A 57,671-nucleotide genomic window follows, 5' to 3' on the forward strand; every position below is an offset into this window, starting at 1 on the left:
TTGCCCATGTAGCCGGTGCCTATCAGTCCAAAATGGAAGGAGGTCATGGCGTTGGCTCCAAGAGACGTTAGGGGGACGGATCGTTTCAGGCAACCTGACTTTTCTTCTGTTGGTCGCTGCGCTGGAACTCGGCCAGTTCGGCATCAAGGTTCTCCAGCTCGGCGCCACCGGCCATCATGTTGAGTACCTCCTCACGCGTGACGTCTTCCTTGCGGAAGGTACCCAAGCTGCCGCCGCGCGACAGCAGAGTGAAGGCATTGGCTACCGGAAAAGCGTGATGGACGTTGTGGGTGATGAAGATCACCGACAAGCCATCAGCCCGCGCTTTGGCGATATAGCGCAGCACCACCGAGGCCTGCTTGACCCCCAGCGCCGAGGTCGGCTCGTCCAGAATCAGCACCTTGGCGCCAAAGTAGACCGCCCGGGCGATGGCCACACACTGACGCTCACCGCCGGAAAGTGTGCCCACCGGCTGGCTTGGGTCGCGCACGTCGATGCCGATCTTGGCCATTTCCTCCATCGCGATACGGTCTGCGTATTTCCAGTCAACACGCTTAAGTGGTCCCCAGCCGACCGTTGGCTCGCGGCCCATGAAGAAGTTACGGGTAATGGACATCAGTGGAATCATCGCCAGGTCTTGAAAGACGGTGGCGATCCCAGCATCTAGCGCGAAGGCGGGCGACTTGAAGCGGATCTCCTGGCCGTCGACGAACATCTGGCCGTGGGTCGGCTTGTGCACGCCCGAGAGTGTCTTGATCAACGTGGATTTGCCGGCGCCGTTGTCGCCCAGCAGGCACATGACTTCGCCGGAATACACTTGCATCGAGATGTCGCTCAGGGCGATGACGCTGCCGAAGTGCTTGCTGACGTTGCGCATCTCGATCATGGGAGTACGTTCGCTCATGTCACTTGGCCTCCATCGCCTTCTTGCGCATAAAGTTGTTGAACAGCACGGCGACCAGCAGCATTACTCCCATAAAAACTTGGAACCAGTCGGTGTTGACGCCGGTGTAGAAGATACCCATTTGAACCATGCCGAAGATGAGCGCGCCCAGCGCCGCTCCGATGGCTGAGCCATAGCCCCCGGTGAGCAGGGCACCACCGATGACCACGGCAATGATTGCCTCGAGTTCCTTGAGTAACCCGCGAATGGTATCTGCCGAGCCGGTGTCCATGACCTGAATGCAGGCAAAGATGGTGGCGGAGAAAGCGGTAAACATGAATAGTGAAATCTTGACGCGATGGACAGGTACGCCCGAATTGCGCGCAGCGTTAGCGTCGCCGCCGCTGGCGAAGATCCAGTTACCGTAAGGCGTACATAGCAACACCCAGGTTGCCACGGCGGTTAAGCCCAACCACCAGACGATAGAGACTGGAATGCCCGAGACGACGGGGTTGCCCGCAAAATTGGTCGCCATCCAGCCATTTGCCGCCATCCAACTGAACAGGCCCGTGGCCACCTCGCCGGAGAATAGCGCCGCGAACCAGTCACCAGGGATATGCTCTTGTACGCCCCCCACCTGAGTACGTCCGGTCAATAACCGGCTGACACCAATCGCTAGGCCACGCAGAATAAAAAGAAAACCCAGGGTAACGATAAACGACGGCAACCCCGTTTTATTGACCAGATTACCGTTAATCCAGCCCACCAGGCCCGCACAGGCGAACGCTAATAAAATAGCGGCCCATAGCGGCCAGCCATACTCCACCGCAGGAATAGCAATCAGAATGCCCGCCAAGCCAATCATCGAGCCAATCGAGAGATCAAACTCACCGCCGATCATCAGCAGCGCAGCCGCCGTGGCGATAATGCCGAGCTGAGCGGCGACTTCAAGAAAATTAATAATACCCGCGGGGGTAAACATCCCGGTTCCGCTGGAAGCAGCGATAAAGAAGGCAAGCACCAACACGGCACCCGCTAGTGCGCCCAGCTCAGGGCGATTGAGCGCTTTTTTCCAAAATGAGACCTTCTGAATCCGCTCATCTTGATCAGCCGCTGCTGGTGCAGCAGGTTGGTTATTTTCATTGGAACTCATGGCGATCGACTCCCAAGGCTCGGCGATGTCGAGCCTTTTCCGATTAGGTAGTTATCAACGGATGCCTTGGCTACTCAGCTCAATAACTTGCGCAGCGTTTTCTTGAGTGACAAACCCCGGGCCGGTGGCAACATCCCCTGCGGGTAATAGGCCATTCTTGACGAACTGATCTAGGAACATGACGGGCAAGTAACCCTGCATGTACTGCTGTTGGTCGATCGCAAAATCTAGGTCACCCGCATCAAGCGCTTCTAGAATGCCTGGCGAGAGATCAAAGGTACCCAGAGTGAATGTGTCGGTAGCACCTTGCTCACGCATGGCCTGGATCATTGGATCTGCCGCCAACGGACCCAGCGTTAACACACCGCGAACGTCGTTGTTCTGGTTGAGATAAGCCACGATGGCATTGCGAATGTTGGTGGGGTCGTAAGTGGTCGCCAGCTGGTCTGCATTGCCATCAAAGCCGTCGACAAAACCATCACAGCGCTGGTCAAGGCCCTGGTTACCCTGTTCATGGTTGACGCAAACGCCTTTCTCAACGCCCATTTCCTGCATACGCTCGGCGGCCTGCTTACCCGCCTCGTACTCACTCTGCCCAATGTGCAAACGGGCGCCATAATCCCGCGCCACATCACCACCAGAGTTGATGGTGATGACTGGAATGCCGTTATCAACCGCATCTTGCACAACGCTGCCCAGGGCATTTTCGTCGGTGAAAGAGAGGATCAAACCGTCTGGTTGAGACGCCACCGCCGCCTGGACGAGTTGCTGCATTTTGGCCATGTCAAAGGTGGAAGGCGCGCGGTACTCAAGCTCAGCGCCGACGAGGTCAGCCGCCGCCTCAGCGCCATTCTTTACCACGGACCAGAAGGGATCGGAGGGAACGCCATGGGTCACCATGACGAAGCGGTTTGCTTCTTGTGTCTCTTGTGCCTGTGCCGTGCCGGCCATGAGTGCTGCGGCGGTGGTCGAGGCCAGCAGCCAATGGGATAGACGTGCCATGGGTAAAATCCTCGTGATTGTCGTTATGTGGTTGTGGTATATGCAACGCGTTGCCAAGATGAAATATAGATTCTATTGCTTTGATTTACAAATCATTCATTCTATACTTTGGTATAAATGAAATGGATATTCCATTTCACCTAGACTATAGGCATGCAACAGGCTCGATTCAACGTGCCCAGCCAGGGCGAGGAAGATCGAAACATGAATCAAACGCCTCAAGATTTCAGCGAACTGGAAACCCGCATCACACAGGAGTACGCCACCTTGAGCCGGCGTCTCCAGCAGACTGCGCGCTTCCTGCTCGATAATCCCCAGGAGGTGGCCTTCGCCACCGTGGCAAGGCTTGCCGAGCAAGCGGACGTGACGCCCTCGACCCTGATCCGCTTCGCCAACAGCTTCGATTTTTCCGGTTTCTCCGAGATGCAACAGCTGTTCCGTACGCGGCTGGTCGACGAATTGCCCAACTATACCGAACGAATTCGCGCGGTACGCACGGCGACCGGTGAAACCCCCGACAGCACCCAATTGCTATGGGAATTCGCCGAGGCTAACCGTGAGGTACTGGAGCAACTGCCGGGACGCATCGATCCGCGTAGCCTGGAGCGTGCGTTGGACATCTTCGAACGCGCCGACGCGATCCATGTGATGGGAGCCCGCCGCAGCTTCATTGTGGCCAGCTACATGACCTATGCGCTGCACCACATCGACAAGCGTGTCTTTCTGGTGAACGGGCTGGGGGGAATGTACGGCGAGCAGGTTCGCGCCATCGGCCCCGGGGATGCGCTTCTGGTGGTGAGCTTCTCGCCCTATGCCCAGGAGTCCCGAGACGTGGCAGCCGCGGCCCGCGAGCGCGGTATCCCGCTGGTAGTGATCACCGACTCGACCCTGAGCCCGCTGGCACGATTGGCCGATGTGGTGCTGGTCGTGCATGAGGCTGAAGTAAAGAGCTTCCGCGGCCTGACCGCCTCGCTGTGCCTCACCCAGACACTGGCCATTGCTTTGGGTGTTCGACAGGACAAGGCCAGGGATCGCCCTACCACAGACGGCGATGCTCAGCAAGCATGACCAAGCAATACACGGAAGTTCACAGACAATAAGAGGACACCTTTATGAGACTCGCCCTGATCGGCGCCGGACGCATCGGCAAGGTGCACGCCCAAACCATCGATGCCCACCCCGAGGTGACCCTGGTAGGTGTGGCCGACTTCCATGCCCCAGCGGCCGAGGCACTGGCGGCCCAGTATGGGGCCCGTATACTGAGCACCGACGCCGTCTTCGAGGAGGCCAACATCGATGCCGTGCTAATCGCTTCGAGTACGCCCACCCACGCTGATTATCTCGAGCAGGCAGCACGCGCTGGCAAGGCCATTCTCTGTGAAAAGCCCATCGCCCTGGATCTTGCCCGGACTCGCGATGCGCTACAGGTATTGGAATCCCATCCGGTAATCTGTGCGCTGGGCTTTAATCGCCGCCACGATCCACAGTTCGCTGCGCTGAAGAAGGCCGTCGTGGAAGGGCGTATTGGTAGCTTGGAGACCCTGAGCATTATCAGCCGCGATCCCGCGCCGCCGCCCGCCGAGTATGTGTTGGCCTCAGGCGGCCTGTTCCGCGACATGATGATTCATGATTTCGATATGGTGCGCTGGCTAGTCGACGAGCCCATTACCTATGTACAGGCGACTGGCAGTTGCCTGATCGACCCCGCTATCGGCGAAGCCGGCGATATTGATACGGCGATGGTCACTCTGACTACCGCTAGTGGCCGGCTCTGCCACATCAGTAATTCACGTCGCGCCTGCTACGGCTATGACCAGCGTGTTGAGGCTTTTGGCAGCGCCGGCATGCTCCAGGTACAAAATGAGAGCGATACCCGCCTGCGGTTTACCGGAGAGCCCGGCCAGGTCGAGGAAAAACCCCACTGGTTCTTCCTGGAACGTTACGCGACGGCCTACCGCATCGAGATAGACGATTTCGTGCGCGCCTGGCGCGAGCGGAGCGCGCCGCTGGCCGGTGCCCAGGATGGGCTCGAGGCGCTGCGCCTCGCCGAGGCCGCCGAGCGTTCATTGCATGAAGGTCGCCGGATCGCACTGGACGACATTCACTGATGACATCGAACAGGACAGGAGAGCAATAATGGCATCACTTCTGGTACGTCCCCACGAACCCGATACTCAGGGCAAGGTGCTTGAGGTTACCCCTGAATCTGCCGGCTGGGAGCATGTCGGCTTCCGCGTCCATCAACTGGCCAAGGACCAGCGCGTCGAAGCCAATACCGGCGGCCGCGAGCACTGCCTGGTACTGCTTTCCGGCCGCGCCACCGTGACCAGTGGCGAGCACCGCTGGGAGGACATCGGCGAACGGATGGACATCTTCGAGAAGATCCCGCCCTATGCCGTCTACCTGCCCGACGGCGTGAGCTACAGTATCGAGGCGACCACCGACCTGGAGATCGCCGTGTGCAGCGCCCCGGGATATGGCAACCATGAGGCTCGTCTGATCGCCCCCAGCGACGTCAAGCGCGCCACGCGCGGCGCCGGCAGCAATACGCGCCATATTCAGGATATTCTACCTGAGACAGAACCGGCCGATAGCCTGCTGGTGATCGAGGTTTATACACCGTCTGGTAACTGGTCAAGCTACCCGCCGCACAAGCACGACGTAGACAACTTGCCCAACGAGTCGATTCTCGAGGAAACCTATTACCATCGTCTGAATCCATCCCAGGGATTCGCCTTCCAGCGGGTCTATACTGATGACCGTTCGCTAGACGAAACCATGGCGGTGGAAAACGGTGACTGCGTGATGGTGCCATGCGGTTATCATCCGGTGGGAGCGGCGCATGGCTACGAACTCTACTACCTCAATGTCATGGCCGGGCCGAAGCGGGAGTGGAAATTCCAGAACGATCCTGCCCACGATTGGATCGTCAAGCAGTAAACGTGTCCTGCTCGTCGTCGCGCTCCGTGACGACATTTTCTTTCCCGCCGCGTCGGGTTTTTTCGTTGGCTGTCCGAAAGCTCAGAAAAACGCGAGCTACCTTAAGTACGCATGTGGTGTGCCAGAAGAGGAGCCCTGAGGGGGCCTATAACCTAGTCCATTTTCAGGTGGCACATACGGCCTGTAGCCTCGGCACTATGCACCCGAACCAGCTCAGTTTCATCAAGCCGTTCACTGGATCATCAAGGAGTTGACGGTACTGCCTTTGGGTTTCATCGGGGGGCGTCCTCAGCGTCATTCAGGCGATCACCTTGAACTTCCTCCTGCCAGAGCGGCCAGAATGATCGTATCCCCGATCGATCAGGTCCAGACTGAGGAAGTACCCGACTAAAAGAAATGCCAGTCAGTGCTAACTGACTGGCATTAGGCCAAGAGGCCGGGCGTTCGATTTGAGGCTATGCCGCGTGGGCGATCAACCCAGCAGCTTCTCGGCACGAGCGACGACGTTGTCGACAGTGAAGCCGAAGTGCTTGAACAGATCGCCGGCCTTGCCTGATTCGCCGTAGGTCGTCATGCCGACGACGTCGCCGTCGAGACCGACGTACTTGTACCAGGTCGACGGAATCGCCGCTTCCACCGCCAGCCGTGCGCGTACCGAGCGCGGCAGCACGGACTCGCGATAGCTCTCGTCCTGCTCGTCGAAGGCGCTGGTGCACGGCATGGAGACCACGCGAACCTTCTTGCCCTTGCCTTCAAGCGTCTTGGCGGCATCCATCGCCAGGCCGACTTCGGAGCCGGTGGCGATCAGGATCAGCTCCGGCTTGCCGCCCTCGGCATCCTTCAGTACGTAGCCGCCGCGGCGGATGTTCGTCAGCTGCGCCTCGTCACGCGACTGCGCCGGCAGATCCTGACGCGAGAAGATCAGCGCGGTCGGCCCGGTCTCGCGCTTCAGGCCCTCGACCCAGGCCGCGGTGGTTTCGGTGGCATCGCACGGGCGCCAGGTCGCCAGACCCGGCAGGTTGCGCAGGTCGGCCAGCTGTTCGACCGGCTGGTGCGTGGGGCCATCTTCGCCCAGACCGATGGAGTCGTGGGTGAAGACGTGGATGATGCGGGTGTGCGACAGCGAGGACATGCGCACGGCGTTGTGCATGTACTCCATGAAGACCAGGAAGGTGGCGTCATAGGGAATGAAGCCGCCGTGGGTCGCGATACCGTTGGCGATCGCGCCCATGCCGAATTCGCGCACGCCGTAGTGCAGGTAGCCGCCGTTGAAGTCTTCCTTGGTGATCGCCTTGGCGCCTTTCCACAGCGTCAGGTTGGAGGGCGCCAGATCGGCACTGCCGCCGAACAGTTCGGGCAGGTTCGGCCCCAGCTCGTTGAGCACGCCCAGCGAGGCTTTGCGGGAAGCGGTGGTCTCGGATTTTTCCTGAGCGGCCTTGATCAGGGCATCACCGTCGAAGCCGGCCGGCAGTTCACCGTTGTAGCGGCGCTTGAGCTCCTTGGCGAGTTCCGGATGCGCCTTTTCATAGGCGGCCAGCTTCTCGTCGTATTCCGCTTCGAGCTTGCGGCCCTTGTCGCGGGCGTCCCACGCCTGGTAGTACTCGTCGGGGATCTGGAACGCGGGGTGTTCCCAGCCCAGTTCCTTGCGCGCGGCCGCGACTTCGTCTTCACCCAGAGCGGCACCGTGGCTCTCTTCCTTGCCGGCCTTGTTGGGCGAGCCGAAGCCGATCACGGTCTTGCAGATGATCAGCGTGGGCTTGTCGGTAACGCGCTTGGCTTCCTCGATCGCCTTGTTGATCTGCTCGGCGTCGTGGCCATCGACATCACGGATCACGTGCCAGTGGTAGGCCTCGAAGCGCTTGCCGGTATCGTCGGTGAACCAGCCTTCAACTTCACCGTCGATCGAGATGCCGTTGTCATCGTAGAACACGACCAGGTTGCCCAGGCCGAGCGTACCGGCCAGCGAGCACGCCTCGTGGCTGATGCCTTCCATCAGGCAGCCGTCGCCGGCGAAGACCCACACGCGGTGATCGACGATTTCGTGACCGTCACGGTTGAACTGCGCGGCCAGCGTGCGTTCGGCGATGGCCATGCCGACGCCGTTGGCCAGACCCTGGCCGAGCGGGCCGGTGGTGGTCTCGATGCCGCGGGTGTAACCGTGCTCTGGGTGGCCGGGCGTCTTCGAGCCCAGCTGGCGGAAGTTTTCGAGTTCCTTCATCGGCAGGTCGTAGCCGGTCAGATGAAGCAGCGAATAGTGCAGCATCGAGCCGTGACCGTTGGAGAGAATGAAACGGTCGCGATCTTCCCAGTCCGGGTTGGCCGGGTTGTGCTTGAGATGGTCGTTCCACAGGACTTCCGCGATATCGGCCATGCCCATCGGCATGCCGGGATGGCCGGAATTGGCCTTCTGCACGGCGTCCATGGAAAGCGCACGGATAGCGTTGGCTAGCTGACGACGAGATGGCATTGGCTTTCGGATCCCCTGGATTGTCAATGAATGATGGTCGTAAATGGATGACGAAGCGAGACGCGATCTGGCGCTCAATTCGACGCAAGCAGCGAGGCTTCGTTCACGATCGCCTCGAATGCGGCTGGATCATGTGCGAACCGCCCCAGAAACAGCCCGTCGACCTGTCCTGCCAGCCGAGTCAACAGGTCGGGGCCGGCACTGCCGCCATAGATCATGCTGGCTGAAGGATGCGCGGCCAGATGCTCGCGCAATCCTTGGCAGACTGTCGCAATGTGCGCAAGCGATGCCGGTTCCGCGGCACCGATGGCCCAGTGAGGCTCGTAGGCGATCACCAGTGGCTGTGACCGCTGGGCGGGCGTCGCCAATGATAGTGCCGAATCGATCTGCTCGCGGCAGTCGGCAATGGCATCCAGCGGATCGCCACGCTCAGACTCGCCGATGCAGAGCACCGGTATCAAGTCATGCGCCAGGGCCACCTGGGTCTTGGCGGCGACGATATCGGCATCTTCCCCGAACAGGCGTCGCCGTTCGGCGTGGCCGATCTCGACGTAGCGGCATCCCATTTCGGCCAGCATCGCCCCGCTCACCTCGCCAGTATAAGCACCGTGCGGCGACTGATACAGGTTTTGGCCGCCGACACCGACGGGCGTACCGGCAAAACATTCGAGGACCGGGGGCAGGGCGGGGAAGCTGGGCAGCACGAACAGCGCCACCCGGCCGTCCTGAACGGCCGGGTGGCGAGAAAGGTTGTCGGCGACCTGGCGGCACCAGGTCAGCGTCTGGGCATAACCGAAATACATCTTGAAGCTGATGCCCAGCGTGATCGGAGGTTGTGCCATGTGGTTCTCGAGTCGCTCCCTGATTCTTCTCTGATCGGTTCGTCGCCGCCCGGTGCGCTGGCGTCTCGTTCATCGCCGATCGACGACGGGCTGAATGGCGCCGACGATCAGGGACAGCGAGATCGCCCCTGGATCGGGCGTGCCGAGACTCTTCTCGGCCAGCGGCCGAGCGCGGCCCATCTTCGGCTTCATGTCGGCCGTGGCCTGGGCTGCGGAGGCCGAGGCATCGACCGCCTTGCGCCACGCCTGCGGGAAATCGTCGCCGGCAGCGACGGCCCGTTCGAGCGTCTCGCTGAACGGTACCAGCGCATCGACCAGCGTCTTGTCGCCGAGCCTGGCCTTGCCGAACGTCATGACATCTTCCCTGGCCTTGGTGATCCCCTGTGCATAGCGCGCGGGGGTCGGCTCGTCTTCATCGCCGAGCGCCACGCTCAGGGCGCTGAGCATGACACCCCAGATGGCGCCGGAGGTACCGCCCGCGCGATCCGCCCAGGCTTCTGCCGCCAAGCGTAGCAGAGTGCCGGCGCCAGCGTTGCGGCTGACGGCGTCTTCTGCGGCCAGTTCGGCCGCGACGGCGCCGCGCTGCATGCCGATGCCGTGATCACCGTCTCCGGCGATGGCATCGAGTCGGCCCAGCTCCTCGGCCTTCTGGTCGATGAGCTTGCGCGTGGCGCTCAAGGCCTGGTAAAGGCAGCGGGCGGCGGCGATCGATTCCTCGCTCGCCGGCGGGATGGCATCGGCATCGGGGATGTCCAGCTCGGAAGCATCGATCGGTGGCGCGGCTTCGAGACTGCCCTTGCGATAGGCCGGGGCATCCGCCGGCGCTTTCCACAGCCGTTCCAGCTCCTCATCGAGCCAGAACAGGGTCAGCGAGGCGCCGGCCATGTCGAGACTGGTCACCAGCTCGCCCACTTCCGGCTCGACGATCTCCAGCCCGGCTGCACTCAGCAACTGGTGGACCCGACGATAGACCACGAACAGCTCTTCGTACTTGATCGACCCCAGACCATTGAGCAGTACCGAGGCTCTAGCGCCTTTTACACTGCCGATACCATCGGGAATCTCTTCCATCAGGTGAGAAACGAGCAGTTCCGCCAGCGCATCGGCGGTGGGCACGTCCTGTTCGCTGATGCCCGGCTCGCCGTGGATGCCCAGCCCGACCGCCATCTTGCCCGCTGGCACGTGGAACAGTGCATCCTTCGCCCCCGGCAGCGTACAGCCATCGAAGGCCACTCCCATCGAGCGCGTGCGGAAGTTGGCTGCGCGCGAGACGCGAACGACCTCCTCAAGGGAATAACCGGCCTCGGCCGCTGCCGCCGCGACCTTGAACACGGTCAGATCACCGGCGATTCCGCGGCGCTTGTGAATCTCGTCCTGAGTAGCGCTGGAAACATCGTCGATGACGGCGACGATCTCGCAGGGGATGCCTTCACGAATCAGGCGTTCCCGCGCCTGGCCGAAGTGCAGAACGTCACCGGCGTAGTTGCCGAAACTGAGCAGAACCCCGGCGCCGTTGTTGGCTGCCTTGCAGACGTTGTAGACCTGCTGCGCCGACGGCGAGGCGAACAGGTTGCCCATCACCGCGCCGTGGGCCAGGCCCTGGCCGACCAGCCCGGCGAAGGCGGGGTAGTGTCCCGATCCGCCACCGATCACGACTGCCACGGTGCCCGGCTTGCTGCGTGTACTGCGAATGACGCCGCCAGGAACCTGGCAGACGCGCTGCGCGTGCGCCGCGACGAAGCCTTCGGTCGCTTCGTCGACGAAATTCACTGGGTCGTTGTAAAGGCGTGTCATGACCGACGCTCCCACAGGTTGGGTAAATGCCGCGCTGGAAAGTCCCGCTGTGCTTCGACTTTTCAGCTATTGAGTATTTGATCCTTTGATGCACATTTGGTTTGTGTGCGGTATGTCGACCATCATAGCGACGCCAGAAGGCGACGATATGCGACTTTGGTGGGGATGAGGGCGCTCTTTTCGCTAGTGTCGATGCATCCGGGAAGCCGCGATACCGCTCGCTATTACAGCCTTTGGCACCTTTTCGACCGCTTTTCATGCCGCCGAAATGAGCATATGAATAAAATTTGTTCATATGAGCGGAGTGGGTCTATGATGTCGTCGTCGACTGAACAGGAGGCGAGCAATGGCTCAGAAATGGCGGGTAGCGCTGGGGTGTGATGAAGCGGCCTACGAGATGAAGCAGGCGATGATCGAGCATGTCAGGTCGCTGGGGCACGAAGTCGAGGACTTCGGGACCCACGACGCGCAGCCGGTTCTCTATCCGGATATCGCCTTCGAAGTGGCGCAAGCCATTGCCGACGGGCGTTTCGACCGCGGCATCCTGATGTGTGGAACGGGCATCGGCGTGGCGATCTCGGCCAACAAGGTGCCGGGCATCCGAGCGGCCCAGGCGCACGACACCTACTCGGCGGAGCGGGCGCGCAAGAGTAACGATGCGCAGATCGTCACCATGGGCGCGCGTGTGATCGGCATCGAGCTGGCCAAGACGATTGCCGAGACGTTCCTGAGCAGCGAGTTCGACCCAGGCGGGCGGTCACAGCCGAAGGTGGATCGGATCGAGGCTTACGAGCGCGACCATCGCTGATCGGCCGGACCTCGAAAGTCTGTCCTTAAGAAAGGATCGCACGACATGCCGTAGCTGGGCATGTCGTGCATTTTTTTGCGTGGTTGCCCGGTGTCGCCTCGCTCGTGGTGGCGTGTCGGCATGGGTGGTCATCGAGAAATGGGGTTAGGTGGGAGGAGTGGCGCTCGCTGTTCGTTACGGGGAATGTTCATTTGATGACATTGCAGGTCTTTTGATCATCGCGTGCGTTTGCGGTTATGGATAAATTCATGTTGCGTTGATTGTCATTTTCAATAGAAAAAACAGTAAGTTTTTGCCTTATCCTCCCAAAGTCTAGATTGCTTGGTCGGCGCTAAAGACCGTAAATGATCGCTGAAATGCATTGAGCATATGATCTTCATGGATTCATGTGCTGCATAAGCAAAGGGATCATCACTCGAGGAGGCGTCTCCATGAAAATCGTCAGAGCCGGCGTCGTGCTGGCATTCAGCGTACTGTCATCCGCCATGATGGTATCCGCGGCCCAGGCCGAGGGGCCGGGCACAGGAAAAGCCGATAGCTATCGATTTGTCCTGGTGCCCAAGGTGGTGCATCCCTGGTTCGACAAGGTCAACCAGGGCGCCCAGCAGGCCGCGGCGGCCATCGAGGCACAGACCGGCTCCGAGGTCGACATTCAGTACTCGGCGCCACAGAGCGCCAACGTCGCCCAGCAGAACGAAATCATCGAACGCGCCATCTCGACCCGCCCTGACGGCATCATCGTCGACCTGCTCGATCCCAGCGGTAACCGCACGGTGCTGCAGGAAGCGCAGGAGCAGGGAATCCCGGTCACGCTGTTCGATTCGATCAATCCTGAAGGAATGAATCTGACGACGATCGGCAGCGACTTCTGCGAGCAGGCGGAAATGGCGGCCAATCGCCTGGTCGAGTTGCTGGATGGTGAAGGTCAGGTGGCGATCATGATGGGCGTGCCCACGGCCCCCAACCACGCCGAGCGCGCCCGTTGCGCACAGGCGGTCTTCGATTCGCACGACGGTATCGAGGTCGTTGCGACCGGTGTCGACAACGATGACATCAACACGGCGCAGCAGCAGGCCTCCGCCATCATGCAGGCCAATCCCGACCTGGACGGCTGGGTCGCCTCCGACGCGGCGGGGCCGGTGGGGATTGGTCAAGCGATCAAGGAGGCCGACAAGGTCGGCAAGGTCCAGTTGGTGGGCCTCGATGATCTCAGCCAGATGCTGGTACTGATCAAGGAAGGGGTGGCGGATTCGTCGTCCGCTTCACGGCCCACCATGCAGGGCTACTGGTCGGTGATCAACATGTGGCAGTTGGCCACGGGGGCGATCACGCCTAATCACATCGATACCGGCAACGTCATGATCACGCCCGATAACGTCGATTCATTCATGGAGTGATATCGCGAGCCGCTTCTGGCTGCGGCAGAGGTGCCGCGTACGGAAGCGGCCGGCTGAATGTACCGGTGTCCGGTAGATGTATCGGTATCAGATGGATGTATCGGTACCAGGTAGATGTATCAGCAGGAGGGCGGCAATGGCGTATCTTCACGTCGACCATGTCAGCAAGATGTACCCCGGGGTCAAGGCGCTGGACGACATCGTGCTCGAAATCGAGATGGGTAAGGTCCACACGCTGGCGGGTGAAAATGGCGCTGGCAAGTCGACTCTGGTCAAGATGCTGACCGGTACCGAGAGACCGTCTCAGGGGCGGGTCATGATCGATGGCCAGGATGCCGCGCATCACGCCTCTCTCTACAAGACCATTGCGTACGTGCCCCAGGAGATCAATCTGTTCGGCAACCTGACCGTTGCCGAGAATCTGTTCATGCCCTTTTCGCGCTCCCACCACGGCGGCTTGCTGTTTCGGCGGCGAGCGCTCGAGCAGGCCGCCAGACCGTGGATCGAGCGTTTCAAGATTGCCGCACAGCCGGGAGACAAGGTTCGACATATCTCGATCTCCGATCAGCAGCTGTTGCAGATCGCGCGCGCCTGCACCAACGAGTCGATGAAGATTCTGATTCTCGACGAGCCGACCTCGTCGTTGACGGAAACCGAAGTGGAGCGTGTCTTTCGCGTCGTACGCGACGTGGTGGCGTCGGGATGCGGGGTGGTGTTCATCTCGCACAAGTTCGACGAGATGTTCTCCATCAGCGACACCATCAGCGTGCTGCGCAACGGGCGCAAGATCGACACGCAGCCAGCATCCAAACTGGACCATCGCCAGCTAGTCGAGCTGATGTCCGGTCAGGAGGTCAAGACCGATGCCCGCCTGCAGCCGGAAGGAGGCAGCGGAGAGGTCATCCTTCAGGCCGAAGGATTGAGTGGCAAAGGATTCGAGGATGTCTCCTTCTCGCTGCGCCGAGGCGAAATCCTGGGGTTCGCCGGGTTGGTCGGCGCCGGCCGTTCCGAGGTGATGCAGACGCTGTTCGGTTACCTCCCGGCGCGTGCCGGAATGGTGCAGGTTCAGGGGCAGGAGTGGCGGCTGGGAGACACGCATTATTCCATCCGAAACGGGCTCTTTTATCTTTCCGAGGAGCGCAAGTATCACGGGATCTTTCCGGGGCAGAGCGTGCGTCGCAATATCGGCATGGCGCTGTTTGGCGGTACTGCGCGTGGCGGCATGATCGATGCGCGACGCGAGCGCGAGCGGGTGGCATCGATCGTGAACGATTACGACATCAAGACGCCCACCATGAACAAGAACATCGCGTTCCTTTCGGGAGGAAACCAGCAGAAAGCCATCATCGGACGTGCCATGGCCTGCGATCCTCGGGTATTGATCTTCGACGAGCCCACCAAGGGGATCGACATCCGCACCAAGATGGAGATCTATCGGCTGATGAAAGAACTGGCCGAGCGCGGCGTCGGGATCATCCTGGTGTCGTCGGAAATGGATGAACTCCAACGCTGCGCCAATCGCATCATCACCATGTACGAAGGACGAGTCAGTGGTGAATTTCATATCGACCAGGCCAGCGGCAACGCCCTCGTCGGCGCCATCCATGGTCATGAAGGAGACGGGCATGCTGCGTAAGGCAATGGGATTCATGGTCAGCAATCCGCTCAGCGGCGTCGTCAGCGTGCTGGCGATCATCGTGGTCGTCGCCTCGTTGCTGTCGGAGAACTTTCTCAATAGCTACAACCTGGTGATCATCGCCCGGGCGCTGGCGTTCATCGGCATCATTACCATCGCCCAGTCGATGTTGATGATCCTCGGCGAGCTGGATCTGTCGCTCGGTGCCATCGGCGGCTTCTGCGGGGTCATCGGTGGCATTCTGATGGTGAAAATGGGGCTCGATCCTTGGTTGGCATTTGCGCTGTGTCTGGTCATCGGTGCCATATTTGGGCTGATTAACGGTTTGCTGGTGACGCTGCTTCGTCTGCCATCTCTGGTGCTGACGATCGGGATGGCCGGAGTCTACGGCGGTCTCAATCTGGTCATCACCAAGGGCGTCGCGATTACCGGCATACCGGCCGATATCGGATTTCTTGGAAGCGGAAAATGGCTCGGCCTGCCGATCCCTTTCTGGGTCATGCTGGTATTTCTCGCCGTGGCTTGCTTCATTACGCTGAAGACGCCATTCGGGCGTTACATGTATGCGGTGGGCAGCAACCTCTCGGCGGCCAAGATGCTCGGTATCCGCACCGACCGCGTGCGCGTGGGCGTGTTCGCCTTCGCTGGCTTTCTCGCTGCCCTTGCGGGGATGCTGATGGTCGCCCGATTGGGGTCGGCGCAACCCTCCATCGGCGACTCCTGGGTGCTGGGGCCGATCGCTGCCTCGGTCATTGGCGGGGTGCCTACCACCGGCGGGATCGGTACGCCTCTGGGTGCCATCTTCGGTGCCGCGATCATCGGCATCATCGAGAACATCATCGTATTGCTCGGCATCTCGCCTTACTGGCAGTCGATGGTCAGTGGCGCGATCGTGGTAGTAGCCATCGCGCTCGATTCCATCTCGCGGCGCTATTTCAAGCGGGATTGAAAGGGGCTACAGGTGGAAAGAATCGATTCATCGGAGCGATGACAGGCGAGGCAATTGAAAATGCAAAGAAGAAATGAGTGGTTGAGCACGAAGCGCTACCAAAAAGTGTTGCTGGGAGCGGTCGCTGGCGCCGTGGCGCTTGCAACGGTGCAGGTAGAAGCACAGACGCTAGACCAGAATTTTGACGGCAAGGATCATTACCGCTTCGTGATCGTCCCTAAAGCCGTAGCGCCTTGGTTTGATAGCGTGAACGCTGGCGCAGAACAGGCGGCGCGGATGATCGAGGCGCAGAGCGGCGCCGAGGTGGAAATCGTCTATAGCGCGCCCCAGGAGTCGCAGGTGGCTATCCAGAATCAGATACTCGAACAGGCCATCGCCACTCGGCCGGATGGCATCGCTGTCGACCCCCTGGATGCCAACGCCAATCGTGCCATTCTGCAGGAAGCACTTGATCAGGGAATCAAAGTAGTGATCTTCGACTCGCCGGCACCGGAGGGGCTTGAGGTCAGCAGCGTTGGCAACGATTTTTGCGAGCAGGCTCAGATCGCGTCGCGACGACTGGTTGAACTGTTAGGAGAAGAGGGGCAGGTCGCGATCATGATGGGAACGCCAACCGCGCCCAATCATGCTATCCGTGTGCGTTGCCACCAAGCCGTATTCTCCGAATATCCCGATATTGAGGTCGTCGCTACGGGTATCAACAATGACAGTATCGTACAGGCCCAGAACCAGGCGGCGACAATCATGCAGGCACATCCCGATCTTGATGGCTGGGTTGTCTCCGAAGCGTCCGGTCCTATTGGTATCGGTCAAGCATTGAAAGAGGGGTAAAGTGGGGGAAGTACAACTTGTCGGTCTCGAAAGACTACCGGAAATGTTGCAGCTCGTTGATGAAGGTGTGGCCGATTCTACTGTGGCCAATCGTCCGGAGGCGCAGGGCTACTGGACCGTTCAGGCATTATGGCAACAGGTATTGGATGTCGCTGCGCCGGATTATATGGATACCGGAGTCGATCTGATTACCCGCGATAATTTGGGTGATTTTCAGTGAAATCGTAAAACTCTTTCGCTGTATCGACGGCGCGGCCAAAAGCCGCGCCGTTATTTTTTGATCGAGAAGACGCTCGTGAACGATGCTTGATTGTTCATATGTTCACAATTTGCTCATTTTAACCCCATTTTAATACTTTCAACGTGGCCGTTTCGTAACGAAAGATACGTAAAAACTTTGGTCTTAGCTCTTTGAATATAGGTTTTAAAAATCAATATAAATCAATAATTTATATTTTATTTGCCTAAAGTCTTAGGCCTGATTTATCGCACTTGCATTGATGTCCCTTTGTGTATTGCGCTAAAAACATATGACCGAAGTTTGAACATGTGTTTATCCACGGGAGATCTTCCATGAGCGAGTCCACCGCCACGTCCACGCAAACGGCTTCCACTGGCGATATCCCCAAGACGATGAAGGCGGTGGTCGCCTATGCGCCCGGAGACTATCGCTACGAGGAAGTGCCGGTTCCCGAGATCGATGCCAAGGAGATCCTGATCAAGGTCGAGGGGTGCGGTATCTGCGCCGGTGACATCAAGTCCTACGATGGCGCCCCCAGCTTCTGGGGCGACGAAACGCAGCCGGCCTATATCAAGGCGCCGATGATCCCTGGTCATGAGTTCATCGGCCGGGTGGTGAAGGTCGGTGCCGAGGTCGAGGGATATGCGGTCGGCGACCGCGTGATCTCCGAACAGATCGTGCCGTGCTGGAACTGTCGTTTCTGCGGCCGAGGCCAGTACTGGATGTGCGAGAAGCATGACCTTTACGGCTTCCAGAACAACGTCAACGGCGGCATGGCCGAGTACATGAAGTTCACCAAGGAGGCGATCAACTACCACGTCCCCGAGGAGCTGCCGCTGGAGAAGGCGATCCTGATCGAGCCTTACGCGTGTTCGCTACATGCGGTGCAGCGCGCGAAGATCGAGCTGGGCGACGTGGTGGTGCTTTCTGGCGCCGGCACGCTGGGGCTCGGCATGGTCGGCGCGGCCAAGAAGGCGGGGGCCGAAAAACTGATCGTGCTCGATCTGTTCGACGACCGTCTGGAGCTGGCCAAGAAGTTCGGTGCCGATCTGACGCTCAATCCCAAACGCGACGATGTGGTTTCGATCATCAAGGAGATGACCGAAGGCTACGGCTGCGACGTCTACATCGAGGCGACCGGGCATCCCAAGTCGGTGGAGCAGGGGCTATCGATGATCCGCAAGCTGGGCCGCTTCGTCGAGTTCAGCGTGTTCAAGGATCCGGTCAGCGTCGACTGGAGCATCATCTCCGACCGCAAGGAGCTCGATGTGCTCGGCTCGCATCTCGGCCCTTACTGCTATCCGCTGGTCATCGAGGGCATCCGTAAAGGCGACTTCCCCACCGAAGGCGTCGTCACCCACAAGCTGCCGCTGGAGAAATACGAGGAAGGTTTCGAGCTCATGAAGAACGGTTCGAAGTCACTCAAGATCGTGCTGATTCCCTGAGTTGTGATTCGTGCCGGGCGACGATCGGTTTCGTCGCCCGGCGCAGACGAGCGGCAGCAGAAGTTTCGTGGCAGAGATTCGCAGAAGAGGGCTCGCAGTGATGAGTGCAACAGTTGCCAGTCGGCCCGCGGCGCCGAAGAAGCTGAAAGGACGTCTGATCATCGGCGCCTGTGTGGTCGTGGTGCTGGCGGCGATGGCCTGGGATACCAAGGTCGTCGAGATTGGCACCGAGGCCGAGCTGGCCGGCGGGTTTTCCGCCGAAACCTATGGCGGAGAGCACTTTCCGGCCATTCGGGACAGCGTCGAGGCGCGTGCCGTCGAGGCCGGCGAGCTGGCGTCCGCCGTTCTCGAGGACTCGTCCGCGGCAGGGCAGAAATATGGCGTTGGCGACAGTTTCGGGCCAGTGGTGCCGGTGACCTTCACCGGGACGTTCGGTGAAGCCCGCTCGGGCATCTATACGGTCGAGGCCGACGGTGTGCCCGACGAGATCACGATCCGTGTGCAGACTGGCCCGGCGATCAACGGCACCGATCTGCGCGATGCCACCGGGGAGATCTCGTTCGGCGAGTTCACCAATCAGATCGAATACCAGAACGCGGGCGCCTCGATCAACGAGGCGATGAAGGCGGCGGTGCTGGCGGACATCGATACCGCTGACCTGGGCGGCAAGACCGTCAGGGTGACCGGCGTGTTCAAGCTGATCAATCCCAAGAACTGGCTGGTGACCCCCGTCAGCATGGAGGTGCAGTGATGGCTTCCTCTTCGAGTCGGCCCGCTCCCGCCAGCGAACCGGTCGACGATATCGTCCTGTCGGCGCGGGATGTCGCCAAGTCGTTCGGTAACGTGCATGCACTGAAGACGGTCAACTTCGATGTCTATCGGGGCCAGGTGACCACGCTGTTCGGCGAGAACGGCGCCGGCAAGTCGACGCTGATGAAGATCCTCTCCGGCGTCATTCAGCCGACCTCCGGCGAGATCCTGCTCGAGGGCGAGCCGGTACGCTTCGCCTCGACCACCGATGCCCAGCGGCTGGGCATCTCGATCATCCACCAGGAACTCAGCCTGGCGCCCAATCTCAGCGTTCGCGACAACATCTTCATGGGCCGCGAGCTGAAAGGGCCGATGGGCATCGACTATGCCGAAGAGGCGCGTCAGACCCGCGCCCTGATGGAGGAGCTCGACGAACCGATCGACCCGCTGACGCCGGTGGAGGATCTCCGCCTGGGGCAGCAGCAGATCGTCGAGATCGCCCGCGCGCTGTCGGTCAATTCGCGCATCCTGATCATGGACGAACCGACCTCGGCGCTGTCGGCGACCGAAGTCGAGGTCCTGTTTCGGGTCATTCGCGATCTCAAGAGTCGCGGTGTGTCGATCGTCTATATCTCCCACCATCTGGAAGAGGCGCTGCTCATCACCGATCACGCGGTGGTGCTGCGGGACGGCGTGATGACCGCCTACGCCAGGCGCGCGGACATCGATCTGGAGTGGATCGTGCGCAACATGGTCGGCGAGAACTTCGATCTCGGCTCGCCGCCGACCGGACACACCATGGGCGAGGTGGCGCTGTCGCTCGAGAATGTCAGCGTCGCCGACACGGCCGTGCCGGAGCGGTCGGTGGTCGATCGCCTGTCGCTGGACGTTCGCGCCGGCGAGATCGTCTGCATCTACGGGCTGATGGGCGCTGGGCGGACCGAGCTGCTCGAGTGCGTGGCGGGACGCGTGCCGCTGAGCGGCGGGCGAGTGGTGCTGGAAGGCGAGGACGTCTCGCACCTGAGTATCGCCGAGCGCATTGCCAAGGGGCTGGTGCTGGTGCCGGAAGATCGCCAGCGCGACGGCCTGGTACAGACGATGACGGTAGGCGAGAACCTGTCGCTGGCCAGCATCAAGGCGTTCACCCGCTGGCTGCTGACCTCGGGCAACCGTGAACGCAGCGTGGTCGACGAGTCGATTGCCAACGTCCACATCAAGACCGACGGGGCCAGGGCCGAGATCGGTTCGCTCTCCGGCGGCAACCAGCAGAAGGTGGTGATCGGCAAGATGCTGGCGACCCATCCCCGCGTGGTGGTGCTGGACGAGCCGAGCCGCGGCATCGATATCGGCGCCAAGGCCGAGGTATTCAAGCTGCTGGCGGAAGGCGCGTCGAAGCAAGGCCTCGCGGTGATCTTTTCCACCTCCGAGGTCGGCGAATGCCTGAGTATCGCTCACCGCATCGTGGTGATGAGTCGCGGGCGGATTGCGGCCGAGTTCGGTGCCGACGCTTCCAAGGAACAGATCATGGCTGCCTCCGGCGAAGCCGTGGTCGCCTGACAAGAGCACGCTAGCGCCTTTCCTCGAATGGAGTTTTGACATGTCCAAACACAGCCAAGCGGCAGAGCGCCAACGCGGTGGCTTCGACCTGGGTCGATTGCTGCTGGAAGGGCGCGCCTTCTTCGCCCTGATCGCGATCATCATCATCTTTTCGGCGCTATCGCCGGTCTATTTCTCGACCAACAACTTCCTGACGATGTCGTCCCACGTGGCGATCTTCGGGCTGCTGTCCATCGGCATGCTGCTGGTGATCCTGACCGGCGGCATCGACCTGTCCGTGGGCTCGACCCTGGGCCTGGCGGGAGTCGTGGCCGGCTTCCTGATGCAGGGCGTGACCTTCGACATGTTCGGCGTGACGCTCTATCCGCCGGTGTGGGTCGTGGTCATTCTCACCTGCGCGCTGGGCGCGTTCGTCGGTGCCATCAACGGCGTGCTGATCGCCTACTTCAAGGTGCCGGCCTTCGTCGCCACCCTGGGGCTACTCTATGTCGCTCGCGGCGTGGCGCTGCTGATGACCGACGGTCTGACCTACAACAATCTCGGCGGCAGCCCGGAGCTGGGCAACACCGGCTTCGACTGGCTCGGCTTCAACCGGCTGTTTGGCGTGCCGGTGGGCGTACTGATTCTGGCGGCGGTTGCGGTCGTCACCATTCTGGCGCTGGCGCGGACTCCGTTCGGTCGCTGGGTCTATTCGACCGGGGGCAACGCGCGGGCGGCCGAGCTCTCCGGCGTGCCGGTCAAGCGAGTGCAGGTCTCGGTCTACGTGCTCTCTGGCATCTGCGCGGCGATCGCCGGGCTGGTGCTCTCTTCCCAGTTGACCTCCGCCGGCCCCACCGCCGGTACCACCTATGAGCTGACCGCCATCGCTGGCGTGGTGATCGGCGGTGCCGCATTGACCGGCGGCCGCGGCAACGTGCGCGGCACCCTGCTCGGCGCTTTCGTGATCGGGTTTTTGTCCGACGGCCTCGTCATCATTGGCGTCTCTTCCTACTGGCAGACCGTTTTCACCGGCGCGGTGATCGTGCTGGCGGTCCTGCTCAACAGCATTCAGTACAGCGGGCGCAAGAAACGCGCGACCCAGTCGTCCGAGCCCGAATCGCCGCCCGCTTCGCCCACGTCTCCATCCTCGAGCGACGACGCATCCCGCGCGACGCCCGGGGCGGAAAGTAGTGCCGGCAAGCCGGCAACGCAGCATTAACCCGTACGTGTCGATCGACACGGGTTAGAAACACAACCGCAAAAGAAGGGTGATCCATCATGTTCAAGACAGGAAAACGCCTGCTGATCGCAGCCCTCGCCGTCAGTGCGCCGTTGCTCGCCGGAAGCGCCATGGCGCAGGACAAGGGGCTGATCTCGATCATCGTCAACGATACCTCCAACCCCTACTGGTTCACCGAGGGCAAGATTGCCCGCGAGACCGCCGAGGAACTGGGGTACGAAGCCAACGTCAGCGCTCACAAGGGGGATACCAACGCCGAAAGCCGCCAGATCGACACCGCGATCACCAATCAGGCCAAGGCAATCATTCTCGATCCCGCCAACGCCGATGGCTCTGTCGGGGCGGTGCGCAAGGCCGTCGAAGCCGGCATCCCGGTCTTTCTGGTCAACGCCGAAATCAACGAGCAGGGGCTGGCTAAGGCGCAGCTGGTTTCCAACAACGCGCAAGGCGCCGCGCTGGGCGCGCAGCAGTGGGTTCAGGCCGTCGGTGACTCGGCCAATTACGTCGAGTTGAAGGGGGCGCCTTCCGACAACAACGCCGCGACTCGCTCCAACGGCTATGAAACCGTGCTGAGTCAGTACCCGGATCTCAACAAGGTCGGTGAAGACGTCGCCAACTGGGATCGCACCCAAGGCTTCAACAAGATGCAGAGCCTGCTGCAGGCCAACCCGGATATCCAGGGGGTGATCAGCGGCAACGACGAGATGGCGCTAGGCGCGATCGCTGCCCTCAAGGAAGCCGGCAGGCTGGACGACGTGGTGGTCGGCGGCTTCGATGGCTCGCCCGATGCGGTCGAGGCGGTCAAGTCCGGCGAGCTCGCCTATACCGTGCTGCAGCCGGTGGCGATCTTCTCCAAGGCGGCCGTACAGATGGCGGACAAGTTCATTACCACCGGCGAAACCGGTGTGCAGGGCGAGAAGCACCTGTTCGATTGCCTGCTGATCACGCCGGACAACGTCGACAAGTACGTCTCGCCGTTCGTGCTCCAGCAGTAACACGCGCAACCGTTCGTCGATTCACCGCTGCGGGCTCTGGCTCGCGGCGGTTTTTGGATGGGGGCGCGGATCAGGGCTTGATCAGGCGGTAGCGAATGCCGGCGTCGTCCAGTACCTGCCGATGCCCGGCCGCCAGACCAGCATCGATCAGGACCAGGTCGAACTCGCTCAGATCGGCGAGCCGATGGAGCGCGCTGCTGCCGAACTTGGCGCTGTGGATCAGCAGAATGCGCCGCTCGGCCGCCGCCATCTGGGCGCGCTTGATCTGGGTCACGGCCGGATCCTGAACGTAAGCAGTAGTACCCAGTATTGCCGAAGCCGAAAGAATGGCGACATTGGCGCGCAGATTGACGAGCGTCTGCTCGCACAGCAGGCCGAAGGTGGCGTTGAAACGGGGCTGATAGTCCCCGCCCAGGGTGATCAGCTTGATACCGCCGACGGTCTTGAGCCGGTCGATGCTTTCCAGGCCGTTGGTGATCACGGTCAGCGGCTCCCGCGCCGGCAGCAGCGCGGCCAGCTCGCTGGCGGTGGTGGAGTCGTCCAGCATCACCGCTTCGCCGGGGGCGATCTCCTCCAGCGCCGCGCGGGCCAGCGCCTGCTTCTCCCGGGTCGCGATGTGCGAGCGCAGCGCGAAATTGCTCTCGAACACGCTGGAAGAGCGAGTGGTGACGCCGCCATGCTGCTTGTTGACCATGCCTTGTTCGGCAAGCGTGTCGAGATCGCGATGTACCGTCATGCGGCTGACGCCGAAACGGTCGGCCAGCTCGTCGACCTGTGCCGAGCCGGCCTGAATGAGGTAGTCCAGCATCGCCTGTCGGCGCGCCGAGGCGCCCTTGATCGCAGGTTGCGGCGCCTGGGTTCCGAACGAGGTCATGGCTCTCCCGTGACGTGAGAAATGAGGGGCGTAGTCTACCGCGACGCGGCGATTCGATGGCGCTCCCCGTCAGCTCGCGCTGGCGGTGAGCACGACCTTGATCGAATCGCGCCGGGCGGCGATCTCGAAGCCACGTTCGAACTCGGCCAATGGAACGTGGTGCGTCACGATGCCATGAGTCGTCACCAGGCCCCGGGCCAGCAGGTCGATCGCGACCGGATAGGTGTGCGGTGAAAGGTGCGAGCCTCGAATGTCCAGCTCCTTGCGATCACCGATGGTTGACCAGTCGACGGTGGTGGGCTCCTTGAACACGCTGAATTCGACGAAGCGCCCCAGTTTGCGCAAGGCTTCCAGCCCCTGGATCACGCCGCTCGATGAGCCCGTGGCGTCGATATAGACCTCGCAGCCGTAGCCACCGGTGAGCGCGCGGATCTCCTTGGCGATGTCGTCGCGGTGCGGGTTGAAGCCGTGATCGGCGCCGTAGTCGCGGGCCAGCGCCAGGCGGTCGTCGTGGGTATCGACCAGAATCAGCTGTCTGGGCGTCTTGAGCCTGGCGAGCTGGACCATCGCCAGGCCGATCGGCCCGCCACCGGCGATCACCACGGTATCGTCGAACTGTATCTCGGCCCGATTGACAGCATGGATGCCGCAGGCCAGCGGCTCGAGGAAGGCGGCGTCCTCGACGCTCAGGCGCGGATCGACCGGATGCAGCACCGCGTTGGCCGGCACGCGCAGATATTCCGCCATGCCGCCGTCGGCGACACCGCCCTGGAAGCCGAAGATGTTGTGCACCTCGCACATCCAGTAGTGGCCGCGCTGGCAGTAGAAGCACTGCCGGCAGGGCAGGATCTGCTCCGGCACTACGCGCATGCCGAGTTCGACGTCGAAATGCTCGGCGGCGCCTTCACCGAGCGCGACCACTTCGCCGGCGAATTCGTGGCCGATGATCATCGGTGGCTTGACCCAGGGCGGGAAGCGTTCACCGTCGCCCCAGTACATGGCGGCGCCATCGCGGCACTTCAGATCGCTCGAACAGATCCCGCAGGCCTGGATCTTGAGAATCAATTCTCTCGGGCCGGGCCGGGGTGTCGGCACGCGCTCCAGGCGGTAGTCGCCGGGGCCGCGACAGACCACGGCCTGCATGCTTTCGGGAAGTGACGCTCGAGAATCGGACATTGGAGACTCCGGCGCTGGGTTGGTGGATATGAAACGAATAACGAAGGAGTAGTGAAGAAATAACATCAAAAAGTGACGTACTGCCGTATGACTTTGGTCTCGGATAAGTTTCCTGCTCGGCGGGTAATTTTTAAATCTTTGATTAAATTAGTATTATTTAAAATCAGAAAGATAGTTAACACTAACGTCTAACGACTTTTCGTCACAGAATAATGTTAGAAATGGCCGCGAGTGGCGTTCGTGCAAGCCACCACTGAATGATTCGGCGAAGGCGATCAACGGGGAGGCAGCCATGTCACGCGGTTATCTGCTGGGGCTCGATGGCGGCTCCAGTTCCACCAAGGCGGTGATCTTCGATACCCAGGGCCACGTCGTGGGGATCGGGCGGGAATCTTCCCGGCTCGAGCATCCTCAGGCGCACTGGGTCGAGCGTGACATGAGCGCCGCCTGGGCGAGCGCGACAGCGGCGATACGTGGTGCCCTGGCAATGGCCGAGCTGGACGGTGACGAAATCCTGGCAGTCGGCGTTACCGGTCATGGTGACGGGCTTTACCCGATTGACGGGAAGGGTGAGCCGCTTGGCCGGGCGATCACCTCACTGGATAGCCGCGCGGCGGGTATGGTGGAGCGCTGGTGCCGAAAGGGTGTCCGTGATGAAGCGCTGGCGTGGATTGGTCAGACACCGTTTGCCTTCTCGCCGGTGACCTTGCTGGCGTGGATGCAGGATCACCAGCCGGAACGGTTCGCCGCGCTCGGCCATGTGCTGACCTGCAAGGACTGGCTGCGTTTCAAGCTGACCGGTGCGGTGGCGACCGACTTCACCGAGGCGAGTACCGGCTATACCGATGTCGAGACCCAGCGCTACAGCCGTGACGCGCTGTCGATGCTGGGGATCGATGGCGCCTTCGAGGCGCTGCCGGAGGTGCGCATGCCTGACGAGATCGCCGGGCACGTCTGCCAGGCGGCGGCCCGCGAGACCGGCTTGAAAGCGGGGACTCCCGTGGCGACGGGGCTTCACGATGTCACGGCCAGCGCGGTGGGGCTGGGCAACGTCGCGTCGGACACGCTGACCATCGCGGCCGGCACCTTCAGCATCAATGAGGTCTTTTCCGACGCGCCCAAGCCCGATCCGCGTTGGGCGACACGCAACGGGCTACGCCCTGGCCAATGGCTCAACATGGCGATTTCACCGGCGTCGTCGAGCAATCTCGAATGGTTTCATCGTCAGTGGGGGCAGCCGGGAGATGGCGGCACGGGTGCCTTTTTCGCCGAGATGGAAGCGTCGCTGGACGCCGCATTCCGCAGCCCGTCACGACTGGTCTACCACCCGTTCCTTTATGGTTCGCCCTACGATGAACCGGCCAGTGCCGGTCTGTTCGGTCTCCAGGGATGGCACGACCGTGGCCATGTCCTGCGTGCGATCCTGGAAGGGGTGGTGTTCAATCACCGGGTGCATGTCGATGCCCTGGCCTCGACCTTCGCCATCGAGCGCGTGCGCATCACCGGTGGCGGCAGTCACTCGCCGCGGCTGGCCCAACTGTTCGCCGATTCGCTCGGCTTGCCGCTGGAAACCTCGCGCATCCAGGAGGCTGCGGCCTGGGGCGCCGCGATCTGCGCCGGGGTGGCCGCCGAAGTGTTTCCCTCCATCGAGTCGGCCACGTCGCTTTGCGAGGTCGACCACCGCTACAGCCCCGATTCGGAGCGCCAGGCCGCGTGTCAGCAGGGCTTCGAGCGCTACCAGCGTTTGATCGAAGGGATGAGAACGCTATGGGCGACGCTGGACGTCGAGGCGTCGCCCCCGGATTCACCCGACACTTCGGCGGAATCCACGCCAACGATGGGAGCAAGACGATGACGGAACCCGCCAATGCCATGCCGCCGACGCGTCGGCAGACCCTGGATCGTCTGCGGGCGGATCCCGCGGTGTCGGTGCTGATCATCGGTGCCGGGATCAACGGCGCCGGGCTGTTTCGCGATTTGGCGCTGCAGGGCGTCGATACGCTGATCGTCGACAAGCAGGACTTCTGTGCCGGCGCCAGCGCCGCGCCGTCGCGACTGATCCACGGCGGCCTCAAGTATCTGGAAACCGGCGAGTTCCGGCTGGTGGCGCAGTCGACCCGCGAACGCAATCTGCTGTTGCGCAATGCGCCGCACGTGGTGCATCCGCTGCGCACGGCGATGCCGACCCACAGCTGGTGGGGCGGCATCTGGCCGTCGATCCAGCGTTTCCTGCGGCGGCCGGCCAAGATCGACGATCGCGGCATCCTGATCAGCGAACTCGGGCTGACGCTGTACGACTTCTTCGGTCGCCACTTTCGCAGCATGCCGCGCCATTCGATGATGCTGGGTCGCAAGGTGCATCGGTCGCTGCCGGATATTCGGCGCGACGTGCGGGCGCTGCACACCTATTACGACGCGGCGATCAGCCAGGCCGAACGCCTCGGGTTCGAGCTGATCGATGATGGCTGCCGCGCACATCGCGAGGCGATGGCGCTCAACCACGTCAGCCTGATCGGCGCCGACGATGAGTCGGTGAGCTTCGAGGATCAAGACGGCAGCGCTTTCACGGTTTGCCCGCAGGTCATCGTCAATGCCGGGGGCGCCTGGATCGACGAGATCAATCGCCAGCTCGGGCGGGAAACGCGGCATATCGGCGGCACCAAGGGTGGGCATCTGATCGTCGACGTGCCGGCCATCCGGCGCCAGCTCGACGGGCGCATGATCTACTTCGGCACGCCGGACGGGCGTATCTGTCTGATCTACCCGTTCATGAACCACGTGCTGGTCGGGGCGACGGACATTCGCTGCACCGATCCGGACCAGGCCGTCTGCGACGACGACGAACGAGATTACATGCTCGAGGCGGTGCGCTATCTGTTTCCCGAGGTGGTGGTAGGGACGGAGCAGGTGCGCTATCGCTACAGCGGCGTGCGCCCGCTGCCGCGCAGCGACGCCGCCGACCCCGGTCAGATCAGTCGCGATCACGCCATCGTCGAGGATCGCATTCACCACTGGCCGGTGCTGTCGCTGGTCGGTGGCAAGTGGACGACGTTTCGTGGTTTTGCCGAGGAGGTCGCCGATGACGTGCTGGCCAGGCTCGGGCGCCGACGCGAGATCAGTACGCAGCAACTGGCGATCGGTGGCGGGCGCGACTACCCCCGAGACGACGCGGCACGCGAGGTGTGGCTCTGCCGAATCACGGCGCTCTGCGAGGGGGATCGAGCGCGGGCGATCACGCTGCTGGATCGCTACGGCACTCGCGGCGAGGCGGTGGCGCGTCACTGCGCGAGAATGAGCGCCGAGGGCGTGAATCGGCAGCGTCCGCTCGCCTCGCTTGCCGATTATCGGGTGGGGGAGATCGATTTCGTCTGTCGCTTCGAGCGCGTCGAACATCTGGCCGACGTGCTGTTCCGGCGTCTGCCCATCGCGCTCTCCGGCCAGCTCGACAGCGCGGTGATCGACGAGGTTGCAACCCTGTGCGGCGCGGCGCTCGGCTGGGCCGGGACACGCCGCCGCGAGGAGATCGACGCGGTGTACGAAATCGCGACACGCTTGCATGGCGTTGCGCTGACATCCGGGCAGGAAAGCTCGACAATCTCGACTCAGGAGAGCACGTCATGACGACCGTCTTTTCTTCCAGTGGGTTACGTGTCGGGCGGCTATTTCGTCGCGATACCGGCCTGAGCTGCATGGTGGCGTTCGACCGCACTCTGCTGGCGGGACCGGTGGAACATGCGATCGACGCGCGGCGAGCCTGCGAGGCGATCGTCGCGGCCGGGCCGGAAGCGGTGCTGCTGTCGCCGGGCGTGCTCAAGTCCTGCGGCGACCTGTTCGCCGATAGCCGGGCGCCCAGGGTCGTGCTGCGGATCGACTACCCGATGGTGGGCGACTTCACCCTGGCGGGAGAGGAGCATCACCGCATGATCGCAACGCCGGCCCAGGCGCAGGCGATGGGTGCGGACGCCGTGGTGATGTGTCTGATCTCCGGTTACGACGACCCCAGGCGAGAAGCCGACAATCTCGAAGCGGTGGCGGAGGCCGCCCGCCAGTGCGAGGCGATCGGACTGCCGCTGATCGTCGAAGCGGTGGTATGGGGACATCGTGAGAAAGGGCTTGAAGGCGGGCGTCTCGATGGCGAGCGGATTGCGCGGGTCGCGAGGATCGCCGCGGAGCTGGGAGCGGACCTGGTCAAGGCGCAGTTCACCGGCGAGGCCGAGGAGATGCGCGCGCTGGCCGACAGCTGCCCGGTTCCGGTGCTGGTGCTGGGCGGGGCGGCAATGAACGACGACGAGGCCCTGGCAAGCTTCACCCGCAATGCACTGGATAACGGCGCGCGGGGCGTGATCTTTGGGCGCAATGCCTGGCAGCGGGAGAACGCCACGGCGGGTATCGAGCAACTGATCGAGATCGTGCACGGTACGTATAGCGTCCATACGTAAAGCGTCCGATAGTGCCGATCAATCGGCGGCTTAGGTGGCAAAGAATAGGCAGCTAGCTATTCTGTGTGTAGACTTTTATGCCCTGCCCCGGCGCCTTGGGGACAGTGATGTCGTGCGTCGTTTTCATCCGTCCTTCCGACCGGCGGCGCTGCGTATTTTGTCAGGCGGGTCGTGACCGCGAGCCGCAACCAGTGAACGAAGGGATCCCCGTACGCCATGAGCGAATACTCTCTGTTTACCTCCGAATCCGTGTCCGAAGGTCACCCGGACAAGATCGCCGATCAGATTTCCGATGCCGTCCTCGATGCCATCATCGCCCGGGACAAGCAGGCTCGCGTGGCCTGCGAGACATTGGTGAAGACTGGTGTCGCCATCGTCGCCGGCGAGATCTCCACCACCGCCTGGGTCGATCTGGAAGAGCTGGTGCGCAAGGTGATCATCGATATCGGCTACACCTCCTCGGAAGTCGGTTTCGATGGCGAGACCTGCGGCGTGATCAATCTGATCGGCAAGCAGAGCGTCGATATCGCTCAGGGCGTCGATCGCAGCAAGCCCGAAGATCAGGGCGCGGGCGATCAGGGCCTGATGTTCGGCTATGCCACCAACGAGACCGACTCGTTCATGCCGGCGCCGATCCACTACTCGCATCGTCTCGTCGAACGTCAGGCGGAACTGCGCAAGAACGGCACGCTCTCCTGGCTGCGTCCCGATGCCAAGAGCCAGATCACCTTCACTTATGATGAAAACGGCAAGCCCAATGGCGTCGATGCCGTGGTGCTGTCGACCCAGCACGACCCGGACATCTCCCAGGATGATCTGCGCAAGGCGGTCGAGGATCTGATCATCCGCGACGTGCTGCCGGCGGAGTGGATTCACGACAAGACCCGGTTCCACATCAACCCGACCGGCAAGTTCGTGATCGGTGGCCCGGTGGGCGATTGCGGCCTGACCGGACGCAAGATCATCGTCGATACCTACGGTGGCATGGCGCGCCATGGTGGCGGGGCGTTCTCCGGCAAGGATCCGTCCAAGGTCGACCGCAGTGCCGCCTATGCCGGGCGCTACGTGGCCAAGAACATCGTCGCCGCCGGTCTCGCCGACAAGTGCGAAATCCAGGTCTCCTACGCCATCGGCGTCGCCGAGCCGACTTCGGTCTCGATCAACACCTTCGGCACCGCCAAGGTCAGCGAGGCCAAGATCATCGAGCTGGTGCGCGAGCACTTCGATCTGCGCCCGCACGCCATCACCCGCATGCTCGACCTGCTCCATCCGATGTATCAACTGACCGCCTCCTACGGTCACTTCGGACGCGAGCCGTTCGAACACAGCTACACCTGGACCGACGTCAACGGTGAAACCCAGACCGAAACCTTCACCGCTTTCCCGTGGGAAAAGACGGACAAGGCCGAGACGCTGAAGGCCGCTGCCGGCCTGTGATCGTGGATGCATCGACTCGATCGATGCGCTAGATCGGTCGAAAGACCCGACTGGTCAGTAACGCAAAGCGGACCCGCCATCACGGGTCCGCTTTTTTGGTTGCTCGCTTTTCCAACGAATTGCCGTCGGGATAAACCCGCATCATGGCTGCCATCGTCATGAGCCACTATCGTTATGGTATGGGGCAGGACGCCTATCGATCATTCGCCACGGCTGGCGGCGACAGGAAAGGATGCCATGCTGGAAATCGCAGCACTCTTCATCACGATCACCGCGCTGTTCGCGTGGTTCAACTACCGCTTCATCAAGCTGCCGGCGACGATCGGCGTGATGTTCATCTCGCTGATGGCTTCGTTGCTGCTGATCGCCCTGAGTCACCTCGGATTCGACGCGATTACCGATTGGGCCGAAGCCTGGCTGGGGCAGATAAACTTCAATGCGCTGCTGATGGACGGCATGCTGTCGTTCCTGCTGTTTGCCGGCGCGCTGCACGTCGATTTCCATAAACTGAAGCGCTATCGCTATTCGATCAGCTTTCTTGCCACCATCGGCGTGGTGATTTCGACCGTGGCGATCGGCAGTGCGGCCTGGTGGCTCTTCGCTACCTTCCATATGGCGGTGCCCTATCTCTACTGCCTGGTCTTCGGGGCGCTGATCTCGCCGACGGACCCGATTGCCGTGCTCGGCATCATGCGCAGCGCCGGCGCACCCGAGGACATGGAGATCAAGATCGTCGGTGAATCCCTGTTCAACGACGGCGTCGCGGTGGTGGTCTTCACCGTGATGCTGGGGGCGGCGACCGCGACCGAAGCGCTGACGGTCTCGCACTCCGCGATGCTGTTTCTGGAAGAGGCCGGCGGCGGCATCCTGCTCGGGTTGGTGATGGGTTACATCGCCTATCGGATGATGAAGAGCATCGACCAGTATCAGATCGAGGTGCTGGTCAGCCTGGCGCTGGTGCTGGGCGGCTATACGCTGGCGACGCATCTGCACGTCTCGGGGCCGATCTCGATGGTCATCGCCGGGCTGTTCATCGGCAACCGCGGCCGCGAGCACGCCATGTCGGATACCACGCGCCGCTATGTCGATGGCTTCTGGGAGCTGATCGACGAGATTCTCAACGCGGTGCTGTTCGTGCTGATCGGTCTCGAGCTGCTGCTGATCCCCTTCGAGTGGTCGTATCTGATCGTTGCCGCGCCGATCATCGGCGTGATTCTGGTGACTCGGCTGATCACCATCGGCCTGCCCATGATGATGCTGAAGCGCTGGATTCACTATCGTCCCGGGACCACGCGTGTGCTCACCTGGGGCGGGCTGCGGGGCGGAATTTCGGTGGCGCTGGCGCTGGGTCTGCCCGAGAGCGACTACCGCAACACCATCGTGATGGTGACCTATCTCATCGTGCTTTTCTCGATTCTGGTACAAGGTCTGACCATTGGGGGGTTGGTTCAGCGAGTCTTATCGCAAGAGGCCGACAAGTCTTAGACTTTGGTCGTGCATGACGGTTCGGGCATGGTATCGCCGCCGGGCGTTCCTTACTCTTGGGGCCATCATGGTGTGTATATTCTTCGGCCGGACAGGCCGATGACAATCAAGTGACGGGGTGAAACATGAAGTTACGCACAGGAATGCTGGTCGCCGCGCTGGGACTCTCCAGCGCACTGCTGGTCGGTTGCGGCGATGACGGTGATGACCAGGCGAAGGAGGGTGATCAGAAACAGCCGTCGTCTCAGGAATCATCGACCTCTCAGTACGGTGGCGGAACGCCGGATTCTGATGGTTCCGAGTCGACCAACGACAACGACCAGTCTTCCCAGTCGGGCGGGGATGATAGCCAGCAGGCTTCGGCCGGCGGTGGCGAGCCGGTCAATCTGATCTTCGGCACCGGCGGTACCGGCGGCAGCTATTATCCGATCGGCGGTGCGCTCAAGAGCGTGTTCGAGGAGAGTGATCTGGTCGATGGCGTGCAGGTCGTTTCCACCGGCGCCTCCGTGCAGAACATCAACAACATCACCGACGGTCTGAACCAGGTCGCCATCGTGATGAGCGACGTGGCCTACGATGCGGTCAAGGGGCAAAACCAGTTCGAAGGCCAGGCCGCCGATATCCAGACCATTGCTGGTCTCTATCCCAACGTGGTGCAGGTCGTCGCGACGGCCGACAGCGATATCCAGAGCATCGCCGATCTGAAAGGCAAGCGCGTCGGCGTCGGCAAGGTCGGCTCCGGGGTAGAGCAGAGCGCGGCCAAGGTGCTGGAGTCAGCCGGTCTGAGCTACGACGACCTGGCCCAGGTCAGCCACACCGGTTATGCCGACAGCGTGACCGAAATGAGCAACGGCAACCTGGATGCCGCGTTCTTCACCTCTGGCGTGCCCAATTCCAGCATCACCGGGCTGATGCAGAGCACCGACGTGACCTTCGTGCCGGTCAGTGGCGACGTTGCTTCCACGCTGCTGGAAAAATATCCGTACTACGAGAATTACGAGATTCCGGCCGGCGCACCCGAGCGCTATAACCTGGGCGACGCCGTGGATACCGTGGCGATCCGCAACATCATGATCGTGCCGTCTTCCATGCGCGACGATGTCGCCGAGGATCTGTCCAAGCGCTTCCATGACTATCTGGAATCCGGCAACGTCTCGGTCGGCGCGCTCAAGCAGTTCGATCCCGCCACCATGGACAAGAACCTGGTCGTTCCGCTCCATCCGGGGGCCAAGGCCTACTACGACACGCTGGCCTCCAGCGGCGGCGACGAGGCCGACATCAGCGAGGCCACGGCCTCCCAGGCAGCCAACGAGCAGGCGGCAACTACCGATGCGGACGGTGCCGAGGCCGACCCTGCCAAGCAGACCAGCGCCGAGATGCCTGAAGACAACGCTCAGCCTACCGAAGGCAGCGATACCAGTGGTGGCGACAACGCTCAGGACAAAGAACCGCAATCCTGAGCAGGAGCGCTCGCGTGTCCCGCAAGCCATGACACGTCCTGGCGATGCGTAAAATCGGGCTGAGTATCGCAGCGGTGGTGATCCTGGTGATCGCCACCGCTGCGTATCCGCTACCGTGGCTGGTCATTCGTGACGGACCGCAGTGGCGGTTTGCTTTTCCGGGGTGGGAGGGGACGACCTTCACGCTGCGCTGGATGCACTCGGTCGAGAAGGAGGACTGGGAAGAGTGGTTCGCAGTTACCGAGGGCGATGTCATCGAAATCACCGGAACGCGATTCAAGACCTTCGGTGCCGGTGTGCCATCCCGTGCCGGCAACGAAACCCATCTCGAGGATGGCTGGGTGGTGATGACCGGGATCGATCGCGTGGTCGATCCGCTGGCGGTACAGGCGGCGGTGGAAGAACACTACCGCCTGATATTTGCCGGCCATGTCATTCCCCTGTCGCGTGGCGACCCACCGCCGATTTTGACCTTTTCCATACTCAGGGTGCCCTTGTGGCAAGTGTTGCCGGCACTGGTGCGCCCCTGGTTGTCATAGATTCCTGCGTGGCGAGGAAGACATATGTCCGAACAGAAGAACACGATCTCCACCGACGGCCCGGAAGATCCGTCGGTCAAGGAGGCGCTGGAGAAATTCGATCGCGAGAGCCTGGTACGGGACAGGCTGCCGCGCGCGGTGGTCCAGTTCGTCATGGCGGTATCGGTGCTGCTGGCGCTGTTTCACCTTTACACCTCGTTTTCGGGGCCACTGGTCGATGTCGCGCAGCGCAGCATCCACCTCTATACCCTGCTGGGCCTGGCCTTCATTCTCTATCCGCTGACCCGCAAAGGCGCACGGGATCGCGTGCCGTGGGGCGATGCCATCGTGGCGCTGCTCGCCTTCGGGATCGGCGTCTACATGCTGATGGTGTCGGACCGGGTCATCGCCTCGGCAGGGCGCATCAACAATGTCGACATGGTCGTCGGCCTCGTGGCGATTCTGCTGGTACTCGATGCGACCCGACGCGTCACCGGCTGGGGTCTGACCATCCTGGCGACGCTGTTTCTGGTCTACGGCTTCTACGCCAAGCTCTCTTTCTATCCACAGTTGAACGAGGCGATCGTTCTCGCCACCTGCAAGCAGATCGTCTCGCACCTGGTCTATATCACCGAGGGGCTGTTGGGGACGGCGATCGGGGTGTCGGCGAGTTACATCATCCTGTTCATCCTGTTCGGCGCCTTTCTCGGCAAGTCCGGGCTGGGTCAGCTGTTCAACGATCTGGCGCTGGCGATCGCCGGCCATACCCGTGGCGGGCCGGCCAAGGTGGCGGTCATCGCCAGCGGTTTCCTGGGTTCGATCAACGGTTCGGCCATCGCCAACGTGGTGACGACGGGTGCCTTCACCATCCCGCTGATGAAGAAGACCGGCTACAAGCCGAACTTCGCCGGCGCGGTGGAAGCGGCCGCCAGCGTCGGCGGACAGATTCTGCCCCCGATCATGGGGGCGGCGGCATTCATCATGGCCGAGGTGCTGGCCGTTCCTTATACCCAGGTCATTCTGGCCGGCATCATCCCGGCGCTGCTGTTCTATCTCGGGGTGTTGTTCCAGGTGCATCTGCGCGCCATGCGCAACGGGCTGGAAGGCATTCCCCGTTCTCAGTTGACCCCGCTCAAGGAGGTCATGCTCAAGCGAGGCCACCTGCTGATACCGATGGCCGTGCTGCTGTGGCTTCTGTTCGAGGGGCGGGCGCCGTTCTTCGCGGCGTTCTGGTCGATCGCGGCGACGGTACTGATCTGCGGCACGCGCCGCGTCACCATCGGGCTCAGCCTGGTTCTCGCGCTGTTGATCTTCGAACCGCAGCTGCGCGCGCTGCTCGGCGGCCATGCGATGCCCAACTTCCCGGCCAGCCGCTGGATGCTGTTCGTGATCATCGCGATCCCGGTAGCGGTCAACGCGATGCGTGCCAGGCTGGGCATGGTGGCGGAGAAGATGGATGTCGCCGATTGTCGCGATGCCATGCACGACGGGGTGCGTAACGCGATCCCCGTGGCGGTGGCGTGTGGCGCGGTGGGCATCATCGTGGGGATCGCCACGTTGACCGGTATTGCGCTGGAGGCAGCGGACGCGGTGGTGACGCTGGGCCAGCAGATTCCGATTCCGATGATCCAGCTGCTGGTCACGCTGTTCTTGACCATGATCGCGTCGATCGTGCTCGGCATGGGGCTGCCCAGCATTCCGACCTACATCATCACCAGTACCATGGCCGCGCCGATTCTGCTCAACCTGCCGATGTTCCGCGAGCTGGCCGGCAGCAACGAGACGGCGATCTTCGTGGCGCACATGTTCGTGTTCTACTTCGGGCTGTTCGCCAACCTGACGCCGCCGGTGGCCCTGGCTGCCTACGCTGGCGCCGGCATCAGCGGCGGATCGCCCAACGCGACCGGTTTCCAGGCGATGAAACTGGCGATCGCCGGCTTCGTGGTGCCGTACATGTTCGTGTTCGCGCACAGCATGCTGATGATCGACGCGACGTTGTGGAACACGCTGTGGGTCATCGTGACCGGTGTGGTCGGCGTGTTGCTGCTGGCCGTCGCGGTCGAGGGCTATCTGCGGCGACCGCTCAATCCGTTCTGGCGGATACTGGCAGCGATCGGCGCGCTGGCATTGATCTTCCCGGGGATGATCAGCGATATCGTCGGTGCGGTCATTACCGTCGTGCTGTTCCTGCTGACCAAGGCGAAATCGGAGACTACGCCCGCTCGCGCGGTATAGCGCCCCGAGCCTTCGGGCCTTGATGACGCCCGCTCTCCTTGCGAGGAGAGCGGGCGTTTTTCATTCGGGGCCACGAGTCGGGTTCGATGACGTCGGGGCGGCAGTCGATGACGTCACATTCGGCCATGGTCATGAGCGACAATTTGTCTAGAGTCCACAGTAGCATCCGTCGCTGATGTTTGATATAAGACAACCAAAGCACCCGTCGGTAGAGGTGCCGGTTAATGACCGTTGAGGATGATACATGTCGATCAATGTCACTCGGCGCCAGTTTTTCAAACTGGGCGGGGCGGGATTGGCGAGCTCGAGCCTGGCGATGATGGGGTTTGCCCCCGAACCCGCCGAAGCTTCTATCCGCCAGTTCAAGCTGACCTACGCCAAAGAGACGCGCAATACCTGCACCTACTGCTCGGTGGGTTGCGGCATTCTGATTTACAGCAAGGGCGATGGCGCCAAGAACGTCGAACAGAACGTCTTCCATATCGAAGGCGATCCGGACCACCCGGTCTCGCGAGGTTCGCTCTGCCCGAAAGGCGCTGGCCTGCTCGACTTCGTTCACAGCAAGGGACGTCTCGAATATCCGCAGGTGCGTGAAGCGGGCACCAGCGAATGGAAGCGGATCGGCTGGGATGAAGCGCTGACCCGCATCGCCCGGCACATGAAGGACGATCGCGACGCCAACTTCGTCCAGCGCACGGCGCACGGCGAGACGGTCAACCACTGGACGACGACCGGGTTCCTGGCGGCATCGGGTTCTTCCAACGAAGCCGGCTACATCACCCACAAGGTGGTGCGCAATCTCGGCATGGTGGCTTTCGATAACCAGGCGCGCGTCTGACACGGACCGACGGTGGCAGGTCTTGCCCCAACATTCGGTCGCGGTGCCATGACCAATCACTGGGTCGACATCCGCAATGCCAATCTGATTCTCTCGATGGGCGGCAACTCTGCCGAAGCACACCCCGTGGGCTTCCGCTGGGTCACCGAGGCCATCGAACACAACAAGGCCGAGTTGATCACGATCGACCCGCGCTTCACCCGTACCGGCGCCGTGGCGCAGGACAAGGCGTTCATCCGTACCGGCACCGATATCGCGTTTCTCGGCGGCCTGATCAGCTATCTGATCGAGACCGACCAGATTCAGCACGAGTACGTGTTGAATTACACCGACGCGGCATTGATCGTGCGCGAGGGGTACGGTTTCGAGGACGGCCTGTTCTCGGGCTACGACGAGTCGACGCGCAGCTACGACAAGCAGTCGTGGATGTACGAGATGGGCGACGACGGTTTCGTCCGTCGCGACGAGACGTTGCAGGATCCGCGCTGCGTCTATCAGCTGCTGCGTGAACACTACGCGCGTTACACCCCGGCCATGGTCTCGAGCATCACCGGTATCGCGGTCGAGAACATCCAGCGCATCTGGAAGAAGATCGCGGCGATGGCGGTCCCCGACAAGACCATGACCATCCTCTACGCGCTGGGGTGGACGCAGCACTCGATCGGCTCCCAGATCATCCGTACGGCCGCGATGGTGCAGCTGTTGCTGGGCAACATGGGCATGCCGGGTGGCGGCGTCAACGCGTTGCGCGGACACTCCAACATTCAGGGGCTGACCGATCTGGGTCTGCTTTCCCAGCTGCTGCCGGGCTACATGACGCTGGCCAACGCCAAGGAGCAGGACTACCGCGCCTATATCGACAAGCGCACCAAGCAGCCCACCGTCGAAGGCCAGGTTTCCTACTGGAAGAACTACGAGAAATTCCATGTCAGCCTGATGAAGGCGTGGTACGGCGATGCCGCCAACGAAGCCAACAACTGGTGCTTCGACTGGCTGCCCAAGCTCGAGCGGCCGCTCTACGACATTCTCGATACGTTCGAGCGCATGTCCAAGGGCGAGCTCAACGGCTACTTCTGCCAGGGGTTCAACCCGTTGGCGTCGTTCCCCAACCGGGCCAAGGTGACCAAGGCGCTCTCTTCGCTGAAGTATCTGGTGGTGATGGACCCGCTCAACACCGAGACCAGCGAATTCTGGAAGAATTACGGCGAGTACAACGATGTCGATTCCAGCCAGATCGACACCGAGGTGTTCCGCCTGCCGACCTGTTGCTTCGCCGAGGACGAGGGGTCGATCGTCAACAGCGCCCGCTGGCTGCAGTGGCACTGGTCCGCGGCACCACCGCCGGGAGACGCGCGACCGGATACCCGCATCATGGGCGAGCTGTTCCTCAAGCTGAAGCAGCTCTATCAGGAGGAGGGCGGCGTCTTCCCGGACCCGATCCTCAACCTGACCTGGGATTACCGGATTCCGGCCGATCCGAAGGCGGACGAACTGGCACGCGAGTTCAACGGGCGCGCGCTGGAGGATCTTACCGACGAGCAAGGCAACGTGACCCGGCGCGCCGGTGAGCAGCTGTCCGGTTTCGCCGAGCTGACCGCCGACGGGCGCACCGCGGCGGGCTGCTGGATATTCGCCGGCTGCTGGACCGAAGCCGGCAACCAGATGGCAAACCGCGACAACTCGGACCCTTACGGCACCGGCAATACGCTGGGCTGGGCATGGGCCTGGCCGATGAACCGGCGAATCCTCTACAACCGGGCCAGCGCGGACGTCCAGGGACGCCCCTGGGGGCCTGACAAGGCGTTCATCTGGTGGGATAGCGAACAAGGTGCCTGGGTGGGAGCGGACGTACCGGACTTTCCGACCAATTCGCCGCCGTCGCAGGGCCAGATGCCGTTCATCATGCAGCCGGAGGGCGTCGGTCACCTGTTCGCGGGGCAGAGCATGGTCGACGGCCCGTTCCCCGAGCACTACGAGCCGTTCGAGTCTCCGGTGCCCCAGAACCTGCTGCATCCGGGCAAGGAGAAGGCGCGCAACAACCCGGCCGCGCGCATCTTCGAGGAGGATCGCGAGGCGCTGGGCACGCCCGAGGAGTTTCCGCACGCGGCGACGACCTATCGTCTCACCGAGCACTTCCACTTCTGGACCAAGCATGCCGAGCTCAATGCCATTGTGCAGCCGCAGCAGTTCGTCGAGATCGGCGAGGCGCTGGCTGACGAGATCGGCATTGCGGCGGGCGACTGGGTGAAGGTCTCCTCCAAGCGGGGCTTCATCAAGGCCGTGGCGGTGGTGACCAAGCGTCTGCGTCCGATGATGATCGGCGACAGGCAGGTCCATCATGTGGGGATTCCGCTGCACTGGGGATTTACCGGGGTGGCCAAGAAGGGCTATCTGGTCAATGCCCTGACGCCGTTCGTCGGCGATGCCAACACCCAGACACCGGAATACAAGTCGTTCACCGTCCGCGTCGAGAAGGCTTGAGGAGCGTATATGGACAATTCCCAGAACATCATCGCCCGCTCCGCCACCACGACGACGCCCCCGCAGGTCCGGGGGCATGTCGACGAGGTCGCCAAGCTGATCGATGTCTCCAAGTGCATCGGTTGCAAGGCGTGCCAAGTAGCATGCATGGAGTGGAACGACCTGCGCGACGATGTCGGCGAGTGCCACGGCACCTACGACAACCCTACCGACCTGACCTCGGAATCCTGGACCGTGATGCGATTCAGCGAGTACGAGACGCAGGAGGGCAATCTCGAATGGCTGATCCGCAAGGATGGCTGCATGCATTGCGCCGAACCGGGCTGCCTGACGGCTTGCCCGGCCCCCGGGGCGATCGTGCAGTACGCCAACGGGATCGTCGACTTCGACTCCAACCACTGTATCGGCTGCGGGTACTGCATCACCGGGTGCCCGTTCGATATTCCGCGAATCTCGCCCAAGGATCAGAAGTCCTACAAGTGCACCCTCTGTTCGGATCGGGTCAACGCAGGGGTGGAGCCGGCGTGCGTCAAGACCTGCCCGACCAACTGCATCGAGTTCGGCACCAAGGAGGACATGCTGGCGCGGGCGGAGAAGCGGGTGGGCGATCTCAAGGAGCTCGGCTTCCGCGATGCGGGTATCTACGATCCGGCCGGGGTCGGCGGCACGCACGTCATGTACGTGCTGCATCACGCCAATGATCCCAATCGCTACAGCGGGTTGCCCAAGGATCCGCGCATCTCGCCGCTGGTCGGGGCGTGGAAGGGCGCGACCAAGCCGATCATGTCGGCGATCATCGGTATCACCGCGTTCGCGGGCGTGATCCATTACATGACAAAGGGGCCGAAGGAGGAGCCGGAAGAGCACGCGGGGCATGGGCAGGACGACACGCCGCCGCCTCACTCGCTCGGCTACGATGCCACCCGTCCGCGGGGAGAAGACCGATGAAGATGCCACGCGATCGTCTGATTCGTTATTCGCCGCTGGATCGCGCCAACCACTGGACCATGGCAATGGTCTTCGTGCTGTTGGCGCTCTCCGGACTGGCGTTCTTCCATCCGGCCTTCTTCTTCCTCAGCCATACGCTGGGCGGGCCGGTCTGGGCGCGGATCCTGCATCCGTTTCTCGGGGTGGTGCTGGTGCTGCTGTTCTACGCCATGGCGGCCCGGCACGTGCGGCGCAACCTGCTCGGCGAGAACGACGTCCAGTGGGTGCGCCAGATCGGCGACGTGCTCGACAACCGCGACGAGAAGCTGCCGCCCATCGGCAAGTACAACCCGGGCCAGAAGCTGGTCTACTGGGCGCTGGTAGTGTCGATCGCGGTACTGCTGATCAGCGGCGTGATCATGTGGCGGCCCTGGTTCGCCGGCTATTTCCCGATCCCGCTGATCCGCTTCGCCAGCCTGCTCCACGCCGTGTCGGCATTCGTGGCCATCGTCACCATCGTGGTTCACGTCTACGCGGCCATCTGGGTCAAGGGCTCGATTCGTTCCATGACCCGGGGCTGGGTGACCCGCGCCTGGGCGCGCCATCACCACGGCCTGTGGGCCCGCGAACAAGAGGAGGCACAGCACCGTGAGCAGCAACCCTGATAACGAAAGCGAGCCGGCTGTCGCCGGCGAGCACGCCTTTGGCCAGGCGCCCCCGTCACCGGGGGCGCCTCCGATGGTCGGTCTGCCCTCGCGCAAGCTGTTTGCCGAGCGCGCCCGGCGGCTGCGTCAGCTGGCCGAGCGTGTCCCGGCGATGGCGGCCTACCTGCAGTTCATGGCAATGGTGGTCGAGGCGCAGCACCGAATCGTTCAGCAGCCGCGTCCGGCGTTGACGAGCGGGGCGGAGCTGGCGATGCGTCATGGCATTCCACCCTTGTCGATCGACGGCCTGTGGCGGGACATGTCGTGGCACGACGATCTCGAGGCGTTGCTGGAGGAACTCGACGCGCAGGTGGTAGAACCGCAGCGAGGCTGGTTCGAGGCGTTGCGCCGGCTTCCGCAGACGGAGCGTGCCGAGCTGGCCCACGCCATGCTCGAGGGCCGGCCGCTGTCGCTGGAGCAGCGTGCCATGGCACCGCTGATGGGCGCCGCGCTGCAAGTCGCCTGGACGCGTCAGGCGCGGATGCTGCCCGCCACGCCGCCCAGACCGGCGGGCGCCACCAGCGGCCTGTGCCCGTGCTGCGGGGCTCCTGCCGTCGGCAGTCTGATCCAGATCGGCATGGCGCGTTCCCGGGTGCGCTACCTGCAGTGTGGCCTGTGTGCCAGCGAGTGGTACGCCGAGCGCGCCAAGTGCGCACAGTGCGGTGACAGCAAGACACTGGACTACAGCGGGCTCGAGGACGAGCAGGGCGAGCGGGTATTGCCGATTCAGGCCGAGACCTGCGATCACTGCCACAGCTATCTGAAACGGGTCAATCGCGAATGGGAGGCGGACGCCGACCCACTGGCCGATGACCTGGCCAGCCTGGCCCTGGACATGATGATTGCCGATCGGGATCTGGCGAGGCGCGCTTTCAACCCCCTGCTGGTGCTGGGCGAGCCGGCCTAAGCTTCGAGCTTCGAGCTTCGAGCTTCGAGCTTCGAGCTTCGAGCTTCGAGCTTCGAGCTTCGAGCTTCGAGCTTCGAGCTTCGAGCTTCGAGCTTCGAGGAAGGGATTGCGAACTTCGTGAGTTGGCGAGGATCGTTTTCGCGGCACGCGGCACGCGACTTGTATTGGTGCCAGCTCGACGATTAAATCGAGATTCCAATCAGCGACCTCGAGCCATTCATGCCCGACACGATCGCCTCATCGATGGATCTCCGACGCCAGTTGCCGGGAGTGACGACACTGCTCGAGCATCCCGAACTCCAGCCGTGGCGGCAGCGCCACGGCGATCGGCTGTTGATACGCGCCATTCGCGAAACGCTGGCGCTCTTTCGCCAGCGTCTGAGCGTCGGCACGGCGACCTTCGAAGACGTCACCGGCTCTGCCGATGGCTGGCCCAGTGACTCAGGATTGGTCGATGCGATCACGGCCAGACTCCAACGTCTGGTGCTGCCCAACATGCGGTCGGTCTTCAACCTGACCGGCACCGTCATACACACCAATCTGGGGCGTTCGCCGCTTTCCGAGGCGGCCATCGAGGCGGTGGTCCAGGCTGCCCGCCATCCGGTCGCGCTCGAATACGATCTGGAACAGGGGCGGCGTGGTGATCGCGACCGTCTGGTGGAGTCGCTGCTGATCGAATTGACCGGCGCCGAAGCGGCAACGGTCGTCAACAACAATGCCGCTGCCGTGCTCCTGGCACTCTCAGCCCTTGGGGCCGGCCGCGAGGCGGTGATTTCGCGTGGCGAAATGATCGAGATCGGCGGCGCGTTTCGGATACCGGACGTGATGTCCGCCGCCGGCTGCCGGCTGGTCGAGGTCGGCGCCACCAATCGTACCCACGCGCGGGATTTTCGCCAGGCGCTCGGCGACGACAGCGGGCTGATCGTCAAAGCGCATACGTCCAACTACGCGATTACCGGGTTTACCAGCAGCGTGCCGGAACATGAGCTCGCCGCCATCGCCCACGATCACGGCATTCCGTTCATGGTCGATCTGGGCAGCGGCGCACTGACCGATTTTCGCGCCTTGGGCCTGCCTCATGAGTCCCTCCCGGCGGAGGCGATCGCGGCAGGGGCGGATCTGGTGACCTTCAGCGGCGACAAGCTGCTCGGCGGCCCTCAGGCGGGCATCGTCGTCGGCAGGCGCGAGCTGATTGCCAGGCTCAAGCAGCATCCGCTCAAGCGGGCGCTGCGCTGCGACAAGCTCACGCTGGCGGCCCTGGAAGCCACGCTCCGCTGCTACCGGGACAGCGATTCTCCGGCACGCGCCTTGCCGGCGCTGGCGATGCTCGCCCGGGACCTCGACGCGATCGTCGAGCAGGGGAAGAGATTGCAGCCAACGCTCGAGGCGGCGGTCGACGGACTCGCCGGGGTGAGCTGCGAGGATTGTCGTAGTCAGCTCGGCAGCGGATCGTTGCCGGTCGACCGTCTCGATAGCCGCGCCCTGGTGCTGCGTTGCCGGAGCGGTCGCGAGCTATCCCGGCTCGAGCGTGCGCTGCGCGCCTTGCCGCGTCCGGTGATCGGGCGTGTACACGATGGCGCGCTGTGGCTGGATCTGCGCTGCCTGGCGACCGAAGCGGACGAGCGGCAGTTCGTCGAGCAGCTCGGCGAGATTCGGCAGCGCTGGAGTGAGCAGGCATGATCATCGGCACGGCGGGTCACGTCGACCATGGCAAGACGGCGCTGATTCACGGTCTGACCGGCATCGCTACCGACCGCCTGAAGGAAGAGCGCGCGCGCGGGCTGACCATCGAGGCCGGCTACGCCTATCCCGAATCGCCACCGGCGTTCGACGGCGCCACGCTGGGCTTCATCGATGTGCCCGGCCACGAGCGCTTCATCGCCAACATGCTCTCCGGCGCCGTCGGCATCCAGGCGATGCTGCTGGTGGTCGCCGCCGATGACGGCATCATGCCGCAGACCGTCGAACATGCCCGCATTCTGGAGCTGCTGGGAGTAACGCGGGCCTGGGTGGCGCTGACCAAGATCGATCGTGTCGAGCCGTCGCGCGTGGCCCAGGTGACGCAGGAGCTGCGGCACTGGCTGGTCGGCACCGTCTTCGCCGATGCGCCGGTATTTCCGCTTTCCAACACGTCGGGAGAGGGCGTCGAGGCGCTCGGGCAGGCGCTGTGGACGGCAGCGGCCGATGTGTCGAGAGACAATGTGTCGAAAGACAATGTGTCGAGAGACGATGCGGCCTCGAGCGGACCTTCGGCGGCGCTGGCCGATGCGGGCCGTTTCCGGCTCGCCATCGATCGCGTCTTCGTCAAGCGGGGCGCCGGCGTGGTGGTGACCGGCACGGTGCGCAGCGGGCGGATCGCGAGTGGCGACAGAGTGCGGTTGCTGCCGTCGGGCCTGACCGCCCGAGTGCGAGGACTGCGTTGCCAGAATCGCGACACGGCGTCCGCGAGCCGTGGAGAGCGCTGTGCCATCAATCTCAGCGGCGCCGATATCGAGTCCGGACGTCTCGCGCGGGGGGACTGGGTGGTCGCCGAGGCTTCCCGGGTCACCGATCGCCACCGGCTCGACGTGGTGCTGCGCGCGCTGCCCGAGTCGCCGCCGATCAAGCACTGGGCCCCGGTTCATCTGCATCACGGCAGTGCCCACGTCACCGGACGGATCTCGCTGCTGGAAGGGGAAACCCTGGCACCAGGGGCGTCGATGCTTGCCCAACTGGTGCTCGAGTCCCCACTCCAGGCGGCGCACGGTGACCGGATCGTGGTGCGCGATCACGGCGCCAGCCAGACGCTGGGAGGTGCCAGCGTGCTCGATGTCGCGCCGCCTCGAAGGGGCGCGCGAAAGCCGGAGCGTCTCGCCTGGCTGCGCCAGTTGCGCGAATACCTGCCGGATGCCGGCGGCCTTCAGGACAGCAGTGCTTTCTGGCAACGGCCGATGACCGACGGGATCGGTATCGATCTGTCTGCGCTGTCGGACAATCTAGACCGGGATACGAGCGAGCTCGAGCGTAGTGCAACGCTTGCGGGCTGGTGGGTCGTTGCCGGTCAGGGATGCAGTCACGCGCTTCCCGAGACGACGCAGCAGACGCTCTATCGCAAGGCGCTGGACCGGCTGGCGCAGTTGCACGAGCTGGAGCCGGCGATGCGCGGCGTCGATATCGATCGCCTGCGCCGGATGGTGGCGCCCCAACTGCCGGCCAATCTGTTCCGGCCGCTACTGGAACGCTGGAAAACGGGTGGCGAGATCGTGCAGCATGGTCCGTTCCTGGCCCTGGCCTCCCACGAGGCTTCGCTGTCGCCGGAAGAGGCCCGGCGCTGGCAGCAGGTTCGCCCGCTGCTGGAGGCCTCCCCTTACGATCCGCCGCGTGTGCGGGATATCGCCCAGCAGTTCGGCTGGGAGGAAGGCGAGGTTCGGCGTCTGCTGAGAAGCTGTGCGCTGCTCGGAAGCGTCTATCAGCTGCGCCAAGATCATTTCTTCCTGACGCCCCATGTCGCCGAGCTGGCTGGCGTGATTCGCGAGCTGGATAGCGAGGCGTCGCCGGGGGCGAAGGCGGCGGATTTTCGCGACCGGGTCGGCTGCGGGCGGAAACTGGCGGTGGCGATTCTCGAGTTTTTCGATCGAATCGGCTTCACGCGGCGAATCGGGGATAGTCACAAAGTGATCCGGGAGGATATGCTATTCGAATGACGGGTTTGGCCTTCGATGGCCGAACGCCTGGAAGAGAATCGTTCCCCGGTGGGGCGCCAGGACTTCAACTCCTGTAGGGGCTGCCAGCAGTCCCTGGTGGGTTCGACTCCCTCTCTCTTCCGCCACCCTTTACCTGTCCGGATGCGTCGGTTGTTGCCGGCGACCGCCGTTGGTGTCTCGCCCTGCGTCAAGCGCCTGGGCGATGATGCTTGCCGGCTGCAAAAAATTACGCGCTTTTATCGAAGCGCTGATCATCTATAAGCGCATGATTAAGAACACTTAAGTTTTGCTATTAACAAAACTGATAGAGAGATTACGAAAAATACGTTGGAGAGCCAGCGATGACGGTTCATCCTGAGGGTGCCCACTTAGCCAAGTGGCTCTCACCGCAAAGGAACGTGGGAGTGGGCTCTTCTTTCCAATCGCTGCATTTTTTGCTCTCTGCCTTTTTTGTCCCGTGCTTTTGCTGTCCCGTTCTGGCGTGTGCGACACGTCGACGTCGGCGATCCGTTCGTTATCTTCACGCTATTCCTATTCGCTCCATCCCTGCCCGCTTCCGTGCCGTGAGGCCAGTCTTCCCTGAGGGGCCTGTCGACAAGGCGCTTTCTCTTCGAGGCGCAATCCTTACAATGAGACGCATCAAAGCATCGCTATCGATGGAGAGACAATGCAAGGTTCCCTGATAGGTATCGTGGTGGGGCTGGTCGTCTGGATGTCGACGGCCGAGTGGAGTTGGGGAATCGGTGCCGGCATTGCCGTCGGGATCGCCTGGGATCTATGGCGACAGCGTCCGGGGCGCGGTGACGACTGATACCGTGGTCGAACTTCGGACTTTCGTCACCGGATGGTGACGATCCCGCGTTGCTGTCGATGGCGGTGCCTAGAGCTATCGTCAAGGCAAGGCAGGCGTTGTAATACAATAGCGTCGGGGTCGTGCGCTAAGATTCGAGGACATTCCCGTCAGGACAGGTCTCATGGCCTCGCACGATCATTCTCGTCACGATTCACACGATCACGCTGGCAAGGGCCATGCTCACAGCGAGACTCATGGCCATTCACAGGATCACGACCATTCCCATGGCCACTCTCGTGATGGTCACTCCCATGATCATTCCCATGACCACTCGCACGATCATGCGCCAACCGTAACGGCGGACAGCGCCAAGCGGGTGAGGCTGGCGATGATCCTGACCGCCGGGTTCATGCTGGCCGAGGTGGTTGGCGGCTGGATCTCCGGCTCCCTGGCCCTGCTGGCCGATGCCGGGCACATGTTCAGCGACAGTTTCTCGCTCGGTCTCGCGCTGTTCGCGTTCTACATGGGCGACAAGGCCCCGGACAAGCTGCGCACCTTCGGCTATCAGCGCTTTCAGGTGCTTGCCGCCTTCGTCAACGGCCTGACGCTGCTGGCGATCGCGGTATGGATCTTCATCGCCGCGATTAGGCGATTTACCCAGCCGGTCGAGGTGCTGGCGGGGCCGATGATGGTGGTGGCGATCCTGGGGCTGCTGATCAACCTGGTGGTCTTCAAGATCCTGCACGGCGGGGATCAGGAGAATCTCAACCTGCGCGGCGCCGTGCTGCACGTCATTGGTGACCTGCTGGGCTCCGTGGCGGCGATCGTCGCCTCCGTCGTCATCCTGCTGACCGGCTGGACGCCGATCGATCCGCTGCTGTCGATGTTGGCTGCGGGACTGATCCTGCGCGCCGCCTGGAAGATTCTGCGGCGCTCGTCGCACACCTTGCTCGAGGGCACGCCGGAAGGAATCGATATCGGCCAGATCCGCCAGGCGCTGCTTGGCGTCGACGGGGTCAAGAGCCTGCACGACATTCATGTCTGGGGGCTGACGCCGCAGGATCCGCTGCTCAGCGTGCATCTGGTGATCGAGACGCCGGAGCTGCACGATGACGTGATCGAGCGCGCCTACGACATGCTGCAGAGCCGCTTCGGCATCCAGCATGCCACGCTGCAGGTCGAAACCCGAGACTGCCTGACCGGCGGGGAGTGCAACCACGGCATGGTCGTGCATCCATGAATCGGCCGCCGTCTCGATGATCGGGATTCATGACGACGGCGGGAAAGTTTCATTGGCCGTGATCGCCTCGGGCAGGCAAAATCGCCGACATCCGTCGTCAATCCATCATCGGTGGTCGTTTTCAGGTCACGGTCCGAGAACGACACCTTCGGCTGGCGTGTCGTCACGCTGGCTTGCATCGAAGAGAGTCATATCATGAGCACGCAGCCGCCGCTGGGCATCAGTTTCGAATTCTTTCCTCCCAATACCGAAGCAGGAAGGGAAAAGCTCGGCGGGGTACGCGATGCACTGGCCGCGCGGAATCCGCGCTTCTTCTCCGTGACCTACGGTGCCGGCGGTTCCACTCAGGCCCGGACCTTCGATACCGTCAAGACGGTGCGTCGCAGCGGTGTCAGCACGGCACCGCATCTGTCGTGCATCGGTAGCGAGAAAGGCGCGCTTCGCGAGCTGCTCCAGACCTATCGCGAGGATGGCGTGGACAGTCTGGTGGCGCTGCGCGGCGATCTGCCGTCGGGCATGGGCGGTGCCGGCGAGCTGCGCTATGCCAACGAACTGGTCGAATTCATCCGGGCCGAGACCGGCGATCATTTCGAGATCGCGGTAGCGGCCTATCCGGAAGCGCATCCGCAGGCACCGAGCTTCGAACGGGACCTGGAAAACTTCGCCCGCAAGGCGAAGGCAGGTGCCGACCTGGCGATCACCCAGTACTTCTTCACCGCCGACGCCTACTTCCACTTCGTGGATCGGGTAAGGGCGATGGGCGTCGAGATCCCGATCGTGCCGGGGATCATGCCGATTACCAACTACACCAAGCTGGCCCGCTTCTCCGATGCCTGCGGCGCCGATATCCCACGCTGGATCCGCAAGCAGCTCGAAGCCTACGGCGATGATAGCGAGAGCATTCAGGCGTTCGGCACGGAGGTGATCTCGAATCTCTGCCAGCGCCTGCTGGATGGCGGTGCGCCGGGCCTGCATTTCTACACACTGAATCAGTCGGCGCCGACGCTACGGGTACTCGACAACCTCGCGTTCAAGCATTGACCCGAACTCGACTATTGACCAGGTGATTCGCGTCATCGTCGTGTGTTGTCTAATTTGAAGTCTGTCACCCACGGACAGGAAGACGACATGCGACAGAAGACACTATTGGCGCTCGGCGCAAGTCTGGCAATGACGCTGAGCACTGCGGCCCAGGCCGAGACCCGCGTAGAGATGCATTCGGTCTCCAGCGACGGCGTCGGCGATAGCGTCGGCACCGTGATGGCCGAGGACACCGAACACGGCTTGCTGCTGACGCCGGATCTTTCCGGTCTGAATCCGGGGATTCACGGGTTCCACCTCCACCAGAACGCCAACTGCGAGACCAGCAAAAGCGATGGTGAAGTGACGCCCGCTGGCGCCGCTGGCGGGCACTTCGACCCCGAGGGGACCGGCACTCACCGAGGGCCATACAGCGACGAGGGCCATCTTGGCGATCTCCCCGCGCTGATGATCGATGAGGATGGCAATGCCACTACGCTGCTGTTGGCCCCCCGCCTGGAGGAGTCCGACTTGAGCGGTCATGCTTTCATGATCCATGAAGGCGGCGACAACTATTCCGACGAGCCCAAGCTCGGCGGTGGCGGTAGTCGGGTTGCCTGCGGAGTTATCAAGAGCAGTTGATCCGTGCCTGTCAGAAACCCACCGACGACGGCTCTGCCACTGGCAGGGCCGTTCTGCGTTGCGGGACGGTGCGCGTTATCCGTTCATTCTGCGTAAGCTATTGTTTTCAGGACAGCCATCGCGCCATAATCTGTTCATTTATCCAGGTATGGGGCGCCCGGGCCGATGGCCAATTTTCGAACGCATTTGGGCGTGGCAAGCGTCGGAGGAGCCGTCGTCGCTCAGGCCGGTTGGCAGGCGGGGCAGTGGACCGGTTGGCAGGCGCTGGCCGTAGCCTTGCTCGTGGCGTTCGGCGGCATCCTGCCGGATATCGATGCCGACCAGTCCCAGGCCATTCGCCTGATCTTCAATATCCTGGCCGTCGTCGCGGTGGTGCTGGCGGTGCTGGTGCTGCAGCACAGGGTCACGCCGGCCTATCTGTTCGTTGCCTGCGGCGGTGTCTATGTCGGTGTCCGCTATCTGGCCGGCGCCCTGTTTGCCCGCTTCACAGTGCATCGCGGGCTCTGGCATTCACTGCTGGCGGCGGGCGTCAGCGGGCTGTCGACTGCAGCGATCAGCTTTTCGCTGCTGGGTCAGCCGGAGCGGCTGGCCTGGATCCACGGGCTGGCGATGACGCTGGGCTTCGTCATTCATCTGACGCTGGACGAGCTGTACAGCGTCGATCTCACCGGCGCGCGACTCAAACGCTCTTTCGGCACGGCGCTCAAGCTGTTCAGTTGGCAGGCGCCGGGCAGCGCGCTGATGCTGGCGCTGGTATCGGCACACCTGCTGAGCTGGCTGCCTTCCTTCGCGGCACTGCGCCAGCTGATCGCGCAAGGCATGGCGCTCTGGCACTGACGCGGAACCGTCGCGCCGCATTCGATGGCGAGGGAAGCGTAATTCGCCTTCCCGGAGTGGGGCGAGAAGATCGGCAGGCGCTCGGTCCGGTTTCTTTCTACACTCATCGTCTCTCTAGACTCTTCTTCTCCGACAATTATCCTCTCTACGTACTTGAGCGGTAGACGCTCATCTCGTCCGCTCGACGTGCCATCCCGCCATTCACGACAAGGAGGTCGCTATGCATCTGGTATTCGACGTCAATGAAACGCTGCTCGACACGCGCGCGCTCGATCCGCTGTTCCAGCGCTGGTTCGACAGCGAAGCCGCACGTCCGGAGTGGTTCCTGACCCTTCAGGAGCGTTGGATGACGACCAACCTGATCGGGCGATTCGAACCCTTCTCCAACCTCGCCAGGAGTGCGCTGCGCCAGCTCGGTGCCAAGCAAGGCGTCGCGATAACTGCCGACGACGAGCAGGCGCTGGTCGACGGTATCCTCTCGATGCCTGCCCATGGCGACGTCACGGCGGCGCTGACGACGCTTCGTGATCAGGGCCATACGCTGACGGCACTGACCAATAGCGCGCTGAAGGCGGCGCATCAGCAACTGGAACATGCCGGGCTGGAGGGTTACTTCGGCGCCATTCTCAGCGTGGAGAGCGTCGAGCGCTACAAGCCTGCGCCGGAGCCCTATCGCCACGCGGCGGCACACTGGGGCGTGAATACGCACGAGATGGCAATGATCGCCGCCCATGGCTGGGACTTGATCGGAGCCCATGCGGCCGGCATGCGAACCGGCTTCGTCGCGCGGCCGGGCAAGGCGATGGATCCGGCACTCGATGAGGTGCCGGATTGGCATGACGACGATCTGGCACGTCTGGTCGAGCGGATCATCGCTGCCTGACGAGGCCGACCGTCAACCTCGTCGTTCTCGATATCAATACGGCTTGCGGGGATCGAGAATACGCACCGGCGTGATCTCTTCGCTCGCGGGTCGCTGGCGCTCCCGAGGCTGATTCACCCGGGTGGGGACTTCCGGGATGGTGTCGTCCTCGATGGGCAGCTGTTCGAAGAAGTCACAGCTCACGCAGTCCCGATAGCGAATGCCGTGCTGTTCCCACGAGCGGATGCGATCCATGGCCGAACAGCGCGGACAGATCGCACCGGCGATGAAGCGTTTCGGCGTCTGGGTCATGCGTTACCTCGCAATCGTTGAGCGGACGCCCGCAGGCGTCCACTCGGCTCATTGATGAAACCGGCGATCATGCCGCGTTCCGGGGTTCGATACCGGCATGGCGCAGCAGCGGATCGATGCTCGGCTCGCGGCCGCGGAAGGCTTCGAACAGTTCCGCGGCTTCCCGCGAACCGCCCTGTTCCAGAATCGTCTCGCGGAAACGGCGGCCGGTTTCGGGATCGAAGATGCCGGCTTCCTCGAAGGCGCTGTAGGCATCCGCGGAGAGCACTTCGGCCCATTTGTAGCTGTAGTAACCGGCGGCGTACCCCCCGGCGAAGATGTGCGCGAAGCCGTTCTGGAAACGGTTGAAGTCGACGGTGGGTACGACCGAGGCCTTGGCGCGTACGTCGTCGAGCAACGCTTGAACGTCCGCCGCAGTCGGCTTCTGGCACTCGTGGTGCAAGCGGAAATCGAACAGCGAGAACTCCAGCTGACGCATCATCTGCATCGCCGACTGGAAATTGCGCGCGGCCTGCAGCTTGTTCAGCAGGTCGTCCGGCAGCTTTTCGCCGGTATCGACGTGACCGGCAATCAGGTCGAGGCCCTCTCGCTCCCAGCAGAAGTTTTCCATGAACTGGCTCGGCAGCTCGACGGCGTCCCAGGCAACCCCGCTGATGCCGGAAACGTCGGCGACCGACTGTTGCGTCAGCATATGATGCAGGCCGTGGCCGAATTCGTGGAACAGCGTCAGCACTTCGTCATGCGTCAGCAGCGCCGGCTTGCCGGCGACCGGAGGCGTGAAGTTGCAGGTCAGGTAGGCGACCGGCAACTGAAGCTCGCCATTCTCGCGCTGCAGGCGAGTCCGGCAGACATCCATCCAGGCGCCGCCACGCTTGCCTTCCCGAGCGTAGAGATCCAGGTAGAAACCGGCGATGGGGCGATCGCCGTCGAGCACGTCGAAATACTTCACGTCGGGGTGGTAACGCGGCGCTTCCGGGTTTTCCGCCATGCGGATGCCATAGAGCTTTCCGGTAACGCGGAACAGCCCTTCGACGGCACGCGGGGCGGGGAAGTAGGGGCGCAGCTGCTCCTGGGAGATATCGTAGCGGGACTGCCGGAGCTTTTCGCTGGCAAAGCCGGTATCCCAGGGATTCAGCGAGTCGAGGCCGAGGGTCTCCTTGGCGAAGGCTTCGAGTTCGTTGAACTCGCGCTGGGCCTGTGGGTGCGCACGTTCGGCGAGGTCGTCGAGGAACCCCAGCACCTGTTCGGGCGTTTCGGCCATCTTGGTGGCCAGAGAGTAGTCGGCGTAGGTATCGAAACCGAGCAGCTTCGCCAGTTCCTGGCGCAGCGCCAGCGTTTCCTCGATGACCGGGGCGTTGTCGTTCTCGCCGGCCTTGGGCCCCTGGTCGGAAGCGCGGGTGACGTAGGCGGTATAGACTTCGCGACGCAGCTCGCGATCTTCGGCGAAGGTCATGACCGGCAGGAAACTGGGCACGTCGAGGGTAATCCGGTAGCCGGTCTTGCCCTTGGCTTCGGCATTCGCCTTGAGCGTTTCGAGGGCGCTTTCCGGCAAGCCGCTCAGGCGCTCGGCATCGCCCAGGTCCAGCTGCCAGGACTGCGTCGCGTCGAGCAATTGGTTGGAGAAGGTGTTGCCTAGTTCCGACAGGCGGGCCTGGATCTCGCCGTAGCGCTTTTTCTTCTCGGCCGGCAGATCGACGCCTGCCAGGCGGAAGTTGCGCAGCGTATTATCGATCGCCTTGCGCTGGGCGGTATCGAGCGTGGCGTACTCGTCGCTCTCCCGCAGGCGTTCGAAAGCCTTGAACAGCGCGGTGTTCTGGCCGACCCAGGTGCTGTATTCGGACAGCATGGCGAGACACTGCTGGTAGGCATCGCGCAGGGCATCGTTGTTCATCGTCGAGTTGAGATGCGACACCGGCGACCAGGCCTGGGAGAGGCGATCTTCGAGCGCTTCCAGCGGCGCGGCGAGCGTCTGCCAGCTCACGTCCTGCTGCTGGGCGAGCGCCTCCGTGGCCTGACGGTTGTCGGCAATGATCTTCTCGATGGCCGGGACGACGTGTTCGGGGCGAATCGCCTCGAACGGCGGCAGGGTATGATGCTCGAGCAGCGGGTTATTCGACATGGTCACCTCGGACGATGGAATCGGTTTCATCCTATATGGGGGGAGCCGGCACCGCTTTCAATCCGAAGCCCTGCTCGGGTTACGGTCCAGATCGATCCCGGGTACCCACACGCATGTTCATTCCGGGTTCCAGCCAGAATACGCGGGGCGAAAGCGTCGGCACGCTCGAGATTGGCGCTCCGCCAGGTGCCTGATAGGCTCTTCGCGTTTTCGTTATCGTCGCATGGCATCATGGCCTGCCGACATCGGCCGCAACCGTCAGACATAGGTCTCGAATGATGAGTGAAACTCTGGAGCGCTGGCAGTCCCGCCGCGCCTTTATTCTGGCGGTCACCGGTGCTGCCGTCGGCCTGGGCAACATCTGGCGCTTCCCTTACATGACCGGCGAGAACGGGGGCTCGGCCTTCCTGCTCCTTTACGTCGTCTTCGTGTTGCTGCTGGGGCTGCCGATGATGATGGCGGAGATCATGATCGGGCGCGCCGGTCGCCGCAGCCCGATGCAGGCGCTGGCTTTTCTGGCAGACGAGGCCGATGTCAGCCTCCACTGGAAATGGCTGGGGCTGTTCGGCGCGATCACCGTCTTCTTCATCCTGTCGTTCTACTCGGTCGTTTCCGGCTGGTCGATCGAGTATCTGGTGAGTGCCGTGAACGGCAGTTTCGTGAATCGTTCGCCTCAGGAGATCGGTGCGAGCTTCGATGCGTTTCTGGCCGACCCGCTGCGCATGACCTTCAACCATACCTTGTTCATGCTGCTGACGATGTCGGTGGTGGCGGCCGGCATCGCCAACGGTATCGAGAAGCTCAACAATATGATGATGCCGCTGCTCTACGGCATCCTGATCGTGCTGGGGGGCTACGCGGTGACGACCTCCGGCTTCGGCGCCGCCATGCACTGGCTGTTCACCCCCGATGTGTCCGCGATTACCTGGGGCGTGGTGCTCAACGCCATGGGGCACGCCTTTTTCACCCTGGCCGTGGGGGCCTGCGCGTTGATGGCGTATGGCGCCTACATGCCCGATGAGCAGAGCCTGCCGAGGGCGGTCTTCGGCGTGGCGGTGCTCGATATTACGGTGGCGCTGCTTTCCGGCATCGCGATCTTTTCCATCGTTTTCACCCATGGTCTCGATCCCGCCGAGGGGCCGGGGCTGATGTTCGTCACGCTGCCGATCGCCTTCAGCGAACTGCCCGGCGGGCAGGTCTGGCTGGGTGCCTTCTTTCTGTTGCTGCTCGTCGCGACCTGGACCTCCTCGATCAATCTGGCCGAGCCGATGGTGTCGATGCTCGTCGGGGCCGGATGGCGGCGTAGCCGGGCTGCTATCCTGATCGGGGTGGCGGTGTGGCTGGCGGGGCTGCTGTCGGTGTTGTCGTTCTCCACGCTGGCGGATGTGCACTGGATCGGGGAGATGAACTTCTTCGCGCTGGTGTCGACCATACCGCCCGATATCTTCCTGCCGGTCGGCGGTCTGCTGATTGCCATCTTCGCGGCGTGGAAGATGTCCCGGGAAGCTGCCATGGCAGCGTTGGGCGTCGGCCCCGGCGCTTTTCGTCTGTGGTTGGGGCTGGTGCGCTACGTGTCGATTCCGCTGACCGCTGTCGTGCTGATGACGAGCCTGATGTAGACAATGCTTCCGATAGTCCGACGTATTCTGGATAGCAACAGGAGTGAAAACCATGGCAATTCGAACGTTTCAGGGTGTCACGCCCAGCCTTGGCGAGCGGGTGTTCATCGATGACACCAGCGTCGTGCTGGGGGACGCCGCGCTGGGCGATGACTGCTCGGTATGGCCGATGGCGGTCATTCGCGGCGATGTGCACCGCATTCGTATCGGCGCACGGACCAGCGTGCAGGACGGCTGCGTACTGCACTGCACCCACGCCAGCGACTACAACCCGGGCGGCCATCCTCTGGTGATCGGGGACGAGGTCACGATCGGCCACCAGGCCACGCTGCATGGCTGCAAAATCGGTAATCGCGTGCTGGTCGGGATGGGCGCCGTCGTGCTGGATGGGGTCGTGGTCGAAGACGAGGTGATCATCGCTGCCGGCGCCATGGTGCCACCCGGCAAGGTTCTGGAGAGCGGCTATGTCTACGCCGGTAACCCCGCCAAGCCGCTACGTGAACTCAAGCCCGCGGAGCGGGAGTTCTTCGCCTACTCTGCCGCCAACTACGTCAAGCTGAAGGATCAGCATCTGACCGGCGAGTGATCAACTATCGCGGCGGTCGTTCAGCAACTGCGATCGCCTTTCGGCGCGCCGGGCTCGAGATTCGGCGCGCTGCAGGTCCATCAGCCCCGCCTTGACGTAGTCGAGATGCTCGTGCGCCAGTCCACGGGCGTCCTCGGCGCGGCCTTCCAGGATTGCCTCGAGCAGGGCGCGGTGCTGTGCCATCAGTCGTTCGCGGGCGTTGGGGCGCTCGAACAGATGCGCGAGATTGGCCACGATGCTCTTCTCCAGCAGGTGAAAGAGACCGCGAATGGTGTGCAGCATCAGGACATTGTGCGCCGCCTCGGCAATCGCCAGGTGAAAGGCGGCGTCGGCCTTGGCTTCGCGTAGCGGATCGCTTTGCTGGTCAGGATCCTTGTAGCTTCTGTCCAGCGCCCCGAATCGCCGTTGCAGCATCTCCTTGTCCGCTGGTGTCGCCCGCATCGCCGCGTGGTAGGCGGTAATTCCTTCCATGGCGTCGCGGAATTCCAGCACGTCCAGATGAAACTCCTCGTGGCGTGACAGCATCTCCAGCATGGGGTCGCCATAGCTGTCGGCGAGACGTTCGCTGACATAGGTACCGCCACCCTGGCGACTGGTCAGAAGGCCGCGAGCGGCCAGCTTCTGGATGGCCTCTCGCAACGAGGGGCGCGAGACCCCAAAGCGCTCGGCCAGCTCTCGTTCGGCCGGCAGGCGATGGCCGGGCTTGAGGCTGCCCTCGAGGATCATTGCCTCGAGGCGTTCGGTAATGACGTCGGCCAAGCGAGGTTGTCTGACGGAGGGGTAGGCCACTGGTCGGACTCCTGGTGGTAGTTTGAAATTGGTTTTACCAATATTGTGGCATCTTTCAAAGATGTCCGGTCAGAGAAATGCGCTTTATAACGGCAGATAAACCAAAGTATAAGGGCGTGGAGCGGGAATTCGCGGGCTTTCGTTTGACCCTCATTTCTGAGCGGTAATAATGGGGTGAATTGAAGTGTCAATTGGTAAAACCAAAAACGGGCCTGTGCGGACATTATCCAGTCCTTATGGCAGGATCCCGACGAACCAGGACCATGACATGACGCCAGTCAAGCTCTATCCCGCCAAGCCCGAGAAGGTCTACCTGTTCGGCACCTGTCTGATCGACCTGTTCTATCCCGAGGCGGGGATGGATGTCGTCCACCTGCTCGAGCGGGAGGGAGTCGAGGTCATCTACCCGGACGACCAGACCTGCTGCGGTCAGCCCGCCTACACGTCCGGCTACCATGACGAAGCGCGTGCCGTCGCTGCCGCGCAGCTCGATCTGTTCCCGGAACCGTGGCCGATCATTGTGCCGTCGGGCTCCTGTGGCGGGATGATGCGCACGCACTATTCTCAGCTCTTTGCAGATAGCGAACGCCAAGCGCAGGCAGAGGCGGTAGCGTCGCGAGTCTTCGAACTGACCGAGTTCCTGGTCCATGTCTGTCACGTGCGGCTGGTCGACCGGGGTGAACCGCAACGGCTGGCAATGCATACGTCGTGCAGCGCTCGACGGGAGATGGGGCTGGCGGAGACGGGGCCGCAGCTACTCCAGCAACTGAGTAACGTGA

At 62.5% G+C, this 57,671-nt stretch carries 49 protein-coding genes and 1 tRNA gene (2 of these 50 cut by a window edge); 38 read left to right on the forward strand and 12 right to left on the reverse strand.

Going from position 1 to position 57,671, the window contains the following annotated elements; genetic code table 11:
• The 4 genes in view from R3F72_RS08960 to R3F72_RS08975 are tightly spaced (at most 54 nt apart) and all read right to left on the reverse strand, a layout consistent with a single transcriptional unit that may run on beyond the window.
• A protein-coding gene (locus R3F72_RS08960; protein WP_040244640.1) for a Gfo/Idh/MocA family protein crosses the window boundary here: on the reverse strand, positions 1-47 show its 5' portion. The gene continues 1,084 nt to the left of window position 1, outside the view; only the first 47 of its 1,131 coding nucleotides appear in the window; it begins with the start codon at positions 45-47; its stop codon lies off the left edge, out of view.
• 38 nt (positions 48-85) lie between these two features.
• A complete protein-coding gene (locus R3F72_RS08965) occupies positions 86-904 on the reverse strand; it encodes an ATP-binding cassette domain-containing protein (RefSeq protein WP_040244639.1) in 819 nt (272 codons plus the stop codon).
• Position 905: 1 nt separating this feature from the next.
• Positions 906-2,036 (reverse strand): ABC transporter permease, encoded by a 1,131-nt coding sequence (locus R3F72_RS08970; RefSeq protein ID WP_040244638.1) that lies wholly within the window; start codon positions 2,034-2,036, stop codon positions 906-908.
• Positions 2,037-2,090: 54 nt separating this feature from the next.
• Positions 2,091-3,038, reverse strand: a complete 948-nt coding sequence (locus tag R3F72_RS08975) for a sugar ABC transporter substrate-binding protein (RefSeq protein ID WP_040244636.1) — start codon at positions 3,036-3,038, stop codon at positions 2,091-2,093.
• A 204-nt stretch (positions 3,039-3,242) separates the two neighbouring features.
• Between R3F72_RS08975 and R3F72_RS08980 the strand changes: the two genes are divergently transcribed.
• Genes R3F72_RS08980 through iolB form a run of 3 tightly spaced genes read left to right on the forward strand, consistent with a single transcriptional unit; the run spans position 3,243 to position 5,978 of the window.
• On the forward strand, positions 3,243-4,106 hold the full coding sequence (locus R3F72_RS08980) for a MurR/RpiR family transcriptional regulator (RefSeq protein WP_040244945.1): 864 nt from the start codon (positions 3,243-3,245) through the stop codon (positions 4,104-4,106).
• A gap of 44 nt (positions 4,107-4,150) precedes the next feature.
• The gene (gene iolG, locus R3F72_RS08985; RefSeq protein ID WP_040244634.1) at positions 4,151-5,146 is read left to right on the forward strand and encodes an inositol 2-dehydrogenase; all 996 of its coding nucleotides are present in this window, start codon (positions 4,151-4,153) and stop codon (positions 5,144-5,146) included.
• A gap of 28 nt (positions 5,147-5,174) precedes the next feature.
• On the forward strand, positions 5,175-5,978 hold the full coding sequence (gene iolB, locus R3F72_RS08990; RefSeq protein ID WP_087720187.1) for a 5-deoxy-glucuronate isomerase: 804 nt from the start codon (positions 5,175-5,177) through the stop codon (positions 5,976-5,978).
• Positions 5,979-6,450: 472 nt separating this feature from the next.
• Here the strand turns inward: iolB and tkt are convergent, their stop codons facing one another.
• The 3 genes from tkt to R3F72_RS09005 form a co-directional block, all read right to left on the reverse strand.
• On the reverse strand, positions 6,451-8,445 hold the full coding sequence (gene tkt / locus R3F72_RS08995) for a transketolase (protein ID WP_332779477.1): 1,995 nt from the start codon (positions 8,443-8,445) through the stop codon (positions 6,451-6,453).
• Positions 8,446-8,519: 74 nt separating this feature from the next.
• Positions 8,520-9,287, reverse strand: coding sequence for a triose-phosphate isomerase family protein (locus tag R3F72_RS09000; RefSeq protein WP_332779478.1), 768 nt, complete (start codon positions 9,285-9,287; stop codon positions 8,520-8,522).
• Positions 9,288-9,356: 69 nt separating this feature from the next.
• Positions 9,357-11,081, reverse strand: coding sequence for a dihydroxyacetone kinase family protein (locus R3F72_RS09005; protein WP_332779479.1), 1,725 nt, complete (start codon positions 11,079-11,081; stop codon positions 9,357-9,359).
• A gap of 346 nt (positions 11,082-11,427) precedes the next feature.
• Here R3F72_RS09005 and rpiB point away from each other — a divergent pair, with 346 nt between their 5' ends.
• From rpiB to R3F72_RS09060, 11 genes are all read left to right on the forward strand, one after another.
• Positions 11,428-11,889, forward strand: coding sequence for a ribose 5-phosphate isomerase B (rpiB, locus tag R3F72_RS09010; RefSeq protein WP_071231436.1), 462 nt, complete (start codon positions 11,428-11,430; stop codon positions 11,887-11,889).
• A 431-nt stretch (positions 11,890-12,320) separates the two neighbouring features.
• Positions 12,321-13,286: a substrate-binding domain-containing protein gene (locus R3F72_RS09015; protein ID WP_087720191.1), complete on the forward strand. Its 966-nt coding sequence runs from the start codon at positions 12,321-12,323 to the stop codon at positions 13,284-13,286.
• Positions 13,287-13,422: 136 nt separating this feature from the next.
• Positions 13,423-14,922 carry a sugar ABC transporter ATP-binding protein gene (locus R3F72_RS09020; protein ID WP_332779480.1) on the forward strand — a complete coding sequence of 500 codons (1,500 nt, stop codon included), beginning with the start codon at positions 13,423-13,425 and terminating at the stop codon, positions 14,920-14,922.
• Complete coding sequence (locus R3F72_RS09025; RefSeq protein WP_332779481.1) at positions 14,912-15,871, forward strand: ABC transporter permease; 960 nt, start codon at positions 14,912-14,914, stop codon at positions 15,869-15,871. The genes R3F72_RS09020 and R3F72_RS09025 overlap by 11 nt, the downstream gene beginning before the upstream one ends.
• An 81-nt stretch (positions 15,872-15,952) precedes the next feature.
• On the forward strand, positions 15,953-16,702 hold the full coding sequence (locus tag R3F72_RS09030; protein WP_332779482.1) for a substrate-binding domain-containing protein: 750 nt from the start codon (positions 15,953-15,955) through the stop codon (positions 16,700-16,702).
• Positions 16,703-16,745: 43 nt separating this feature from the next.
• Positions 16,746-16,922, forward strand: coding sequence for a hypothetical protein (locus R3F72_RS09035; RefSeq protein WP_332779483.1), 177 nt, complete (start codon positions 16,746-16,748; stop codon positions 16,920-16,922).
• 353 nt (positions 16,923-17,275) lie between these two features.
• The gene (locus tag R3F72_RS09040) at positions 17,276-18,388 is read left to right on the forward strand and encodes an MDR/zinc-dependent alcohol dehydrogenase-like family protein (protein WP_087720194.1); all 1,113 of its coding nucleotides are present in this window, start codon (positions 17,276-17,278) and stop codon (positions 18,386-18,388) included.
• 100 nt (positions 18,389-18,488) lie between these two features.
• Positions 18,489-19,139 (forward strand): DUF2291 family protein, encoded by a 651-nt coding sequence (locus R3F72_RS09045; RefSeq protein WP_087720195.1) that lies wholly within the window; start codon positions 18,489-18,491, stop codon positions 19,137-19,139.
• Positions 19,139-20,695, forward strand: coding sequence for a sugar ABC transporter ATP-binding protein (locus R3F72_RS09050; protein WP_332779484.1), 1,557 nt, complete (start codon positions 19,139-19,141; stop codon positions 20,693-20,695). The genes R3F72_RS09045 and R3F72_RS09050 overlap by 1 nt, the downstream gene beginning before the upstream one ends.
• Positions 20,696-20,735: 40 nt before the next feature.
• Entirely contained in the window at positions 20,736-21,893 is a 1,158-nt protein-coding gene (locus tag R3F72_RS09055; RefSeq protein ID WP_322528043.1) for an ABC transporter permease, read from the forward strand.
• A gap of 59 nt (positions 21,894-21,952) precedes the next feature.
• A complete protein-coding gene (locus tag R3F72_RS09060; RefSeq protein WP_110636849.1) occupies positions 21,953-22,909 on the forward strand; it encodes a D-ribose ABC transporter substrate-binding protein in 957 nt (318 codons plus the stop codon).
• A gap of 70 nt (positions 22,910-22,979) precedes the next feature.
• On the opposite strand, the gene R3F72_RS09065 is transcribed toward R3F72_RS09060, so the two are convergent.
• Positions 22,980-23,783, reverse strand: a complete 804-nt coding sequence (locus tag R3F72_RS09065; RefSeq protein WP_332779485.1) for a DeoR/GlpR family DNA-binding transcription regulator — start codon at positions 23,781-23,783, stop codon at positions 22,980-22,982.
• Between the two features lie 69 nt (positions 23,784-23,852).
• A complete protein-coding gene (locus R3F72_RS09070) occupies positions 23,853-24,959 on the reverse strand; it encodes an alcohol dehydrogenase catalytic domain-containing protein (protein ID WP_332779486.1) in 1,107 nt (368 codons plus the stop codon).
• A gap of 292 nt (positions 24,960-25,251) precedes the next feature.
• On the opposite strand from R3F72_RS09070, the gene R3F72_RS09075 reads away from it, so the two are divergent.
• From R3F72_RS09075 to R3F72_RS09175, 21 genes are all read left to right on the forward strand, one after another.
• Complete coding sequence (locus R3F72_RS09075; protein WP_332779487.1) at positions 25,252-26,814, forward strand: FGGY-family carbohydrate kinase; 1,563 nt, start codon at positions 25,252-25,254, stop codon at positions 26,812-26,814.
• Positions 26,811-28,580 (forward strand): glycerol-3-phosphate dehydrogenase/oxidase, encoded by a 1,770-nt coding sequence (locus R3F72_RS09080; protein ID WP_332779488.1) that lies wholly within the window; start codon positions 26,811-26,813, stop codon positions 28,578-28,580. The genes R3F72_RS09075 and R3F72_RS09080 overlap by 4 nt, the downstream gene beginning before the upstream one ends.
• Positions 28,577-29,398 carry a class I fructose-bisphosphate aldolase gene (locus tag R3F72_RS09085; RefSeq protein WP_332779489.1) on the forward strand — a complete coding sequence of 274 codons (822 nt, stop codon included), beginning with the start codon at positions 28,577-28,579 and terminating at the stop codon, positions 29,396-29,398. The genes R3F72_RS09080 and R3F72_RS09085 overlap by 4 nt, the downstream gene beginning before the upstream one ends.
• Positions 29,399-29,614: 216 nt before the next feature.
• On the forward strand, positions 29,615-30,835 hold the full coding sequence (gene metK / locus R3F72_RS09090; RefSeq protein ID WP_332779490.1) for a methionine adenosyltransferase: 1,221 nt from the start codon (positions 29,615-29,617) through the stop codon (positions 30,833-30,835).
• Between the two features lie 237 nt (positions 30,836-31,072).
• A complete protein-coding gene (locus R3F72_RS09095) occupies positions 31,073-32,320 on the forward strand; it encodes a cation:proton antiporter (protein WP_087720410.1) in 1,248 nt (415 codons plus the stop codon).
• A 125-nt stretch (positions 32,321-32,445) separates the two neighbouring features.
• The gene (locus R3F72_RS09100) at positions 32,446-33,780 is read left to right on the forward strand and encodes a TAXI family TRAP transporter solute-binding subunit (RefSeq protein WP_332779491.1); all 1,335 of its coding nucleotides are present in this window, start codon (positions 32,446-32,448) and stop codon (positions 33,778-33,780) included.
• A gap of 44 nt (positions 33,781-33,824) precedes the next feature.
• Positions 33,825-34,319 carry a DUF1850 domain-containing protein gene (locus R3F72_RS09105; protein WP_332779492.1) on the forward strand — a complete coding sequence of 165 codons (495 nt, stop codon included), beginning with the start codon at positions 33,825-33,827 and terminating at the stop codon, positions 34,317-34,319.
• A 24-nt stretch (positions 34,320-34,343) separates the two neighbouring features.
• A complete protein-coding gene (locus tag R3F72_RS09110; protein WP_332779493.1) occupies positions 34,344-36,533 on the forward strand; it encodes a TRAP transporter permease in 2,190 nt (729 codons plus the stop codon).
• 244 nt (positions 36,534-36,777) lie between these two features.
• Entirely contained in the window at positions 36,778-39,852 is a 3,075-nt protein-coding gene (gene fdnG / locus R3F72_RS09115; RefSeq protein WP_332779494.1) for a formate dehydrogenase-N subunit alpha, read from the forward strand.
• A gap of 9 nt (positions 39,853-39,861) precedes the next feature.
• Positions 39,862-40,800: a formate dehydrogenase subunit beta gene (gene fdxH / locus R3F72_RS09120; protein WP_332779495.1), complete on the forward strand. Its 939-nt coding sequence runs from the start codon at positions 39,862-39,864 to the stop codon at positions 40,798-40,800.
• A complete protein-coding gene (locus R3F72_RS09125) occupies positions 40,797-41,444 on the forward strand; it encodes a formate dehydrogenase subunit gamma (protein ID WP_071231415.1) in 648 nt (215 codons plus the stop codon). The genes fdxH and R3F72_RS09125 overlap by 4 nt, the downstream gene beginning before the upstream one ends.
• Complete coding sequence (gene fdhE / locus R3F72_RS09130; protein WP_332779496.1) at positions 41,428-42,390, forward strand: formate dehydrogenase accessory protein FdhE; 963 nt, start codon at positions 41,428-41,430, stop codon at positions 42,388-42,390. The genes R3F72_RS09125 and fdhE overlap by 17 nt, the downstream gene beginning before the upstream one ends.
• A 219-nt stretch (positions 42,391-42,609) precedes the next feature.
• Complete coding sequence (gene selA / locus R3F72_RS09135) at positions 42,610-44,070, forward strand: L-seryl-tRNA(Sec) selenium transferase (protein WP_303855549.1); 1,461 nt, start codon at positions 42,610-42,612, stop codon at positions 44,068-44,070.
• Positions 44,067-46,073, forward strand: a complete 2,007-nt coding sequence (selB, locus tag R3F72_RS09140; RefSeq protein WP_303855547.1) for a selenocysteine-specific translation elongation factor — start codon at positions 44,067-44,069, stop codon at positions 46,071-46,073. The genes selA and selB overlap by 4 nt, the downstream gene beginning before the upstream one ends.
• Positions 46,074-46,102: 29 nt before the next feature.
• Positions 46,103-46,198: transfer RNA gene (locus R3F72_RS09145), tRNA-Sec, on the forward strand.
• A gap of 542 nt (positions 46,199-46,740) precedes the next feature.
• Complete coding sequence (locus tag R3F72_RS09150) at positions 46,741-46,884, forward strand: hypothetical protein (RefSeq protein WP_157957115.1); 144 nt, start codon at positions 46,741-46,743, stop codon at positions 46,882-46,884.
• Between the two features lie 163 nt (positions 46,885-47,047).
• Positions 47,048-48,106, forward strand: a complete 1,059-nt coding sequence (locus R3F72_RS09155; protein ID WP_083387291.1) for a cation diffusion facilitator family transporter — start codon at positions 47,048-47,050, stop codon at positions 48,104-48,106.
• 195 nt (positions 48,107-48,301) lie between these two features.
• A complete protein-coding gene (metF, locus tag R3F72_RS09160; protein WP_322528028.1) occupies positions 48,302-49,147 on the forward strand; it encodes a methylenetetrahydrofolate reductase [NAD(P)H] in 846 nt (281 codons plus the stop codon).
• Positions 49,148-49,234: 87 nt separating this feature from the next.
• Positions 49,235-49,768 (forward strand): superoxide dismutase family protein, encoded by a 534-nt coding sequence (gene sodC / locus R3F72_RS09165; RefSeq protein ID WP_071231412.1) that lies wholly within the window; start codon positions 49,235-49,237, stop codon positions 49,766-49,768.
• Between the two features lie 165 nt (positions 49,769-49,933).
• Positions 49,934-50,605, forward strand: coding sequence for a metal-dependent hydrolase (locus R3F72_RS09170; RefSeq protein WP_071231411.1), 672 nt, complete (start codon positions 49,934-49,936; stop codon positions 50,603-50,605).
• A gap of 220 nt (positions 50,606-50,825) precedes the next feature.
• Positions 50,826-51,488, forward strand: coding sequence for a haloacid dehalogenase type II (locus tag R3F72_RS09175; protein WP_071231410.1), 663 nt, complete (start codon positions 50,826-50,828; stop codon positions 51,486-51,488).
• A 33-nt stretch (positions 51,489-51,521) separates the two neighbouring features.
• Here R3F72_RS09175 and R3F72_RS09180 read toward each other — a convergent pair whose 3' ends face one another.
• Entirely contained in the window at positions 51,522-51,779 is a 258-nt protein-coding gene (locus R3F72_RS09180) for a YheV family putative zinc ribbon protein (protein ID WP_087720402.1), read from the reverse strand.
• A 67-nt stretch (positions 51,780-51,846) separates the two neighbouring features.
• On the reverse strand, positions 51,847-53,898 hold the full coding sequence (gene prlC, locus R3F72_RS09185) for an oligopeptidase A (protein ID WP_303855540.1): 2,052 nt from the start codon (positions 53,896-53,898) through the stop codon (positions 51,847-51,849).
• 278 nt (positions 53,899-54,176) lie between these two features.
• Here prlC and R3F72_RS09190 point away from each other — a divergent pair, with 278 nt between their 5' ends.
• Together R3F72_RS09190 and R3F72_RS09195 are read left to right on the forward strand one after the other, a co-directional pair.
• Entirely contained in the window at positions 54,177-55,517 is a 1,341-nt protein-coding gene (locus tag R3F72_RS09190; protein WP_332779497.1) for a sodium-dependent transporter, read from the forward strand.
• Positions 55,518-55,569: 52 nt separating this feature from the next.
• Positions 55,570-56,103: a gamma carbonic anhydrase family protein gene (locus R3F72_RS09195; RefSeq protein WP_332779498.1), complete on the forward strand. Its 534-nt coding sequence runs from the start codon at positions 55,570-55,572 to the stop codon at positions 56,101-56,103.
• Here R3F72_RS09195 and R3F72_RS09200 read toward each other — a convergent pair whose 3' ends face one another.
• Positions 56,104-56,892 carry a GntR family transcriptional regulator gene (locus R3F72_RS09200; RefSeq protein ID WP_332779499.1) on the reverse strand — a complete coding sequence of 263 codons (789 nt, stop codon included), beginning with the start codon at positions 56,890-56,892 and terminating at the stop codon, positions 56,104-56,106.
• Positions 56,893-57,160: 268 nt separating this feature from the next.
• Between R3F72_RS09200 and R3F72_RS09205 the strand changes: the two genes are divergently transcribed.
• On the forward strand, positions 57,161-57,671 hold the 5' portion of the coding sequence (locus tag R3F72_RS09205) for a (Fe-S)-binding protein (protein ID WP_332779500.1). 245 nt of this gene lie beyond the right edge of the window; the window shows 511 of its 756 coding nt (coding positions 1-511); the start codon lies at positions 57,161-57,163; the stop codon falls past the right edge of the window.

Origin of the sequence: Salinicola sp. 4072 (genome assembly GCF_036663415.1) — a bacterium.
In the GTDB taxonomy this organism is placed as follows: Bacteria; Pseudomonadota; Gammaproteobacteria; order Pseudomonadales; family Halomonadaceae; genus Salinicola; species Salinicola salarius_A.

What these genes read in the sequence shown, in the direction of transcription:
- prlC (WP_303855540.1), bottom strand. Translation starts at nt 53,898, where the DNA reads ATGTCGAATAACCCGCTGCTCGAGCATCATACCCTGCCGCCGTTCGAG.
- iolG (WP_040244634.1), top strand. Translation starts at nt 4,151, where the DNA reads ATGAGACTCGCCCTGATCGGCGCCGGACGCATCGGCAAGGTGCACGCC.
- R3F72_RS09060 (WP_110636849.1), top strand. Translation starts at nt 21,953, where the DNA reads ATGTTCAAGACAGGAAAACGCCTGCTGATCGCAGCCCTCGCCGTCAGT.
- R3F72_RS09125 (WP_071231415.1), top strand. Translation starts at nt 40,797, where the DNA reads ATGAAGATGCCACGCGATCGTCTGATTCGTTATTCGCCGCTGGATCGC.
- R3F72_RS09105 (WP_332779492.1), top strand. Translation starts at nt 33,825, where the DNA reads ATGCGTAAAATCGGGCTGAGTATCGCAGCGGTGGTGATCCTGGTGATC.
- R3F72_RS09095 (WP_087720410.1), top strand. Translation starts at nt 31,073, where the DNA reads ATGCTGGAAATCGCAGCACTCTTCATCACGATCACCGCGCTGTTCGCG.
- R3F72_RS09080 (WP_332779488.1), top strand. Translation starts at nt 26,811, where the DNA reads ATGACGGAACCCGCCAATGCCATGCCGCCGACGCGTCGGCAGACCCTG.
- R3F72_RS09075 (WP_332779487.1), top strand. Translation starts at nt 25,252, where the DNA reads ATGTCACGCGGTTATCTGCTGGGGCTCGATGGCGGCTCCAGTTCCACC.
- R3F72_RS09045 (WP_087720195.1), top strand. Translation starts at nt 18,489, where the DNA reads ATGAGTGCAACAGTTGCCAGTCGGCCCGCGGCGCCGAAGAAGCTGAAA.
- R3F72_RS09175 (WP_071231410.1), top strand. Translation starts at nt 50,826, where the DNA reads ATGCATCTGGTATTCGACGTCAATGAAACGCTGCTCGACACGCGCGCG.
- R3F72_RS09025 (WP_332779481.1), top strand. Translation starts at nt 14,912, where the DNA reads ATGCTGCGTAAGGCAATGGGATTCATGGTCAGCAATCCGCTCAGCGGC.
- selB (WP_303855547.1), top strand. Translation starts at nt 44,067, where the DNA reads ATGATCATCGGCACGGCGGGTCACGTCGACCATGGCAAGACGGCGCTG.
- R3F72_RS09070 (WP_332779486.1), bottom strand. Translation starts at nt 24,959, where the DNA reads ATGTCCGATTCTCGAGCGTCACTTCCCGAAAGCATGCAGGCCGTGGTC.
- R3F72_RS09050 (WP_332779484.1), top strand. Translation starts at nt 19,139, where the DNA reads ATGGCTTCCTCTTCGAGTCGGCCCGCTCCCGCCAGCGAACCGGTCGAC.
- R3F72_RS09005 (WP_332779479.1), bottom strand. Translation starts at nt 11,081, where the DNA reads ATGACACGCCTTTACAACGACCCAGTGAATTTCGTCGACGAAGCGACC.
- R3F72_RS08970 (WP_040244638.1), bottom strand. Translation starts at nt 2,036, where the DNA reads ATGAGTTCCAATGAAAATAACCAACCTGCTGCACCAGCAGCGGCTGAT.
- R3F72_RS09180 (WP_087720402.1), bottom strand. Translation starts at nt 51,779, where the DNA reads ATGACCCAGACGCCGAAACGCTTCATCGCCGGTGCGATCTGTCCGCGC.
- R3F72_RS09170 (WP_071231411.1), top strand. Translation starts at nt 49,934, where the DNA reads ATGGCCAATTTTCGAACGCATTTGGGCGTGGCAAGCGTCGGAGGAGCC.
- R3F72_RS08980 (WP_040244945.1), top strand. Translation starts at nt 3,243, where the DNA reads ATGAATCAAACGCCTCAAGATTTCAGCGAACTGGAAACCCGCATCACA.
- R3F72_RS08965 (WP_040244639.1), bottom strand. Translation starts at nt 904, where the DNA reads ATGAGCGAACGTACTCCCATGATCGAGATGCGCAACGTCAGCAAGCAC.
- R3F72_RS09085 (WP_332779489.1), top strand. Translation starts at nt 28,577, where the DNA reads ATGACGACCGTCTTTTCTTCCAGTGGGTTACGTGTCGGGCGGCTATTT.
- R3F72_RS09150 (WP_157957115.1), top strand. Translation starts at nt 46,741, where the DNA reads ATGCAAGGTTCCCTGATAGGTATCGTGGTGGGGCTGGTCGTCTGGATG.
- iolB (WP_087720187.1), top strand. Translation starts at nt 5,175, where the DNA reads ATGGCATCACTTCTGGTACGTCCCCACGAACCCGATACTCAGGGCAAG.
- metK (WP_332779490.1), top strand. Translation starts at nt 29,615, where the DNA reads ATGAGCGAATACTCTCTGTTTACCTCCGAATCCGTGTCCGAAGGTCAC.
- R3F72_RS09000 (WP_332779478.1), bottom strand. Translation starts at nt 9,287, where the DNA reads ATGGCACAACCTCCGATCACGCTGGGCATCAGCTTCAAGATGTATTTC.
- R3F72_RS09020 (WP_332779480.1), top strand. Translation starts at nt 13,423, where the DNA reads ATGGCGTATCTTCACGTCGACCATGTCAGCAAGATGTACCCCGGGGTC.
- fdxH (WP_332779495.1), top strand. Translation starts at nt 39,862, where the DNA reads ATGGACAATTCCCAGAACATCATCGCCCGCTCCGCCACCACGACGACG.
- R3F72_RS09190 (WP_332779497.1), top strand. Translation starts at nt 54,177, where the DNA reads ATGAGTGAAACTCTGGAGCGCTGGCAGTCCCGCCGCGCCTTTATTCTG.
- metF (WP_322528028.1), top strand. Translation starts at nt 48,302, where the DNA reads ATGAGCACGCAGCCGCCGCTGGGCATCAGTTTCGAATTCTTTCCTCCC.
- R3F72_RS09100 (WP_332779491.1), top strand. Translation starts at nt 32,446, where the DNA reads ATGAAGTTACGCACAGGAATGCTGGTCGCCGCGCTGGGACTCTCCAGC.
- rpiB (WP_071231436.1), top strand. Translation starts at nt 11,428, where the DNA reads ATGGCTCAGAAATGGCGGGTAGCGCTGGGGTGTGATGAAGCGGCCTAC.
- R3F72_RS09065 (WP_332779485.1), bottom strand. Translation starts at nt 23,783, where the DNA reads ATGACCTCGTTCGGAACCCAGGCGCCGCAACCTGCGATCAAGGGCGCC.
- R3F72_RS09035 (WP_332779483.1), top strand. Translation starts at nt 16,746, where the DNA reads ATGTTGCAGCTCGTTGATGAAGGTGTGGCCGATTCTACTGTGGCCAAT.
- R3F72_RS09195 (WP_332779498.1), top strand. Translation starts at nt 55,570, where the DNA reads ATGGCAATTCGAACGTTTCAGGGTGTCACGCCCAGCCTTGGCGAGCGG.
- R3F72_RS09155 (WP_083387291.1), top strand. Translation starts at nt 47,048, where the DNA reads ATGGCCTCGCACGATCATTCTCGTCACGATTCACACGATCACGCTGGC.
- R3F72_RS09040 (WP_087720194.1), top strand. Translation starts at nt 17,276, where the DNA reads ATGAGCGAGTCCACCGCCACGTCCACGCAAACGGCTTCCACTGGCGAT.
- R3F72_RS09110 (WP_332779493.1), top strand. Translation starts at nt 34,344, where the DNA reads ATGTCCGAACAGAAGAACACGATCTCCACCGACGGCCCGGAAGATCCG.
- sodC (WP_071231412.1), top strand. Translation starts at nt 49,235, where the DNA reads ATGCGACAGAAGACACTATTGGCGCTCGGCGCAAGTCTGGCAATGACG.
- R3F72_RS09015 (WP_087720191.1), top strand. Translation starts at nt 12,321, where the DNA reads ATGAAAATCGTCAGAGCCGGCGTCGTGCTGGCATTCAGCGTACTGTCA.
- R3F72_RS09055 (WP_322528043.1), top strand. Translation starts at nt 20,736, where the DNA reads ATGTCCAAACACAGCCAAGCGGCAGAGCGCCAACGCGGTGGCTTCGAC.
- selA (WP_303855549.1), top strand. Translation starts at nt 42,610, where the DNA reads ATGCCCGACACGATCGCCTCATCGATGGATCTCCGACGCCAGTTGCCG.
- tkt (WP_332779477.1), bottom strand. Translation starts at nt 8,445, where the DNA reads ATGCCATCTCGTCGTCAGCTAGCCAACGCTATCCGTGCGCTTTCCATG.
- R3F72_RS08975 (WP_040244636.1), bottom strand. Translation starts at nt 3,038, where the DNA reads ATGGCACGTCTATCCCATTGGCTGCTGGCCTCGACCACCGCCGCAGCA.